Annotated in this window: 45 protein-coding genes and 1 other annotated feature (2 of these 46 cut by a window edge); of the genes, 44 read left to right on the forward strand and 1 reads right to left on the reverse strand. The window is 38.1% G+C overall.

Annotation, left to right across the window (positions count from 1 at the left end; translation table 11 throughout):
- From CLO1100_RS01535 to ilvB, 16 genes are all read left to right on the forward strand, one after another.
- Positions 1-1648: the 3' portion of an S-layer homology domain-containing protein gene (locus CLO1100_RS01535; protein ID WP_014312004.1), read on the forward strand. It extends 1076 nt beyond the left edge of the window; the window shows 1648 of its 2724 coding nt (coding positions 1077-2724); its start codon lies beyond the left edge, outside the window; its stop codon occupies positions 1646-1648.
- 28 nt (positions 1649-1676) lie between these two features.
- Positions 1677-3287: an S-layer homology domain-containing protein gene (locus CLO1100_RS01540; RefSeq protein ID WP_014312005.1), complete on the forward strand. Its 1611-nt coding sequence runs from the start codon at positions 1677-1679 to the stop codon at positions 3285-3287.
- A 26-nt stretch (positions 3288-3313) separates the two neighbouring features.
- Positions 3314-4783, forward strand: a complete 1470-nt coding sequence (locus CLO1100_RS01545) for a S41 family peptidase (RefSeq protein ID WP_014312006.1) — start codon at positions 3314-3316, stop codon at positions 4781-4783.
- Between the two features lie 166 nt (positions 4784-4949).
- Positions 4950-6554: a CTP synthase gene (locus CLO1100_RS01550; protein ID WP_014312007.1), complete on the forward strand. Its 1605-nt coding sequence runs from the start codon at positions 4950-4952 to the stop codon at positions 6552-6554.
- A 236-nt stretch (positions 6555-6790) separates the two neighbouring features.
- Positions 6791-7477: a stage II sporulation protein R gene (gene spoIIR, locus CLO1100_RS01555; protein ID WP_014312008.1), complete on the forward strand. Its 687-nt coding sequence runs from the start codon at positions 6791-6793 to the stop codon at positions 7475-7477.
- Positions 7478-7619: 142 nt separating this feature from the next.
- The gene (locus CLO1100_RS01560; protein WP_014312009.1) at positions 7620-8315 is read left to right on the forward strand and encodes an MgtC/SapB family protein; all 696 of its coding nucleotides are present in this window, start codon (positions 7620-7622) and stop codon (positions 8313-8315) included.
- Between the two features lie 124 nt (positions 8316-8439).
- Positions 8440-11166, forward strand: a complete 2727-nt coding sequence (locus CLO1100_RS01565) for a calcium-translocating P-type ATPase, SERCA-type (protein ID WP_014312010.1) — start codon at positions 8440-8442, stop codon at positions 11164-11166.
- A 314-nt stretch (positions 11167-11480) separates the two neighbouring features.
- Complete coding sequence (locus CLO1100_RS01570) at positions 11481-12428, forward strand: ATP-binding cassette domain-containing protein (RefSeq protein WP_014312011.1); 948 nt, start codon at positions 11481-11483, stop codon at positions 12426-12428.
- A 2-nt stretch (positions 12429-12430) separates the two neighbouring features.
- Positions 12431-13135 carry an ABC transporter permease gene (locus tag CLO1100_RS01575; RefSeq protein WP_014312012.1) on the forward strand — a complete coding sequence of 235 codons (705 nt, stop codon included), beginning with the start codon at positions 12431-12433 and terminating at the stop codon, positions 13133-13135.
- 23 nt (positions 13136-13158) lie between these two features.
- On the forward strand, positions 13159-14559 hold the full coding sequence (locus tag CLO1100_RS01580) for a GldG family protein (RefSeq protein WP_242836655.1): 1401 nt from the start codon (positions 13159-13161) through the stop codon (positions 14557-14559).
- A 3-nt stretch (positions 14560-14562) separates the two neighbouring features.
- Entirely contained in the window at positions 14563-15987 is a 1425-nt protein-coding gene (locus CLO1100_RS01585) for a DUF4340 domain-containing protein (protein WP_014312014.1), read from the forward strand.
- A gap of 66 nt (positions 15988-16053) precedes the next feature.
- Complete coding sequence (locus tag CLO1100_RS01590) at positions 16054-17124, forward strand: membrane protein (RefSeq protein ID WP_014312015.1); 1071 nt, start codon at positions 16054-16056, stop codon at positions 17122-17124.
- 100 nt (positions 17125-17224) lie between these two features.
- Entirely contained in the window at positions 17225-18421 is a 1197-nt protein-coding gene (locus tag CLO1100_RS01595) for a DUF5711 family protein (RefSeq protein WP_014312016.1), read from the forward strand.
- A gap of 21 nt (positions 18422-18442) precedes the next feature.
- Entirely contained in the window at positions 18443-19141 is a 699-nt protein-coding gene (locus CLO1100_RS01600; protein ID WP_014312017.1) for a CvpA family protein, read from the forward strand.
- A gap of 262 nt (positions 19142-19403) precedes the next feature.
- Positions 19404-21062, forward strand: coding sequence for a dihydroxy-acid dehydratase (gene ilvD / locus CLO1100_RS01605; protein ID WP_014312018.1), 1659 nt, complete (start codon positions 19404-19406; stop codon positions 21060-21062).
- 47 nt (positions 21063-21109) lie between these two features.
- A complete protein-coding gene (gene ilvB / locus CLO1100_RS01610) occupies positions 21110-22789 on the forward strand; it encodes a biosynthetic-type acetolactate synthase large subunit (protein ID WP_041700139.1) in 1680 nt (559 codons plus the stop codon).
- A 65-nt stretch (positions 22790-22854) separates the two neighbouring features.
- On the opposite strand, the gene CLO1100_RS01615 is transcribed toward ilvB, so the two are convergent.
- Positions 22855-24480: a DEAD/DEAH box helicase gene (locus CLO1100_RS01615; RefSeq protein WP_014312020.1), complete on the reverse strand. Its 1626-nt coding sequence runs from the start codon at positions 24478-24480 to the stop codon at positions 22855-22857.
- Positions 24481-24703: 223 nt separating this feature from the next.
- On the opposite strand from CLO1100_RS01615, the gene rpmG reads away from it, so the two are divergent.
- The 28 genes from rpmG to CLO1100_RS01755 form a co-directional block, all read left to right on the forward strand.
- A complete protein-coding gene (gene rpmG / locus CLO1100_RS01620) occupies positions 24704-24853 on the forward strand; it encodes a 50S ribosomal protein L33 (protein WP_004619830.1) in 150 nt (49 codons plus the stop codon).
- A gap of 104 nt (positions 24854-24957) precedes the next feature.
- The gene (gene secE, locus CLO1100_RS01625) at positions 24958-25188 is read left to right on the forward strand and encodes a preprotein translocase subunit SecE (protein ID WP_014312021.1); all 231 of its coding nucleotides are present in this window, start codon (positions 24958-24960) and stop codon (positions 25186-25188) included.
- A 27-nt stretch (positions 25189-25215) separates the two neighbouring features.
- The gene (gene nusG, locus CLO1100_RS01630) at positions 25216-25767 is read left to right on the forward strand and encodes a transcription termination/antitermination protein NusG (protein WP_014312022.1); all 552 of its coding nucleotides are present in this window, start codon (positions 25216-25218) and stop codon (positions 25765-25767) included.
- A gap of 88 nt (positions 25768-25855) precedes the next feature.
- A complete protein-coding gene (gene rplK / locus CLO1100_RS01635; protein WP_004619833.1) occupies positions 25856-26281 on the forward strand; it encodes a 50S ribosomal protein L11 in 426 nt (141 codons plus the stop codon).
- A 111-nt stretch (positions 26282-26392) separates the two neighbouring features.
- On the forward strand, positions 26393-27085 hold the full coding sequence (rplA, locus tag CLO1100_RS01640; protein WP_014312023.1) for a 50S ribosomal protein L1: 693 nt from the start codon (positions 26393-26395) through the stop codon (positions 27083-27085).
- Positions 27086-27139: 54 nt separating this feature from the next.
- Positions 27140-27294, forward strand: a sequence feature (ribosomal protein L10 leader region).
- A 42-nt stretch (positions 27295-27336) separates the two neighbouring features.
- The gene (gene rplJ, locus CLO1100_RS01645; RefSeq protein ID WP_014312024.1) at positions 27337-27867 is read left to right on the forward strand and encodes a 50S ribosomal protein L10; all 531 of its coding nucleotides are present in this window, start codon (positions 27337-27339) and stop codon (positions 27865-27867) included.
- A gap of 66 nt (positions 27868-27933) precedes the next feature.
- Positions 27934-28317, forward strand: a complete 384-nt coding sequence (gene rplL / locus CLO1100_RS01650) for a 50S ribosomal protein L7/L12 (RefSeq protein WP_014312025.1) — start codon at positions 27934-27936, stop codon at positions 28315-28317.
- Positions 28318-28814: 497 nt separating this feature from the next.
- Positions 28815-32555, forward strand: coding sequence for a DNA-directed RNA polymerase subunit beta (rpoB, locus tag CLO1100_RS01655; protein ID WP_014312026.1), 3741 nt, complete (start codon positions 28815-28817; stop codon positions 32553-32555).
- Positions 32556-32571: 16 nt separating this feature from the next.
- Positions 32572-36069, forward strand: coding sequence for a DNA-directed RNA polymerase subunit beta' (gene rpoC, locus CLO1100_RS01660; protein ID WP_014312027.1), 3498 nt, complete (start codon positions 32572-32574; stop codon positions 36067-36069).
- Between the two features lie 211 nt (positions 36070-36280).
- Positions 36281-36523: a ribosomal L7Ae/L30e/S12e/Gadd45 family protein gene (locus tag CLO1100_RS01665; RefSeq protein ID WP_014312028.1), complete on the forward strand. Its 243-nt coding sequence runs from the start codon at positions 36281-36283 to the stop codon at positions 36521-36523.
- Positions 36524-36601: 78 nt separating this feature from the next.
- Positions 36602-37030 carry a 30S ribosomal protein S12 gene (rpsL, locus tag CLO1100_RS01670; RefSeq protein ID WP_014312029.1) on the forward strand — a complete coding sequence of 143 codons (429 nt, stop codon included), beginning with the start codon at positions 36602-36604 and terminating at the stop codon, positions 37028-37030.
- 224 nt (positions 37031-37254) lie between these two features.
- Positions 37255-37725 (forward strand): 30S ribosomal protein S7, encoded by a 471-nt coding sequence (rpsG, locus tag CLO1100_RS01675; protein WP_014312030.1) that lies wholly within the window; start codon positions 37255-37257, stop codon positions 37723-37725.
- 59 nt (positions 37726-37784) lie between these two features.
- Positions 37785-39866, forward strand: coding sequence for an elongation factor G (gene fusA, locus CLO1100_RS01680; RefSeq protein ID WP_014312031.1), 2082 nt, complete (start codon positions 37785-37787; stop codon positions 39864-39866).
- 128 nt (positions 39867-39994) lie between these two features.
- On the forward strand, positions 39995-41197 hold the full coding sequence (gene tuf / locus CLO1100_RS01685) for an elongation factor Tu (protein ID WP_014312032.1): 1203 nt from the start codon (positions 39995-39997) through the stop codon (positions 41195-41197).
- A 293-nt stretch (positions 41198-41490) separates the two neighbouring features.
- Positions 41491-43242 carry a sensor histidine kinase gene (locus CLO1100_RS01690; RefSeq protein ID WP_014312033.1) on the forward strand — a complete coding sequence of 584 codons (1752 nt, stop codon included), beginning with the start codon at positions 41491-41493 and terminating at the stop codon, positions 43240-43242.
- Positions 43239-44879 carry a response regulator gene (locus tag CLO1100_RS01695; RefSeq protein WP_014312034.1) on the forward strand — a complete coding sequence of 547 codons (1641 nt, stop codon included), beginning with the start codon at positions 43239-43241 and terminating at the stop codon, positions 44877-44879. Before CLO1100_RS01690 ends, CLO1100_RS01695 begins: the two co-directional genes overlap by 4 nt.
- Before the next feature lie 249 nt (positions 44880-45128).
- On the forward strand, positions 45129-46487 hold the full coding sequence (locus CLO1100_RS01700; RefSeq protein ID WP_014312035.1) for an extracellular solute-binding protein: 1359 nt from the start codon (positions 45129-45131) through the stop codon (positions 46485-46487).
- A gap of 67 nt (positions 46488-46554) precedes the next feature.
- Entirely contained in the window at positions 46555-47445 is an 891-nt protein-coding gene (locus CLO1100_RS01705; protein ID WP_014312036.1) for a sugar ABC transporter permease, read from the forward strand.
- Positions 47435-48271, forward strand: a complete 837-nt coding sequence (locus CLO1100_RS01710) for a carbohydrate ABC transporter permease (protein ID WP_014312037.1) — start codon at positions 47435-47437, stop codon at positions 48269-48271. The genes CLO1100_RS01705 and CLO1100_RS01710 overlap by 11 nt, the downstream gene beginning before the upstream one ends.
- Before the next feature lie 82 nt (positions 48272-48353).
- Entirely contained in the window at positions 48354-50534 is a 2181-nt protein-coding gene (locus tag CLO1100_RS01715) for a hypothetical protein (protein ID WP_242836657.1), read from the forward strand.
- A 93-nt stretch (positions 50535-50627) separates the two neighbouring features.
- Positions 50628-51173 carry a D-lyxose/D-mannose family sugar isomerase gene (locus tag CLO1100_RS01720; RefSeq protein ID WP_014312039.1) on the forward strand — a complete coding sequence of 182 codons (546 nt, stop codon included), beginning with the start codon at positions 50628-50630 and terminating at the stop codon, positions 51171-51173.
- Between the two features lie 221 nt (positions 51174-51394).
- Positions 51395-52585, forward strand: coding sequence for a flavodoxin domain-containing protein (locus tag CLO1100_RS01725; protein WP_014312040.1), 1191 nt, complete (start codon positions 51395-51397; stop codon positions 52583-52585).
- Between the two features lie 225 nt (positions 52586-52810).
- Positions 52811-53503, forward strand: a complete 693-nt coding sequence (locus CLO1100_RS01730) for a nitrogen-fixing protein NifU (RefSeq protein WP_014312041.1) — start codon at positions 52811-52813, stop codon at positions 53501-53503.
- 21 nt (positions 53504-53524) lie between these two features.
- Complete coding sequence (locus CLO1100_RS01735) at positions 53525-54523, forward strand: GGGtGRT protein (RefSeq protein ID WP_014312042.1); 999 nt, start codon at positions 53525-53527, stop codon at positions 54521-54523.
- Between the two features lie 267 nt (positions 54524-54790).
- Positions 54791-55249, forward strand: a complete 459-nt coding sequence (locus CLO1100_RS01740; protein ID WP_014312043.1) for a CtsR family transcriptional regulator — start codon at positions 54791-54793, stop codon at positions 55247-55249.
- Positions 55250-55291: 42 nt separating this feature from the next.
- Positions 55292-55780 (forward strand): UvrB/UvrC motif-containing protein, encoded by a 489-nt coding sequence (locus CLO1100_RS01745; protein WP_014312044.1) that lies wholly within the window; start codon positions 55292-55294, stop codon positions 55778-55780.
- Complete coding sequence (locus CLO1100_RS01750; protein WP_014312045.1) at positions 55777-56799, forward strand: protein arginine kinase; 1023 nt, start codon at positions 55777-55779, stop codon at positions 56797-56799. The genes CLO1100_RS01745 and CLO1100_RS01750 overlap by 4 nt, the downstream gene beginning before the upstream one ends.
- A 20-nt stretch (positions 56800-56819) precedes the next feature.
- Positions 56820-57671, forward strand: partial view of an ATP-dependent Clp protease ATP-binding subunit gene (locus CLO1100_RS01755; protein ID WP_014312046.1) — the beginning only. Its footprint extends 1581 nt past the window's final position; 852 of the gene's 2433 nt are visible here — the first part of the coding sequence; the start codon lies at positions 56820-56822; its stop codon lies beyond the right edge, outside the window.

Below are 57671 nucleotides of genomic sequence, written 5' to 3' on the forward strand. Positions count from 1 at the left end.
TGAAGACCTGATAGTCAGGTATGTCCGTGTTCTGGCAAAGAATGAAGTGGCACCGGAAGAAGTTGAAAAAGGCTTGTATGCCGGAATAGTTGAGGAGAACAACCCTCAACTGGGATATATTACTTTGTACAATGAAGATGGTACGGGAAAAACTCCTCTTGCACTTTCAAAACTTAAAACATATAACTACGCAGACCCAAACGATATACAGGTATTCAAAAATCATGAAGAAGCTGAACTTGATGATATTGAAGCGGGAGATACCGTCTTTATAAGGGTTGATTCAAACAATCTGGTTACCTCCGTAAGTAGTGTTGCAAATTATACATTAAGATATGGAAAGATTATTTCAAAAAAGCTCAGTTCCATAATAGTAGAATTTGAAAAGAAGCAGCAGAAGGCCTATAATATTGACCGTGCAAATGTAATCAAGGACGGGAAGCTTGTAAAATACAGTCAGCTTAAAGACGGTGATACTATAAAGCTCCTTATAAACGAAGCCCCTAATATGACAGTGTTAAAGGAAATCATGGTAGAAGGCGGCGACAAGCTTGTATCTAATATATATAAGGGAACCTTTGACAACTACAATAGCATATCAAATACAATATACCTGAATGATCCATGGACTTTCAGAAACGGGAAGTGGATAAAGGAAACAAACGGTTCAAAAGTAATAGAGCTTGGAAACGGTTTCTCGGCTTTTTTTGACGGACAAAAAAAATCCCTGAAGGATCTTACACTGTTAAAAGACAACACCGTTTATATTGCAAGTGAAAAAGACTACGGTAATGACGAGCTTGCTGTTGTAGCTTCGTTTACAGACAGTACAGACAAGGAAGTACCTTATGATGATAAGGTTTACATAACCGGAACAAATAGATTTGTACTTGAAAAGAATTTGGTGAATGTTACATATAACCCGGGAACAATTGTTGTTAAAGACGGTCGACTTGTTCAGGGAAGCAGTGTTTCAACAGACGATTATGCTTATGTTATGGCTAACAGAGATAATTCCGGCAGCAACAGTACTATAGTTGCGGGAGTCGTTTCAATAGAACAGAGACCGGGAACAGAGGCCGTTCAGCTGTACAGAGGCAGAATCAGTAATATAGACGAATACAAGACAGTGACATTGGAATCCTATTCAAAACTTAACGGTACAAACTGGGATTATGCAAATACGCCAATGACCTTCAGCTTGTCCTCCAATACACGTATTACGGATACGGACGGAATAGTAGGACAGGGAAGCTTTACTGCTGAAAATACCCAAGGTACCTTTAAGGGCAGGACGGTTTATATATTGAGTGACGGAACGGATGCTGTAGAAATAAGTACAGCACCATTCGGCAACTTTAATATACAAGGTACAGTGAACAGTACTGCAGGAGGAACTTTGGCAGAAGACGGTTCCGTAGTACAGGAGCCTCAATCAATCATTTTGAAAAATTGCAGATATTACAATACTTCAGCACACCTTTGGGTAACTATGGGGGACAGTAATTTTAACATACTCAAAAATTCACTGATACTCAGAAATAACAAAAAGATTAATGCTTCCGACCTTAAAAAGGGAGATTCATTGAGGATACTCAAGAAGGATAATGCAGTTACAGGAGATGCTTACATTATTATAGTTGAATAACAGGAATAGAGAGTGGAGGGTACATAAATTGCGGAACATACTTTACCAAAGAAATAACAAATACAGCATATTAGCAAAAACTGCAGGATTTGTTTTATCAGCTGCCTTGACAATAGGCATGGCAGCTCCCGGAACTGCTTATGCACTCCGTGGAGACAGCGGCTACGAAGGAGGTATATCCTCCGGGGAAAATCCCAATGTTACAGTAACATCAACAACAAGCAAAATCAGTTATCAGTATCAGGAGCCATTTTTTCTTACAGGAGTTCCCATAGTTCTCACTGGAACAATGACTATAAAAAAGGCACTTAAAACTGATTCAAAGACAGGTGTTCAGACACTTACAACAACATATGATTATAATGTACCTAACGCAAACAACAATTCTCTGATCAGGAACATAGTAATGACAACCACAATAACCCCCAGAGCTAACGGGCAAAAAACAGAGACAACAAAGCTGACAAGTGCTTCGGAAACTCTAAAGCTAAACGGAACAAGTTATTTTATATCAAAAAGTAATCCTAACGATTATATGATATCAAAGGCTATAACAAATGATTATCAGCCTGCAGTAAGCTATTTTGCAGGTACTCTTATAGGCAAGAAAACCTACCATGTAGGAAGCAGCAGCAGCGCAGATATAATTGTAGTGGATTCCACGTGTAATACAGTGGGATATGACGAGTACTGGAGTACCGCTGAAACTCAGACCATAAAGCAGACTATTACCAGCCGTAAAGCAGGTCAATCCTCTATAGTATTGGGAAATGCAAACATAGACATATCAACTACTACAACAAAACAGCTGAAATACTATGAAAATCAGCCTGAGCAAATCAGCTTCGAAGGAGGCTATTATAAAACACAGTATAACGAAAACGTCTTAAAATATACAGCAAACCTCAAAGAGCTTGATAAAAGCGGAGCACCTACAAGTAAAACAGTAACGCACACAAAGAGCCTTAAACTTGAGAGCTTTCCATTTAATGATCCCTTGGTTGCACCAAATCTCAAAAAGATAAAAGGTCATCCTGCTGAGGAAAGCATGTCTATAATGTTTGGGCTTGAAGCATATAAGGATATAGACAGCTTTAATCCACAGGAGTATATGAGCAGAGGCGAGTTTGTTGATGCTTTCACAAAGATTGCACCTGCGGTACCCCTGGATCCGGTTTTCAAGCCTAAGACAACAAAAACCACAAGCTCCAGCAGAAAGAAAACCCCTGTGGTATTGCTTTTTAAGGATGTTCCTGAAAAGAACAGATATTTTTCAAGTATAAATGACGCTGCAAACAGAGGAATTATATCAACTGGAGGCAATTTCAGGCCGGATGCAAAAATAACCTTGGCAGAAGCAGTCACCATGATAATCAATTCATTGGGTCTAAAAGGGCTTGCCCCCAACCCGTCACCTGTTACAAGCTTCAAGGATAACGACAAGATACCGGGCTATGCAAGGGCGTCAATGTATGTTGCCGAGAAGATAGGCTTAATTCAGGAAGACAGCAAGGGATATATTTATCCCACGGCCAAAATAACAAAGGCAAATGCAGCCAGAATTATGAAATCATATATTGACTATATGAACAGCGGAATACGTGAAGAATACATGGAGCGTATTATCAGTTACAAATAACAAACCTGTTTGGAGGACATTGAAAAATGAACAAATTTAAGCGGATTACGGGAATAGTCCTTGCAATATCCATATCTATGACAGTATTTACTTCTACAGCCTTTGCAGCTGACAGCAAATCAACTGATGGAGAATATCTGCAAAGTGTTATAGACCTGATAAAGCAGAAATACAACGGAAATATCACAGATGATGAGCTTTTGCAGGGAGCTTTAAAGGGAATGTTCGATACTCTGGACCAGTATTCCGCATACTATACTCCCGAGGAATTTGAGGAATTCTATGGTTCCCTTGAAGGAGCAGTTGAAGGGGTAGGTATTTCAATTGAGTTAATTGACAAGAATCTGATAATTAACAAGGTTTTTGCAAATTCTCCTGCCAAGAAGGCAGGTGTTCTTTCAGGAGACAGGATAGTACAGGTTAATGGTGAATCAGTTCAGGGAAAGGAGCTGGATGAGGTTGTTTCCAAAATAAAAGGTACAGCCGGAACTAAAGTCAAACTGGGCTTAATGAGACAGGGAACAAAGAATATGATAATTATTGAGATGTCCCGGGCACAGGTTGACTTGCCGAGTGTACATTATGAAATAAGGGGAAACACAGGATATATTCTTATAGATTCCTTTAGCCAGAACACTTCAAAAGGCGTGACGGAAGCGTTAAGCTATTTTGACAGCAAAAAGATTACATCGGTTGTTCTGGATTTACGTAATAATCCGGGAGGATATCTTGATCAGGCTATATCTGTAGCCCAAAACTTTGTACCAAAAGGCATAATAACTACCCTTGACTATAAAGATTCCTCCTTGGAAGATAAAAAGTACTATTCTGAATTGGAGAAGATAAAATATAAACTTGCCGTACTGGTAAATGAAAACACAGCTAGTGCTGCGGAAATATTAACAGGGGCAATAAAGGATACAAAAGCCGGTGTGGTACTCGGATGCAAAACCTTTGGAAAGGCAAAGGTTCAGGAATCTCTGCCAATTCTGTCAGACGATGCATATGATAAATTTAATGACGGCAGTGACAAAAAGTCTGCAAATGCCTACGACTTCAATTCATATACGACTGATTTGTCAGGATGGGCAAAAATGACAATAGGCCTTTATTATACTCCAAACGGAAATTGTATTGACTTGAAGGGAATTGAACCTGATATACAAGTAAAGGAGTCAACACCATCAGGAATACGTGTTAATATGCTGGAGCCTATGTCTTTAACAGTCAAGCCGTCACTTGGAACCCATTATTATGATGTATTAAATGCGGAATGTGCATTGAAGCTTCTGAAATATAATATAGGCACACCGGACTACATACTTGATGCAAAATCTGTGGAGGCTATAAAGAAGTTCCAGAAAAGTAATAAGCTAAGCAGTTCCGGTATTCTTGACTTTACAACTCAAAGACTTCTAAACACTAAGATAAGTGAAATTAAGCAGAAGCAGGATGCAGTTTATTCCAGGGCTGTTTCTGAAATATTAAATAATTGAAAAAATTAAGTAATTCAAATAAATATATTGACCTTTGTTTTGCCAAAATATAAAATATTAAAAGTATGAGTAAGATGGATAAGTATTGTCTTATTCATTAACAATTAATTATACAATGCATTTCTATATATTGTAATTATGTGAACATATCGAGAGGAGCAAAACAATGTCAGTAAAGTATATCTTCGTAACTGGTGGTGTAGTTTCCGGCTTAGGCAAAGGAATAACGGCAGCATCATTAGGAAGGCTTCTAAAAGCAAGAGGAGTACATGTCACAATCCAAAAGTTCGACCCGTATATAAATGTTGATCCCGGAACTATGAGCCCTTATCAGCATGGAGAGGTTTTTGTAACTGAAGATGGAGCGGAAACAGACCTTGACTTAGGTCATTATGAAAGGTTTATCGACGAAAATCTTAGCAAAAACAGTAATGTTACAACAGGGAAAATCTACTGGTCAGTTATCAGCAAAGAGAGAAAAGGTGATTTTCTCGGAGGTACGGTTCAAGTAATCCCACACATAACAAATGAAATAAAAGATAGAATTTACAGGGTTGGTAAATCTGAGAGAACAGACGTTGTTATTACCGAAATTGGAGGAACAGTAGGTGATATCGAGAGTCTGCCTTTCCTTGAATCCATAAGACAAGTAGCTACAGAGGTTGGAAGAGAAAATGTAATGTATATACACGTTACATTGGTTCCATATTTGGGAAAATCAGGAGAACTAAAAACCAAACCTACACAGCACAGTGTCAAGGAATTGAGAAGTATCGGAATACAGCCTGACGTAATAGTGTGCAGAACTGAAAAGTATTTGTCCCAAGATATGAAGGACAAGCTGAGCCTGTTCTGTAATGTTCCTGAAGGTGCGGTTGTACAGAATCTTGATGCAGAGGTTCTATACGAAGTTCCATTAATGCTGGAAAAAGAAGGACTTGCCAAGATAGTGTGCAAGAGGCTTGGCCTTGAATGTAAAGAACCAAATCTCACGGAATGGGAAGAAATGGTCAGAAGACAGAAAAATCCAAAGAGTTCCGTTACCATAGGTTTGGTTGGAAAATATGTTGAGCTTCATGATGCATATTTAAGTGTAGCTGAATCACTCCGTCATGGTGGTATCGGCAATGATGTTGAAGTTGACATAAGATGGGTTAATTCAGAAGAGATAGAAAACGGAGATATAAACACCTTCCTTCAGGGAGTAGATGGAATCCTTGTTCCCGGAGGTTTCGGTGACAGAGGAATAGAAGGAAAGATAAAGGCTATAACTTATGCAAGAGAAAACAAAATACCTTTCTTTGGTATTTGTCTTGGAATGCAAATGGCTGTTGTAGAATTTGCAAGAAATGTTGCGGGTCTGCATGATGCAAACAGTTCTGAATTCGGAGAAACACCATATCCTGTAATCGACCTTATGCCTGAACAGCGTGATATAGATGAAATGGGTGGAACAATGAGACTTGGTGTTTATCCATGTAAGATTATCGAAAATACAATGATCAAGAGTATTTATGAGGATGAGCTTATATATGAAAGACACAGACACAGATACGAGTTCAATAATGAATACCGTGACACATTTATAAAGGGTGGAATGACACTTTCAGGCTTGTCTCCAAGCGGAAAACTTGTTGAGACAATTGAAATCAAAGAACATCCCTGGTTTATCGGAGTTCAGTTCCATCCTGAGTTTAAGTCAAGGCCAAACAAGCCTCATCCATTGTTTAAAGACTTCATAAGAGCTGCATATGAATATAGAAGTAAATAAATACAGATAAAGACGGGTTGCTGCACGTGGAATTAAATATTCACGGGCAGTAGCCTTTTTTATTTTTATGAAAGCATTATTTTCATTTCTTGTATAATTAACCTTATAATTGACAACAATTATTCATAGATACTTTTTTACTATTATTATGAACAGCGGACATAATTTTAGCAATTTTAAAATTTCTGTTAGTGCTAGACAAAAAAAGGCACATTGGGGATATGGAGGGGAATCATATGAATAAGGGTTTATCACTAAAAACAACTAATATTTTAAAGGTATGCATTACAGTAGCGATTTTGATAGTACTTTCTTTGTGGATGTTATCTTACACATATGCTGAGGATGTAAATGCAGGACTGTCAGAGAATCTTGTAAGACTTCACGTAATAGCCAATAGTGATTCTGCATCAGACCAGGCACTAAAACTAAAGGTACGAGATGCAATTATAGAATATATGAAGGATAAACTTTCAGCTTCACAAAATATTGGACAGACAAAAAAAATAATAAATGAAAATTTATTAAATATTGAAAATATATCAAAAGACGTAATTAAAAAAAATAAAAGCAATTATTCAGTCAAGGCTTCGTTAGGGAACTATTCATTTCCAACAAAGACTTATGGGGATATAGCTCTTCCGGCGGGAGAGTATCAAGCATTAAGAGTAGTTATTGGAGAAGGAACCGGAGCAAACTGGTGGTGTGTACTTTTCCCGCCTCTTTGCTTTATTGATGCAACACACGGAACTATTCCCGATTCAGTTAAGAAGGATCTTAAAACTTCATTATCAGCCGAGGAGTACAAGCTCATTACCACGTCAGATGAGGAAATACCTGTAAAAATTAAATTTAAGCTGGTTGAGTTTCTTGAAGGTTCTAAAGTAAAATTGTCCGGAGTAATAAACAAAATGTTTAATTAAATCCTCCTGTGCTAAAAAGCTATGTAGTGTTGTTTGCTGCATAGCTTTTTATATTTTAAAGAATTAATTATTCTAATTTTATTTAGTACTGATATAATTTAATTAAATATTAAAATCTTTATTAAAGAAATGGCGGTAATTTATGTGGATAATAAACTGGTTTAACAGTAACTCTGAATTTTATTTGTCAATGGTTATCAGGCTGGCATTAGCCTGTCTGCTTGGGGGTATTATAGGCTTTGAACGAGAGCATGTACATAGGCCCGCGGGGTTTAGAACGCATATATTGGTTTGTGTCGGTTCGGCTCTTGTAATGATAACCTCCGAATATATATACTATCACTTTTCTTCCCATGTAAATACCGATCCGGCACGACTGGGAGCTCAAGTCATAAGTGGAATCGGTTTTCTCGGAGCAGGAACGATAATAAAAGAAGGAATAAGTGTAAAGGGTCTGACTACAGCAGCAAGCCTTTGGGCCGTGTCCTGTGTAGGAATTGCTGTAGGAATAGGTTTCTACGGCGGGGCTTTCATTGCAACTGCATTTATTTTTCTTACACTTGGTGTGGCAAAAAAGACACAAAACAGAATGACTGTAAAAAAGAGTACACGATTGTATGTACACACCCAAATTAAAAAAGGGGAAGTAAACGAGCTGTCAACGATAATTCGAGAAATGGGGGGACAGCTAAAAAAGACGGATTTCATAAGTAGCGAAAGAGATGGGGAAATGATTCTCAGGTTTACATTAGACCCCAGTATGCAGGTTTCGGTTGCAGAGATTATAGAAGCTATCCTTTGTAACGAGTCAGTAAGGCGGGTTTACGAGGAGGTCTAGAATATACTATATAAATAAACATAATATCAGTATGGACAACAAGTAAAATCTTGTACTATTTTTGTAATCCATTGAATAGACATATTCGTAGAATACAAGAAAGGTGATTTTCAAAGGTGACAAGATGAGTGTAACTGAATCCATGCTTAATTTTACAAACCCCGACAACCTTTTAACAAAGGGCCTTACTGATAAGGAGGCCAGACACAAGCTTGAAAAACACGGACCCAATTTGTTGTCGGAAAGAAAAAAAATTTCCCCGATTAAAATTCTATTTGAGCAGTTTACTGATTTAATGGTTATAATCCTTATGATTTCAACTGTTATTTCGGGCTTTATGGGTGAGATGACAGAAGCAATCACAATAATAGCAATAATTGTAGTAAATGCCATAATGGGATTTGTGCAGGAGTACAGGACCGAGAGAACCATGGAGGCGTTAAAATCTCTTGCGGCACCCTATGCAAAGGTCATCAGAAATGAGCAGCACGCAAGTATACCTGCAGAGGATATAGTTCCGGGAGATGTTCTTGTGCTTGAAGCGGGGGACAGGGTGGCAGCTGATGCGGCCATACTGGAATGTAACAGCCTTACCATTGACGAATCTCTTTTGACTGGTGAATCACTACCTGTAGAAAAACACCAGTTAAAGAACAAAAATGCCTTAATGGACCCCTTTGATAAGAAAACTTCTGTATATATGGGGACAGTTGTAACCGGTGGAAGGGCTAAAGCAGTAGTCTATGCCACAGGTATGAAAACCGAAATGGGCAGCATAGCCGATATGATTCAGAATATAGAGGATGACGAAACTCCTCTTCAAAAGCGCTTAGGGCATTTGGGTAGATTTATAGCAGTAGGATGTCTGATTATTTGTGCAATAGTGTCCGTCACTGGAATAATGAGGGGCGAAAAGCTTTTCAACATGTTATTGTCAGGTATAAGTCTGGCAGTTGCAGCAGTTCCCGAAGGATTACCCGCAATAGTAACAATATCTCTGGCCCTGGGTGTTCAGAGAATGCTGAAAAGAAATGCGTTGATACGCAAGCTGCCTGCGGTGGAAACCCTTGGTTGTGCCAGTGTTATCTGTTCCGATAAAACAGGAACCCTTACCGAAAACAAAATGACAGTGAGGAAAATGTACGCATCGGGTTATCAGCTTGACATAACAGGAAATGGCTATAATCTGGAAGGTAATTTTCTTATTGATAACAAGCCTACTGACCCTGCCAGGGTTGACGGAATGAGGCTGGCCCTTGAGATAGGCGCATTATGTAATAACTCGGTAATTTCACATCCTGTTCCGGAGCATACGACGGTGGGAAAAATAAAATCAATTTTTTCAAAGCAGGAAAGCTTCAAAATTTCAGGTGATCCTACTGAAATAGCCCTTACCATAGCTGCTGCAAAGGCTGGAATAAATGAAAGCTACCTGAACAGGTCATATAAACGTATTGATGAGATACCTTTTGACTCCGAAAGAAAATGTATGTCCATCATATGCAAGAATAACATCGGAGAGCTGCTTGTATTTACAAAGGGAGCACCTGACGTGATTATTGATAAATGCAGCAGAATACTATCTTCACGGGGTGTTATTAAAATGGATGAATTGACCAGAAGGTCAATAATAAAACTTAATGATACAATGGCAAATGATGCTCTGAGAGTTATAGGGGTGGCATACAGAAAACTTGAGACCGGTAAATATAATCCGGGTAAAACAAATATTGAAAATGAACTTATTTTTGTCGGCTTAATGGGAATGATTGATCCCCCTAGAAAGGAAGCCGTTGAAGCAGTCCGCAAGTGCAGACTGGCAGGAATTAAACCTGTTATGATAACAGGAGACCACAAGCTTACAGCAACTGCCATAGCAAAGGAACTAAATATATATTCATTGGGTGACCAGGTTCTGACTGGTCAGGAACTTGACGGGATGACCGAAGGGCAGCTTGAAAAATTGGTAGATTCCGTATCTGTTTATGCAAGAGTATCTCCAAAACATAAACTAATGATTGTAAGGGCCTTAAAAAAGACAGGTCACATAGTTGCTATGACTGGAGACGGTGTTAACGATGCACCTGCGGTAAAAGAGGCTGATATAGGTGTATCTATGGGTATAACCGGAACGGATGTAACCAAGGAAGCCTCCTCAATGATACTGCTGGATGACAACTTTGCAACAATAGTTGCAGCAGTAGAAGAAGGCCGTGTAATTTATAATAATATAAGAAAATTTATAAGATATATGCTTGCATGCAACCTTGGAGAAGTATTGACCATGTTCCTGGGAATGTTGCTGTGGTTGCCGATACCGCTCATGCCCATACAGATTTTGTGGGTAAATCTTGTTACTGACGGGTTGCCCGCCATTGCTCTTGGCCTGGATCCGCCTGAAAACGATATAATGTTTCGCCGGCCAAGAGGCGCACATGATAATATATTCTCACATGGTTTGCTGAAATTGATAATCGCTAGGGGAATATTTATAGGACTAAGCACTTTAGGTATATTCGTATCTGTCATGTATTTTAAAAATAACGTAGAGCTTGCCCGTACGGCGGCATTTATGACTCTGGTACTTACCCAGCTGGTTCATGTATTTGAATGTAAATCTGAAACGAAAAATATTTTTGAGATAGATCTTTTTAACAATATGCCTTTGGTACTGGCTATTTTATGCTCACTTGGCATGATACTTGCCGTTGTATATATACCTTCCCTTCAAGGTATATTTGAAACAGTTCCGCTTGGATTAAACGAATGGATGCTTATTGCAGGATTTTCACTTATGGGGCCAGTTTTGTCAAGTCTTATCGGGATAAACAGAAAAAATAGATATTGCTGACCATAGGTTAAATAATAACGAAGGATATATTAAATGGGTGCTGCCCAATTTAATATATCCTTTTTTGCATATACTGATGTATTTGCCATAACATATTTTGTAAAAAAACCGTGAATAAAAGGAGTTCCAACCCTTTCTAATATATAATAGCTTGAAATGAACTGAAAAAAACTATATAATTTAGCAGATACTAAATGTTACATTTAGTTCATAGTTTATTAAAAAAAATTGTGGATAATATAACATGTGTATCATATAAAAAACATGCCTAAAAAAGTGTTATAATGCACGGAAACAATTTAGGGGGGAAAAAAATGATTGAAATTCAGAATTTGACCAAAAGTTATGGTCAGATAAAGGCTGTAGACGATATAAGTTTTACAGTTGAGAAAGGTGAGGTACTTGGTTTCCTAGGGCCTAACGGTGCCGGAAAATCAACTACCATGAATATCATTACCGGGTTTATACCTTCAACAGAAGGAACAGTGAAAGTTAACGGTTTTGATATTATGGAAAGTCCTGCGGAAGTAAAAAGAAGAATAGGCTATTTGCCTGAACTGCCACCATTGTATATGGATATGACAGTATCGGAATATCTGAGCTTTGCTGCAGATTTAAAGAATGTAAGTAAAAGACAGAAGAAGAGCCAGATGGCTGATATTATGGAATTGGTTAAGCTAACAGACGTTAGAGGCAGATTGATAAAAAATCTTTCAAAAGGATACAAGCAAAGAGTTGGCTTGGCTCAGGCACTTATGGGCAGTCCTGAAGTGCTTATTCTTGACGAACCTACAGTTGGTCTTGACCCAAAACAGATAATAGAAATCAGAAAGCTGATAAAGGCTCTTGGAAAGCAGCATACCATAATACTGAGTTCACATATTTTGCCTGAAGTTAGTGCCGTTTGTGAAAGAGTTGTTATCATCAACAAGGGTAAAATAGCAGCGGTAGATACCCCTGAAAACCTTTCAAGGGGAATGGGTACTGTCAGCAAGCTTTCTGCTACAATCGCTGGGCCTAAGAGTTCAATCATTGGATTTATTCAGGGAATTTACGGAATCAAATATGTAGAACCCCATATAGAAAAGGATAAGGATGTTATTGAATATATCATCGAATCCGACAAGGAAGTTGACGTAAGGCGTCCTCTTTTCTTTGCTATGGCTAAGGCAGGATATCCTATCATAGAGTTGAAATCACTTGATCTTACTCTTGAAGACATATTCCTGCAGATTACCACACAGGAAAAGGAGGTTATATAATTATGTTTTCTATATTTAAAAAAGAATTCAAATCATATTTTACTTCGGCTACGGCTTACGTAATGATGGGCATGTTTGTTTTGGTTTCTTCAATATTATTTTATATAAACCTTGTATCACAGACAGCAGACTTTAGTTTTAACCTAAACTATATGTCTATAATACTGATAATTATAATTCCCATACTCACAATGAAGATATTGGCAGACGAAAGAAAGAGCGGTACGGAAGTAATGCTGATTACATCGCCTACCAGCTTGACAAATATTGTAGTTGGTAAATATCTTGCTGCTTTTAGTGTTTTTTTGATAATGACAGCTATTACGTTTATATACCCCATAATTCTTGCAGTTCTTGGAGAACCTGCAATGTCTGAAATTATCGGCGGATATATAGGATTTATACTTTTAGGTGCTTCATTCCTTGCATTTGGTTTATTTGCTTCATCATTAACCGAAAGCCAGATAATAGCTGCAATAGTAAGTGTAGTTGGCTTGGTACTTATGTGGCTGCTTCAGGGAATAGCTCCGGCACTTGGTGGATTAACAGCTAATGTATTAAACTGGTTCTCTCTGTTTTCAAGAACAGAAGATTTCTATGCCGGAATTCTTTCTCTTGCACCAATTGTGTACTACCTGAGTTTTTCGGCTATATTTGTATTTATTACAATCAGGATAATAGAAAAAAGACGTTGGAGTAAGGGGTGATAAAAGTGGGGAAATTGAAATTTATGAATAAAAGGTCTCTTAAATATGGGACAAATTCCATAGTTCTAATTGTTATTGTTGTTGCAATAGCAATTGTTGTAAACCTGCTTGTTGGAATGGGTAATTTTAGAATGGATTTGACTGCTGAAAAATTATACAGCTTAAGTGATCAAAGTAAGGACATTGTAAAGAAAATCAAAAAAGATGTTACAATATACGGTTTGTTTGATAATGCTACTATTCCAGGTGGTTCGGAATACAGAGAAATTACAAATCTTGTTAATGAATATAAAGATTTGGGAGTAAAGGTTAAATACGTTGACCCTGATAAAGATCCGGGAACAATAACATCCCTTGACCCCCAAAAGACACTGGGACTTACCAAGGGCGATTTCGTTGTAAAATCAGGCAATAAGGTAAGAAGATTGGAGGCACAGGATCTTTACGGGCAGGCCGATCAACAGTACGGAAGAACGTATAGTGCAGAGCCTCTGATAACAGGAGCTATCAAGTTTGTTGCTTCCGATGTAACTCCTGTTGCATATTTTGTTGAAGGGCATAATGAACTTTCGTTGAAGGAAGATCTTACTCAGGTTTCAAAGATATTACAAAGTAATAACCTTGAAGTTAAGAGTCTTTCATTGCTCACAGAGAAAAATGTTCCCGATGATTGCCATCTGTTGATATTTGTATCTCCTCAAAAGGATTTGACTGATGAGGAAAAAATAAAGCTTGATGCATTTGTTAAAAAGGGCGGTAATGTTATATTCCTGTTTGACTCTTTAGAATCCAGCGATAAGTTAACTAACTTTGAAGATTCACTAAATTACTTTAACATAGGAATCAATTATGATAAGGTTAAGGAAAATGATTCAGACAAGCACTTGCCGAATGATGATTATGCGCTTATCGGCAGCTTAGAAGAGAATGATATAAATAAGGCATTCTCAGGTGCAAATTACCCTGTATTTATGCCTGATTCAAGAAGTATCAGTATTTTGAAGAATCAAAAAGACTGGTTGACAAATACTCAACTTATCACAACGACAAATAAGGCTGAATCTACGGACATAGTGGGCGGAAAAATAAACAAGGGACCGTTTAACTTAGCTGTAGCTGCAGAGATAAGCGGAGGCAGCAAGGTATTGGTGTTCGGTAATAGTAAATTCCTTAGTGATAAAGCTTTAGCAAGTCAGTACGGAACTTACTTCCAGTACGGAACAAACTATTTCCTTACTACAGTAGTTAACTGGATGCAAGATAAAACCGACGAGCAGACTATTTCCGGCAAAATAGTTACCGCCAAGGCACTACCCGTAACAGAAAGCCAGACTAAGGTTCTTTCTATTGTTCTAATTGGTGTAATTCCTCTGCTGATCCTTGGTTGCGGTTTGTTTGTTTGGTCCAGAAGGAGGCACTTGTAAAATATGAAGTTATATAGAAATGCAATTATATTGGTTGTAGTTCTGGGACTTCTGGTAGGAGCGTATTTTTTCATTAATAACAAAAAATCCGGAACTACCGATCCAGCCAGTCAAACTACCGAGACTGCCAAATCTATAAAGGTAATGGAAATGGATTCGCAAAAAATTAGTTCAATTGAGTATTCAAATCCCCAAGGTGAGTTTTCTATAAAAAGGAAAGGCGATACTTGGGTAATGGACCCCGTATTTGAACTGGCATTAGATAAAAACACAGTTGACAATACTGTAAGCAGTCTGGCTGATGTGGAGGCAAACAAGGTTGTTGCTGAAAATTCTGATCGTTTATCAGATTTTGGGCTTGATAAACCGTCTGTGGTTAAAGTGGTGTTATCTGACGGAAGTTCAAAGGAACTTGAAGTTGGAAATAAATCACCTACAGGAGAAGACGTTTACGTTAAAGTAAAAGGTCAACCAAAGATATATACCGTAGGCGGATATTATGAAGATATGATAAAAGTAAGCAGAGGACATTTTGCATCAAAACAAATACTTCCCGTAGAAGCAACTACAATAAAGAAGTTCGAATATAAAAAAGACGCAAAGATGCAGTATTCTATAGATATTGAGTCTGAGTCCGATATGAAAATAGTAGCTCCTATAAAGGAAGAAGCAGATACAACAAAGATCAGTCAGCTGGTACAGACAGTTGTACAGTTGGAAATTAAAGATATTGTTGAAGAAAAACCATCAGATCTTGCTAAGTATGGTCTTGACAAACCTGAATATGAAGTTACTTATGGTAATAAAAATGCTACTAAGACAGTGTTGTTGGGTGATAAGGCTGGGGCAGGAGCGGAAGCAAGTGGTTCATCTTCCGAAGGAAATATTCTATATGCAAAGTATCCTGATGCAAATATTGTATTCACTGTAGATGTTTCAAAGTTAACATTCCTTGATGTTGGTTTAAAGGATGTTATAAGCCCGTTTGTTTATATACCAAACATAAACGAGGTTAACAAGGTAGAATTAAGTATTGACGGTAAAACAACAGTTTCTGAAATAAAAACTGTTGAAGGCAAGAAGGAAGAGGACAAGTTCAAGGTTGATGGTAAAGATGCAAATATGAAGGACAGCAATGACAAATCACTTTTCAAAGCCTTTTATCAGGCAATGATAGGCATAACCTTTAACAAGTACCAAGCTGATCTTAAACCGCAAGGAACGCCTGAGATTACTATTAAATACTATATGAAACCGGATAATAAAGTAGTAACCGTTGACTTTATCTCTAAGGATAATAACTATTACTATGCAGTAAAGGATGGCGTCTATACAAACAGATTGGTTCTTAAAAACAAGTTTAATGAATCAGAAGGGGTAAGAGAAACTTTAAAAAATCTTAAAGAAGCAATAGATAAAGCAAAATAAAATGTAATTTGCCAGGCAACTCCCACATAGAATTATATAAAAAATCTATGTTGGGGGTTGCTTTTTTTGATAAAAGGAGAATTTTCTAATATACTCAAAGTTGCATTTTTGTATATGGCAACAATAATAGGTGCAGGATTTGCATCAGGTCAGGAAATAATACAGTTCTTTTCAATTTATTATAAAGGAGGCTTTCTTGGAATAATTCTTGCGGGAGGACTCTTTTCAATAATAGGATATATAGTACTGAGCAAAGTTTATACTGAAAGAATAAGAAGCTACGATGAATTTCTATTTCCTATGATGGGCTATTTTTTAGGAAGGATAATGGAGTTCATCGTAATGTTATTTATGGCCTGTATTATGAGTGTGATGACCGCTGGACTGGGTAACATACTAATGGATATTACAGGTCTTGATTACAGAGTCTGTGTAATTATAGGGATTGCAGGGTGTCTGATTGCGATTTTGACCAATATAAAGGGAATTGTGGTTCTAAGCTCATTTATATCTCCGGTGCTTATTGCAGGAATAGTGTTTGTAGGTTGCTATATACTTGTATCAAAGGATACATCCGTATTCAATATATCTAATAAATTCAGTGTTATAACAAACAACTGGGTATTTTCAGCTATACTATATGTCAGCTACAACACAATACTGTCAACGGTACTCCTGACAGGCATGCTACCATACTTGAAGTCAAAAAAAGTAAGTGCATGGGGAGGCGTGCTAGGGGGCGGAATGTTAGGAATTACTGCATTAATTCTTAATTCCGCCCTTTACTTTTTCTATCCTCACTCAATTACTTCGGAAATACCGGTATTAGGAATAATACAAAATAATAGTAGGCTATTATCGCAAATATATAGCGGAGTTTTGATATTGGCAATGTTTATATCAACAGTCACATCGGGATATTGTCTTGCAGACAGAATAAGCAAAAAAATGAAGCTTAATTACAAACTGGTAGCGGTAATACTATGTGTTATAACAATACCTTTGACTTCTCTTGGATTTTCAAATCTTATTTCCACATTGTACCCTGTCTTCGGCTATTTAGGATTGTTTCTAATATTTGTAATAATATTCCAATATTTAAGGGGGATAATTACAAAAGGATATTCGAGAGGCTAATTTTCTTTTTGAACAAGGGAAACTGGATAAAATCTTATTGATGTGCTAAAATTTAGTTTATAAGCTTATAACTAAAGATGAAGTACGAGGTGAAATATATTTGAACACTAATCCAAACCCTGAGTCCAACGTCGTAAAATTTAAAAAATCGGGTATTGTCAGTGTAATATCATTTCTATTACTTTTAGCTGCAATTTCAACAACTGCATTTATTGTTTATTTAAAAAATTCAGGCTACGACTTTTCTACAATGAGCGTAAAAGATGCAGTAGCCTTCCTGAAAGATAAATCAAATAGCAAAAATACATCGTCAACTGAGATTACATTCTCTCAGGATGGAAGTGTTGATTGTAAATTGTATGCCAATTATACAGTAATACTATCTCAAGACAGTATAAAGTGGTATGATCGGAAAGGAAAACTTCTTCAGGAAAATGCATTGACATTGGCAAGGCCGGTACTGCGTATTTCAGAAAAGTATATGGTAGTAGCTGATATATCAGGTAGGGACATTTTCTTTTACAAGGGAAAAAAGCAGCTTTGGTCAAAAAAGCTTGATAATCAGATAATTAACTTAGATGTCAGTGATGATGGTTATTGTACGGTTGTTACACAGTCAAAGGAATTTAAATCTGCGGTTCAGGTTATAGACATTAACGGTTTGGAGAAGTATACAAAACTAAGTGCGGAGGATATTGTAGTAAATGCAAAAACTATTCATGACGGTGATGACGTATTTATAAACAAATTAACTACTGATAGCGTTAAAACCGGAACTAAGCTGGAATTCAACAACATATATGACGAAAAGCCTTTTGCATCAGTAAACATTGCAGATACAATTATTCCCTTGATGTTTGAGCAAGGTGACAATGTTGTAGCTGTTGGACAAAATCTAATTCTTTATTTGGACAAGCAGGGGAAGGAAGTTTGGAGAAAAAATGCTGAATCCATTTTCTGTGTTGTGCCCAAGGTTGAAAAATACATAGTTGTTGCGGGCAAATTTGCAAGCGAAGGGGGAACTGCGGGACAACAGATTGTTGTTTTGGATAAAAAGGGGAATACTTTATACAGCTTCGAGCAACCTGAGAATATAATCGGAATGGATATCCATGGGGACAGGCTATTACTTCGTACTCAGAGAAGTGTCTACCTGTACAGTATAAAAGGTAAAAAACTGGGACAGTACTCTGCAAGAAATGAATTGAAGGATGCTTACCTTGTGGGGGATAATGAGGTCATTATAGTTTCCGGAGGTTCAATAGAAACCGTAAAGATAGATGACAGTACGACTTAATATACTAAGGAAGGAAACAGTATGAACTGGGCAGATTTCACAGTCTTAATTATTATAGCCGTATTTACTTTTATTGGATTGAAAAATGGTTTTCTTTATTCAGTATTCAGACTATTGTCATACATTTTGTCTATTATTTTTGCAGTTAAATTTTATCCTGTTCTTTCAGGGATACTTCAGAAGACAGTCTTATTTGACAGTGTAAAAATGTCAGTAATAAGAGGGTTGATGAAGCAGCAGGGACAAACCATATCCAACGCCAAGGAGACTGCGGCGCAGTCAGTGGTTGAAGGTTTGAAACTGCCGGGGTTTTTAAAAGATTCCATACTTGAGCACATACAAAATAGTAATATACTTGACTTTTCAGGTATAATAAATGCTGTTGGCTCTGAAATTGCTTCACTTGTAATGAATATATTAAGTCTAATAATAATATACGCTCTTATAAGATTTGGACTCATATTTGCAAAGATTATAATAAAAACTATCGCCAGAGTACCTGTATTCCGTCAGCTTGATAAAACAGGCGGAATAGTGCTGGGTGCCGTAGAGGGAATACTTGCGGTTTATGTAATTTGTGCAGTTCTTGTACTGTTCAGTGCATTTCCAAAATTCAGTTCATCTATAGATGAAATAGAAAGATCTTTATTTGCCGGCCATTTTTATGAAAATAATTTCATTGTTAGCTGGATATCACCGGATGATATTGATCAGAATTAATGTTTTTTATTTAATACACTATTCTAGTTAATGTTTTTTATCTAATTCACGCCATCTTATAGACACACTTCCATCTAAATAGTAGAATGATGTTACCTTAAAAAAACAGTTTCTTACAATTTATATTGTATTTTTATAATATAGCTAATACGCAGTCTTGGAATTTTTCCGGCTGTTTTTTGTATATTTATGCATATTAAGTTATAATATTCGGGGATTTATTAAAAATATAGGATTGCTGCAGAGAAGAGGAGGATTTGATATGAGAAGCGATGTAGTAAAAAAAGGCATAGAAAAAGCACCCCATAGATCACTATTCAAGGCTATGGGTTATACCGACGAAGAACTGGAAAGGCCTCTAATAGGAGTTGCAAACTCAAAAAGTGAAATAATACCGGGACACATACATCTGGATAAAATAACGGAAGCAGTAAAAGCCGGAATCAGAATGGCCGGCGGAACACCGATAGAATTTGGTGCAATAGGCGTTTGCGATGGGATAGCAATGGGACATACGGGAATGAAATACTCACTTGCAACCAGAGAACTGATCGCTGACTCATGTGAAGCAATGGGAAAGGCACACAGCTTTGACGGAATGGTTTTCATCCCCAATTGTGATAAGATTGTACCGGGAATGTTAATGGCTGCTGCAAGAATAAATATTCCATCCATAGTTATCAGCGGCGGGCCGATGCTTTCCCTTAACAAGGACGGAAAGCAGCTTGATCTAAACAGTATGTTTGAAGCTGTTGGTTCATATAAAGCAGGGACAATGACAAAGGAAGAAGTGGATGATATTGAAAACCATGCGTGTCCGGGCTGCGGTTCATGCTCGGGAATGTTTACGGCAAATTCCATGAACTGCCTTACAGAAGTGCTGGGAATGGGGCTTACCGGAAACGGAACAATACCTGCTGTATATGCAGAACGTATAAGACTGGCAAAGTACGCAGGAATGAGAATCATGGAACTTGTAGAAAAAGACATTAAGCCATCAGACATACTCACAAATGAAGCTTTTGAAAATGCATTAACAGTGGATATGGCCCTTGGCTGTTCAACGAACTCAGTGCTTCATCTTCCAGCTATTGCAAATGAAATAGGAATAGAGATTAATCTGGATATTATCAACGAAATCAGCTCTAGGACTCCAAATCTGTGCAAGTTGGCTCCTGCAGGGAAATATCATATACAGGATTTATACAATGCAGGCGGTGTTCAGGCTGTCATGAGTGAGCTGGCTAAAAAAGATCTACTCCACCTGGATTTGATAACTGCCACAGGTAAAACAGTAAGAGAAAATATTCAGAATGCAAAAGTAAAGGATCATGAGGTAGTAAAAAGTATAGATGCTCCACACAGTACTACCGGAGGAATAGCCGTACTAAGAGGTAATATTGCACCTGACGGAGCAGTTGTTAAAAAATCAGCTGTAGCTGATTCAATGCTTGTTCATACAGGGCCTGCAAGAGTATTCGACAGCGAGGACGACGCAATAACGGCTATATATAACGGAGAAATAAATAAAGGAGATGTTGTAATCATCCGCTATGAAGGCCCAAAGGGTGGCCCCGGTATGAGAGAAATGCTGGGCCCTACATCCGCTATTGCGGGAATGGGTTTGGACAGTGATGTTGCACTCATCACAGACGGTAGATTCTCCGGTGCTTCCAGAGGAGCTTCAATCGGCCATGTATCACCGGAGGCAATGGAAGGCGGCCCGATAGCACTTGTTCAGGAAGGTGATATAGTTGACATTGATATACCTTCAGGTCGTATAAATATTCAAGTCTCTGATGAAGATATGGTAAAACGTAAAGAGTCATGGAAGGCTCCTCAGCCTAAGATAACCACTGGATATCTTGGCAGATATGCCAGACTGGTTACATCTGCAAGTACGGGGGCAGTACTCAAATAACAATTTTTAGAATCAATGATGGAATAAAAGGGGAGAGTGATGTGCGTATGAAACTGTCAGGTGCTGACGTTATTATAGAATGTTTAAAAGAGCAGGGTGTTGATACGGTTTTTGGATATCCGGGAGGTCAGGCAATAATAATTTATGATGCCTTGTACAGGGCGCGAAATGAAATACAGCACATACTTACCTCTCATGAGCAAGGTGCATCGCATGCGGCGGACGGTTATGCCAGAGCAACAGGAAAAGTCGGCGTATGTATAGCAACATCAGGGCCTGGTGCGACAAACCTTGTAACAGGTATTGCAACAGCATACATGGATTCCGTTCCAATGGTTGCAATAACAGGGCAGGTGCCGACTGCACTTCTAGGGAAGGACTCCTTTCAGGAAGTAGATATTACCGGAATAACAATGCCCGTAACCAAGCACAACTTTATAGTAAAGGATGTTGCACAGCTTGCACAGACAATTAGAAAGGCCTTTGCTATTGCAAAAGAAGGCAGGCCGGGGCCTGTATTGGTGGATGTGTGCAAGGACGTTACGGCAGCACAAGTGGAGTATACGCCCCAAAAGCCTGATAAAGACGATTATCAATCAACAAAGGTGACTGAAATAGCCACAGACGATTTGGACCGGGCGATGCAAGCTATAAATGAAGCAAAAAGGCCTTTATTACTCTCTGGAGCAGGAGTCGGTATAGCCGGGTCAGAAAGTGAAATATTAGAGCTGGCTGAAACAGCATCAATTCCCGTATGTACATCGCTTATGGGAATGGGGACATTCCCCGGGACACATCCCCTATACACTGGTATGGTGGGCATGCACGGTACAAAAGCCTCTAACTATGCCGTACATAGCTGTGATTTACTTATAGTTGCCGGGTCTCGTTTCAGCGACAGAATTGTAAGCAATATAAACACATTTGCACCTGAGGCAAAGATAATGCATATAGATGTTGATCCTGCTGAAGTCAGTAAAAATGTGAGAGCAGATTACCCTCTCGTTGGTGACATAAAGAAAATACTAAAAACGTTACTAAAAGGTATAGTTTATAAAAAAGATACGGATTGGATAAAAAAAGTATTGGAATGGAAGGAAATTTATCCTTTAAAATATGATATTTCAGACACGGTAATAAAGCCACAATATATTATAGAAAGAATATGCGAGCTTACTAAAGGTGATGCAATAATAACTACAGAGGTAGGACAACACCAGATGTGGGCGGCTCAGTATTTCAAGTATAATCGGTTCAGGCAGTTTATATCCTCAGGTGGCCTCGGAACAATGGGATATGGGCTTGGTGCATGTATTGGAGCACAGCTTGCCAGACCTGATAAAAAGGTTATAAATATTGCTGGGGATGGAAGCTTTAGAATGAATTGCAGTGAACTTGCTACAGCAGTTGAGTATAAACTTCCGATAATAATCGCACTTTTTAACAATAAGGCACTCGGAATGGTCCGCCAGTGGCAGGAACTATTTTTCGGGGGAAGATTCAGTCAGACATCAATCGACAGAGGAACAGATTTTGCAGCATTGGCGGAAGCCTTTGGGGCAAAAGGTATAAACGTAAACCACCCGGCTCAGGTAGATGCAGCTATTAGTACGGCTTTATCTGAAACCTGCCGTCCGGTACTGCTGAATTTTGAAATTGACAAGGATGACAAAGTATTTCCGATAGTTCCGCCGGGAGCCGGGTTAAATGAAGTGGTCGACTGTTAACTTTAAGTGACAAATAATAAAAAGGGTGGCATATAAGCCACCCTTTCATTTATAGATTTAACAGCTTATCTACCAAAAATTCTATTAAAAATCCTTTTGATCAAAGGCTGCTTATTTATATTGGTATTGCTGGCAGAACTTTCAGCGTTGATAAAACCGACAGTTCCAACTTTACTATTTGACGAAGCAGTTGCAGAGTGCCTCATATCAGTTGAGTTTAACCCCGGTGAGTTTGGCGAAACATGCCTTGATACAGAACGAATAGGCGGTTTTGAACTCTTAACGGGAGCAACCGGCGTCCTAGTCTGCCTCTTGTCAGAATGTATTACGTTAACCTTATTAATCCTTTCAGACCTTGGCTCAGAGGAAAGTGATTTTCCGGTAGGTTTTCCCTGAGCAGCCGGGCGTTTGGAATAATCCGGCTTTGTATGAGATGTTTTTTGAGAATCTTTGGTGTGTACGTTTTTCTTTTTAATACTAGTTAAGTCTGAGGAAGTTGAACGAGGAGCTTTCTCCTTTAAAGAATTGGTTTTTATCCATTGGTCTGCCTCCCCTAATGCCTTATTAAAGGTACCATCGTCCGGCAACTCCTCCTCCGGTATCAAAGCCCCAATATGTTCTTCAATCTCATATAAACTAATAATGTCATCACCCGTAACAAGTGAAAAAGCTCGACCGTCATGTCCCGCTCTGCCCGTTCGACCAATTCTATGGACGTAGTTATCCTTGTCATTGGGGACGTCGTAGTTTATTACCAGAGAAAGACCTTCAATATGGATACCCCTTGCAGCAACATCTGTTGCCACCAGCAGATGGAACTTTCCCTGTTTGAATTGCTGTATGGTATTCAGGCGCTTACTCTGCGGGATATCACCGTGAAGTGCCTGAGAAGAATAGCCCTTTTTGGTGAGGAAGCTCTGAACTCTGTCAACAGCCGCTTTGGTATTACAGAAAATCATGCAGCTTTCCGGCTTTTCGACTATAAGCAGGCGGTTCAACTGAGTATTCTTTTCATTATAATTAACTCTGTAATACACCTGGTGAATAGTATCCACAGTTTTAGTCAGTGATTCGATCTCTATAGTAGTCGGATTTTGCATATATCTGCTGCAAATATTATGTATTTCAGGAGGCATAGTAGCAGAAAACAGAAGGGTTATCCTCTCTTTGGGTAAAGTCTTTATAATCCTTACAACCTGATCCAGAAAGCCCATGTCAAGCATTCTGTCTGCTTCATCGAGGACCAGGAAACGAATATTTTTTGTGACCAGTGAACCATGACTTATATGATCAAACACACGTCCCGGTGTTCCCGTAACAATTGATACACCCTTTTTAAGAATCTGAGTTTCTACATTAATATTATGTTGACCGTACACAGCAGTAGTTTTATGCTCGAGATATTTTGCCATTTTATTAATGTCGCTGTCCACCTGTACTGCCAGTTCTCTTGCCGGAGTTAAAATAAGTCCTAGGGGACCTTCCACCTCGGGATCAGTCATCTGTAGCATTGAAACTCCGAAAACCGCTGTTTTCCCGCTGCCTGTCTTGGACATAACAATCAAATCTTCATTATTAAGAATATGCGGAATTGCCTTGCTCTGGACTTCAGTGGGGGTTTTAAAGCCCATGTCGTCAATAGCTTTTAAAATAGGGGCTGAGATGCCCAACTCATTAAATGTTTTGTTCATTGTAATCTTCTTTCGTTAAAATTATATTGTTAATTATAACATTTAGTTAATGGTTGTTCTATACTAAGGGGAAAACAGGTTGTATATAAAAACACTGCTTGACTTTTTAATATATATATGTTAAATTTAATATTGCTCCTGTGTAAGTCTTTTTTTTTATGTCAAAAATGATTAAAAAACATACATGGAGAAAATACAATTTGAGCGGCTGGAGGTGTTATTGATGAGAGTTAAGATTACGCTCGCATGTACTGATTGTAAACAGAGAAATTATTCTAACATGAAGAATAAGAAGAATGACCCTGATAGACTTGAACTTAAAAAATATTGCAAATTCTGTCACAAGCACACTGTTCACAAGGAAACAAAATAGTTTTGTGCAAAAGGGCAGCAATGTTTAATTATACGTATTTTGTGTCAACAATTACGGTATAACTGCCAATTATATTTAAATATTATTATTGGGAAGTGATTAAAATGGCTGAAAACGAGGTTAAAAAAGTATCTCGGTTAAAGAAGAGTGGCCAAGGAATTGTAAAGTTGTATAAAGAGATCAAGGCTGAGCTGAAGAAAGTTATTTGGCCAAATAGAACTCAGCTTATAAACAATACCGCGACAGTACTTATTTTCTGCCTGATTGTTGGCGCGATAATATGGGTTTCTGATTTCGGATTTACGAAGCTAGCTGAGGTTGTATTTACGAAGTAATTGGTTCACAAGAATTAGAGGGAGGACATGGGGCTCTTGTTGGATGGGCCTGTTTTTGATATGTCTGAAGAAACTAAGTGGTACGTTGTTCACACCTATTCAGGGTATGAAAACAAAGTTAAAGCAAATCTTGAAAAGATAGTTGAAAACAGAAGTATGCAGGATTACATCGTTGACATTGTTGTTCCGATGGAAGAGCAGATTGAGATCAAGGACGGCAAGAAAAAGGCTACTTTAAAGAAAGTATTTCCTGGGTATGTTCTTGTCAAAATGATTATGTCGGACGAGTCTTGGTATATCGTTAGAAATACCAGAGGGGTTACCGGCTTTGTAGGACCTGGATCAAAACCAGTGCCTTTGTCTGATGACGAAGTTAAGGCAATGGGAGTTGAAGAATTTGCTCCGGAAGTAGATTACGAAGTTAATGATAATGTCAGAGTTACATCCGGACCTCTTGAAAACTTTATCGGGATTGTCGAAGAGATTAATCTTGAGAAAAAGAAGGTTAGAGTTTCTGTATCAATGTTTGGCAGAGAGACTCCTGTTGAACTTGAATTGACACAGATTCAGAAAATTTAGGCCATAAGGCAGATAAGGCAGTTAAACTGTTTTATCATTTTAATAAATCAAAATAAGCAATTGGTAAGAAATTTGGGAGGTGGAATTAATGGCAAAGAAAATTGCAGGTTACGTAAAACTTCAAATTCCTGCGGGGAAGGCAACTCCGGCTCCACCGGTTGGACCAGCATTAGGACAGCATGGCGTTAACATTATGGGTTTTTGTAAGGAATTTAACGAGAGAACAGCGAAAGATGCAGGACTTATTATTCCTGTTGTAATAACTGTATACGCTGATAGATCGTTTTCCTTCATAACAAAGACTCCTCCGGCGGCTGTTCTACTGAAAAAGGCGTGCAAAATTGAGAGCGGCTCTGGTAAGCCAAACAAGGATAAAGTTGCGAAGATTACAATGGATGAAGTCCGTAAAATAGCTGAGCAGAAAATGCCTGATTTAAATGCGGCAAGTGTTGATGCAGCAGCAAGAATGATTGCTGGTACAGCTCGCAGTATGGGTATCGTAGTAGTTGAATAATTTTCAGGCGATGTACGAAAGTGCAAAGACTGCTCGTAATGCAGTTTTGACAATTCGTGGGAGGAAACTTTAAGTTTCCGACAATAATTAACCACTTAAGGAGTGTGACAAATGTTTAGAGGAAAGAAGTATCAAGAAAGCTCAAAACTTATTGATAGATTAAAGCTTTATGAACCTTCAGAGGCTCTTGAACTTACTCAGAAAACTGCTAAGGCAAAGTTTGATGAGACAATCGAAGTTCATGTTAAGCTTGGTGTTGACTCCAGACATGCAGACCAACAGGTTAGAGGTGCGGTAGTACTTCCTCACGGAACTGGTAAAAAGGTTAGAGTGTTGGTATTTGCAAAAGGAGATAAGGCAAAGGAAGCAGAACAAGCCGGAGCTGATTTTGTTGGTGCAGAAGAATTAGTATCAAAAATTCAGAACGAGAACTGGTTTGAATATGATGTAGTTGTAGCAACTCCTGACATGATGGGTGTTGTTGGTAGATTAGGTAAGGTGTTAGGTCCTAAGGGTCTTATGCCTAACCCAAAAGCAGGTACTGTATCAATGGACGTAGCAAGAGCTATTGCCGATATTAAAGCCGGTAAGATTGAGTACAGACTTGACAAGACAAATATAATTCACTGCCCTATCGGAAAAGCATCATTTGGTAATGAGAAGCTTATGGATAATTTCCGTACTCTTCTTGGAGCAATTATAAAGGCTAAGCCAGCTGCTGCAAAGGGTCAGTATTTAAAGAGTGTTGTTGTTACTTCAACAATGGGACCTGGTATAAAAATCAATCCATTGAGAGTTGAATAATACTTAGTAAAAAAAGGTACTTTACAAATAACTTGTTTAGTATTATTATATTATAGGAAATTGAATATTGTGCCATAGACAGTAGGTGCTCAACGGATTCTATACCGCAAGCATAATTGATTGGAAATCATCCTACCGAGGTTTTATTAATAACGAATTAATTACCCTTTGTATGTCTATGCACAAACAAAGGGTTTTTTATTTATATTTTTTATAAATAAACTGCTATTAAACAAAAGGAGGTGGATGTTTTGCCTAGTAACAAGATTCTTGAACAGAAGAAACAAGTTGTAACAGATTTAACTGAAAAGATAAAGTCTGCACAATCAATTGTACTTGCTGATTATAGAGGATTAACTGTTGAACAGGACACAGAACTCAGAAACGCTCTTAGAAAAGCCGGAGTTGAATACAAGGTAGTTAAGAATACATTAACAAGCCTTGCAATGAAGGAAAGCGGAATTGAGTTAGATGACTTTTTAACAGGACCAACAGCGATGGCTATCAGTTCATCTGATGCTGTAGCACCTGCAAAGGTTCTTTCAGAGTTTGCAAAGAAATTTGATAAACTCGAACTTAAAGTAGGTGTTGTTGAAGGTAAGGTTATAGATCTTGAAGGTGTTAAGGCTCTTGCTGAATTACCATCACGTGAGGTACTTATTGCAAAGGTTTTGGGTGGCTTCAATGCTCCTATATCCGGTTTTGTAAATGTATTGAACGGCAATATGAGAGGTTTGGTTGTAGCATTGAATGCTATTGCTGAACAAAAAGCAAATGCTTAATTTTATTAAGAAGCTTTAAATATTAAAAAATTATTAAAAACAAAAATTATTTGGAGGTATTATACAATGGCTAGCGAAAAGGTTTTAAAGTTAATTGAAGATGTAAAGAATTTGACAGTATTAGAATTATCAGAACTCGTAAAGGCTCTTGAAGAAGAATTCGGAGTATCAGCAGCAGCTCCTGTAGCAGTTGCAGCAGCACCTGCAGCAGGTGGAGCAGCTCCAGCAGCAGAAGAAAAGACTGAATTCAACGTTATATTGAAGGACGTTGGAGCAGACAAAATCAAGGTTATCAAAGTTGTTAGAGAAGCAACTGGTCTTGGTTTGAAAGAAGCTAAGGATCTCGTTGATGGCGCACCTAAGACTATCAAAGAGAACGTTTCAAAGGACGAAGCAGCTTCAATCGAAGCTAAATTCAAGGAAGTTGGAGCAACTATTGAAATTAAGTAATTTCAACTGAATAAAAAAGAGGCACTCAGTGAGCGCCTCTTTTTTTTAAATCTAAGTTAAACTAAATTAGTTTAAGTTAAATATATGCAATATGTAGAAAAACAAAATAAAAAAACGCCTTATTTAATGCGTTTTTATGATTGACAAGCTATACATGCTATGATATAATTATACACTGCATTAAAATTCTATTATCATTTCCAAGTCGAAGAATTCGTACTTGATGTACATAATTATAGCATATACGAATAAACAAGACAATAATTGTTAATAATATTTTAATGTTTGCTATGGGTTTATTATATGTAGGTTTTAGAAATATATACGGAATCAGAAGTACCTGAAAAAATTACTAAACCATGCCCTAATAAATCTTAGTTTAGTTATTAGTTGTAACTGCAGTTAATTTGATTTACGATTTTACATAATATAATTCTAATTATGTGAAATTTTAAAATATTCCTAATAAAGTCATAAGTTTATGAGGTGATATAAATATGGTACAACCCGTAAAATTGGGTAGAAACACCAGGATGAGTTATTCCAAAATGCGAGAAGTACTGGAAATGCCAAATCTGATAGAGGTTCAAAAGAACTCATATCAATGGTTTTTGGATGAAGGACTTCGTGAAGTTTTCAGAGATATTTCCCCGATAACAGATTATACTGGAAACTTGATATTGGATTTTGTGGATTATTCGCTTGATGATACGCCAAAGTATAGTGTCGAAGAATGTAAGGAAAGGGACACTACATACTCAGCCCCTCTCAAGGCGAAGGTAAGATTAATTAACAAGGAGTCTGGAGAAGTAAAAGAGCAGGAAATCTTTATGGGTGATTTTCCTCTTATGACAGACACAGGAACCTTTATAATTAATGGTGCAGAGCGTGTAATTGTCAGCCAGTTGGTAAGGTCACCTGGTATTTACTATTCAATGAAGTTTGACCGTGTTGGTAAAAAGCTGTACTCAAACACAGTTATTCCTAACAGGGGAGCATGGCTTGAATACGAAACAGACTCAAACGATATACTTTCAGTCAGAATAGACAGGACAAGAAAATTGCCTCTAACTGTACTGCTCAGAGCATTAGGGTACGGTACTGACTTTGAGATTACGCAATTGTTGGGTGAAGATGAAAGACTTCTTGCAACAATACAAAAGGATAATGCAAAAACTTCCGAAGAAGGCTTACTTGAAATATACAAGAGATTAAGACCTGGAGAACCACCTACAGTTGATAGTGCAAGGTCTTTGCTTAACAGTTTGTTTTTTGATCCAAAGAGATATGATCTTGCTAAATTTGGTAGGTTTAAGTTTAATAAAAAGTTAGCAATATCAAATCTGATCAGCGGGCAGGTTGCAGCAGAAAATATCGTATCAGCCGAGACAGGTGAGATATTAGTAACCGAAGGTGAATTAATTGAAAGAGAAAAGGCTGTAGAAGTTCAGAACTCCGGTGTAAACATAGTATATCTGTCAGTTGAAGGTAAATCTATAAAAGTCATCGGAAACAATACTGTTGATATACGTGCCTTTGTCGATTTCGATGTATCTGATATAGGTATAACCGAAAGAGTACAGTACGCCGTGCTAAAGGAAATTCTTGAAAATACAAGCGGCGAAGAGCAGATAAAGAAAACTCTTAAAGAGAGAATCAACGACTTGATTCCAAAGCATATCACAATTGAGGATATAATTTCATCGATAAATTATATTATTAATCTTGATTACGGAATCGGATCTATAGACGATATTGACCACTTGGGTAACAGAAGACTCCGTTCGGTGGGAGAGTTGCTTCAGAATCAGTTCAGAATAGGTCTCTCAAGAATGGAAAGAGTTGTAAGAGAGAGAATGACTATACAGGATATTGATATAGTTACTCCTCAGGCATTAATAAATATAAGACCGGTTGCAGCTGCTATAAAAGAATTCTTTGGAAGCAGCCAGCTGTCACAGTTTATGGATCAGACAAATCCTCTAGCTGAATTAACACACAAGAGAAGGCTCAGTGCCTTAGGACCTGGTGGTTTGAGCAGAGAGAGAGCTGGCTTCGAAGTCCGTGACGTTCACCACTCTCACTATGGCCGTATGTGCCCAATTGAGACACCTGAAGGTCCGAACATCGGTTTGATAGGTTCATTGAGTACCTATGCAAGAGTTAATGAGTACGGATTTATAGAAGCACCATACAGAAAAGTAGATAAGAAAAACAGAAGAGTAACAAATGAAATAGTATACCTTACAGCTGACGTAGAAGACCCGTTCGTTGTGGCTCAGGCAACAGAACCTCTCGACGATGATGGTACTTTTGTTTCAAATAAGGTAGTAGCTCGTTATAGACATGAAATATTGGAAGTTGAGAGCAATAAAATTGACTTCATGGATGTTTCGCCAAAGCAGATGGTATCCGTTGCTACAGCGATGATACCGTTCCTTGAGAACGATGACGCCAACCGTGCGCTGATGGGTTCCAACATGCAGCGTCAGGCCGTACCGTTGATCAAGGCAGATTCGCCTATTGTAGGTACAGGTATTGAGTACAAGGCGGCAAGGGATTCAGGAGTTTGTGTTATTGCAAAAAATGCAGGTGTAATAGATAAAGTATCTGCCAGCGAAATAGTAATTAAGACTAACAGCGGGCAAAAAGATACCTATAAGTTGCTGAAATATATGCGTTCAAACCAAGGAACTTGTTTGAATCAAAGGCCTATTGTAAGAAAAGGCGAGATGATAGAAAAAGGTGAAATTATTGCTGACGGACCGTCAACAAATAATGGAGAAATAGCTCTTGGTAGAAACATTCTCATAGGATTTATGACATGGGAAGGTTACAACTACGAGGATGCTATTCTTATAAATGAAAAACTGGTTAAAGAGGATGTTTATACATCAATACACATAGAGGAATATGAAGCGGAGTCAAGAGACACTAAGCTCGGACCTGAAGAAATCACGAGAGATATTCCAAATGTCGGAGAAGAAGCACTTAAAGACCTTGATGACAGAGGAATTATCAGAATAGGTGCTGAGGTTCGTGCAGGAGATATCCTTGTTGGTAAAGTTACTCCAAAAGGAGAAACAGAGCTTACAGCAGAAGAGCGTTTGCTCAGAGCAATATTTGGAGAAAAGGCGAGAGAAGTTCGTGATACATCCCTGAGAGTACCTCATGGAGAATCCGGTATTATTGTCGATGTCAAGGTGTTTACTCGTGAGAATGGCGATGAATTGCCACCGGGAGTAAATCAGCTTGTTAGATGCTATATCGCTCAGAAGAGAAAGATTTCCGTCGGTGATAAGATGGCAGGAAGACACGGTAATAAGGGTGTTATTTCAAGAATACTTCCTGAAGAAGATATGCCGTTCTTGCCGGATGGTACACCATTGGAGATAGTTTTGAATCCTCTCGGCGTTCCATCACGTATGAATATCGGTCAGGTGCTTGAAGTGCATTTAGGATTTGCAGCAAAAGCATTGGGCTGGAAAATTGCAACTCCTGTATTTGATGGAGCAACAGAGGAAGACATCAGGGATACTCTTATTCAAGCAGGAAAAGACCCTGATGGAAAGACAGTACTTTATGATGGAAGAACAGGTGATCCGTTTGACAACAGGGTAACCGTTGGATATATGTACTACCTCAAACTGGCTCACTTGGTTGATGATAAGATACATGCCCGTTCTACCGGACCATACTCACTTGTAACGCAGCAGCCACTTGGTGGTAAGGCCCAGTTCGGTGGTCAGAGATTCGGAGAAATGGAAGTTTGGGCTCTTGAAGCATACGGAGCTGCTTATACATTGCAGGAAATACTTACAGTTAAGTCTGATGACGTTGTAGGTAGAGTTAAGACATACGAATCCATAGTTAAGGGCGAGAACGTTCCCGAACCTGGAATTCCTGAGTCCTTCAAGGTTCTTATAAAAGAACTTCAGAGTTTGGCACTTGATGTTAAGGTATATTCTGAAGAACAGGAAGAAATTGCAATAAAAGAGTATGTTGAAGATGATCTTGAAGAATTGAATGTTAACATCGAAGGCAGAGAAGACGAAGTAGTTCTGACAAATGATTTTGACAACGAATTAAGAGAAGATGTTCTTGAAGAAGAGCTGGAAATTGATGATCTGGATATTGGGTCAATCAGTACCGGTGATAATCTTGAAGAAGAATTGACTGAAGAATTATTTGCTGATGATGATCTAAGCGATGACTTTGAAGACGACGAAGATTTTTAAGGAAGGGAGATAAGCTATGTTTGAACTGAACAATTTTGATTCTATAAAAATAGGATTAGCTTCTCCGGAAAAGGTCAGAGAATGGTCAAAAGGTGAAGTAAAAAAGCCTGAAACTATAAATTACAGAACTTTGAAGCCTGAAAGAGACGGGTTGTTCTGCGAAAGGATTTTCGGTCCTCAAAAGGACTGGGAATGTCATTGCGGTAAATACAAAAGAATTAGATACAAGGGTATAGTTTGTGACCGTTGTGGTGTTGAAGTTACAAGGTCAAAAGTAAGAAGAGAAAGAATGGGACATATCGAGCTTGCTGCTCCTGTATCCCATATCTGGTACTTCAAGGGAATACCAAGCAGAATGGGCTTGATCCTTGATATGTCTCCAAGATCCCTTGAAAAGATACTGTATTTTGCATCATATGTTGTTATTGACCCGGGTCAGACACCATTGTCCAAAAAACAGGTATTAACAGAAAAGGAATACAGAGACAGTGTTGACAAGTTTGGAATGAATTTCAGAGCTGCTATGGGAGCTGAAGCTATAAAGGAATTGCTTGTTGAGATTGATCTTGAAAGTCTTTCCAAGGAGTTAAGGGCTGAGCTCACTGAATCTACAGGACAAAAGAGAATCAGAGCAGTTAAGAGACTTGAGGTTGTTGAGGCTTTCAGACTCTCAGGTAACCGTCCTGAATGGATGATCCTTGATGTAGTTCCTGTAATTCCGCCTGAACTCAGACCAATGGTTCAGTTGGATGGAGGAAGATTTGCAACATCTGACTTGAATGACCTGTACAGAAGGGTTATAAACAGAAACAACAGATTAAAAAGACTCCTTGATTTGGGGGCTCCTGACATAATTGTAAGAAATGAAAAACGTATGCTTCAGGAAGCAGTAGATGCATTAATTGATAATGGTAGAAGAGGACGTCCTGTAACAGGACCTGGAAACAGACCTCTTAAATCACTTTCGGATATGCTTAAAGGTAAGCAGGGTCGTTTCCGTCAGAACCTTCTGGGTAAGCGTGTTGACTACTCAGGACGTTCAGTTATCGTTGTAGGCCCTGACTTGAAGATATTCCAGTGTGGTCTGCCAAAAGAGATGGCGTTGGAATTGTTCAAGCCGTTTGTAATGAAGAAACTTGTTAATGATGGCTTGGCACATAATATAAAAAGTGCAAAGAGAATGGTTGAAAGAGTAAGAAATGAAGTATGGGACGTTCTTGAAGAAGTAATAAAAGAACATCCTGTGTTACTCAACCGTGCTCCTACACTTCACAGACTCGGTATACAGGCATTTGAACCTGTACTGGTTGAAGGAAGAGCGTTAAAGCTTCATCCGCTGGTATGTTCAGCGTACAATGCCGACTTTGATGGTGACCAGATGGCGGTTCACGTTCCTTTGTCAGCAGAAGCTCAATCAGAGGCAAGATTCCTGATGCTGTCGGCAAATAACTTGTTGGCACCTAAGGACGGTAAACCTATTACCGTACCAACACAGGATATGGTCTTGGGTAGCTATTATCTGACAATAGAAAAGCCAAACGAGCCCGGAGACGGAAAAGTATTCTGTGATATGAATGAAGTTCTTATGGCGTATCAGGAAGGCGTGCTTGGCCTTCATGCACAGATAAAGGTTCGAATTGAAAAGGAAATAAACGGTGTAAACATGAGAAAAGTCATCAGTTGTACACCGGGCAGACTTATTTTCAATGAAGCTATTCCGCAGGATCTTGGCTTTGTAGACAGAAGCGACGAGAGCAAGTTGTTTGACTTGGAAATCAATTTCCTTGTAGGTAAGAAAGAGCTTGGAAAAATTATAGACAAATGTATAAGGGTACATGGAACTACCAAAACAGCCGTTATACTTGATAAAATAAAGGCATTAGGCTTTAAGTATTCCACAAGAGGTGCTATCACAATCAGCGTATCTGATATGGTAATACCTGAGATAAAGAAACAGTATTTGCAAGAGACTGAAAACACTATCGATAATATCGTTAAGCAGTATAAGAGAGGACTAATTTCAGATGAAGAAAGATATAACTCTGTAATCAGTGCTTGGACAGAAACAGGTGAAAGTATCACTAAAGCTCTTATTGATAACCTTGACAGATTCAATCCTGTGTACATGATGTCACAGTCAGGAGCGAGAGGTAATATCAATCAGATTAAGCAGCTTGCAGGTATGAGAGGTTTGATGGCGGATACATCCGGTAAGACCATTGAGATACCGATTAAATCAAACTTCCGTGAAGGCCTTAACGTTTTGGAATTCTTTATTTCAACTCATGGAGCCAGAAAGGGTTTGGCCGATACTGCACTTAGAACTGCTGACTCAGGTTACCTCACAAGACGTCTTGTTGACGTAAGTCAGGATGTTATAGTAAGAGAACTTGATTGCGGTACTGACAAGGGTATTGAAGTTTACGATATCAAGGACGGCGGCGAAATAATTGAACCGTTATCCGAGAGACTTGTTGGAAGATATTTAACCGAAGACATGTATGACACTAATACAAAGGAATTAATAGCATCAAAAGACGAGGCTATCGATGAAAAGAAAGCTTCCACAATAGCTAAATCCGGAGTTAAGAAGGTTAGAATCAGATCAGTACTTACTTGTCACTCAGAGGTTGGAATATGTGCCAAGTGTTATGGTGCTAACCTGGCAACAGGAGATGCTGTAAACGTTGGTGAGGCAGTTGGTATAATAGCTGCACAGTCAATCGGTGAACCGGGTACACAGCTGACAATGAGAACCTTCCATACCGGTGGTGTTGCCGGTGATGACATTACACAGGGTCTCCCTCGTGTAGAGGAATTGTTTGAAGCTAGAAAGCCAAAGGGACTTGCAATTATATCTGAAATAGCCGGTAGCGTTAAGCTTTCAGAATCCAAGAAGAAGAGAGAGGTAATTATTACTTCTGAAGACGGTGAATCAAAATCCTACCAGATACCTTACGGATCAAGAATCAAGGTATATGACGGAGATATTGTTGAAGCCGGAGATGAATTGACCGAGGGTTCCGTAAATCCTCATGATATCCTGAAAATCAAGGGTATCAAGGGAGTTCAGGCATATCTTCTTCAGGAAGTTCAGAGAGTTTACAGGATGCAGGGTGTTGATATCAACGATAAGCATATTGAAGTAATTGTAAGACAGATGATGAGAAAAGTTAAGATAGAAGATGCAGGAGATACCAGCTTACTCCCAGGAGGACTTGTTGATATATTCGAGTTTGAGAAAGAAAATCAAAAAGCTCTTGACGCAGGTCTTAGCCCTGCAACTGGTGAACGTACTCTTCTGGGTATCACAAAGGCTTCACTTGCTACCGATTCATTCTTGTCTGCCGCTTCTTTCCAGGAAACCACTAGGGTTCTTACAGAAGCTGCAATTAAGGGTAAGATTGATCCTCTTGTAGGATTAAAGGAAAATGTTATTATCGGTAAGCTTATACCTGCAGGTACCGGTATGAGTCGTTACAAGGATATAAGTATTAGTAGTGTAGTTGAATAACATTTATAAGGTAAACAAATTGGGGCGGTCATATTATTATGGCCGCCTTTATATTAATAAAAGTCAGTGATTGATACAAATTCTGTATGCTTGACAAAAGATAATACAGAGTGATAAAATAATTCAGTGCATTGATTTTGTGCATTTTTTTGTGTGCAAATTCAGAACACGTCTAAAATAAAGAGAAGACCACAATTGGAGGATTAAAGAATTGTTGGATGATCTTAAACACTGTAAGAAGGCAGTTGGTGTCAAGCAATCCACCAAAGCCGTAGAAAACGGTGTCGCGTCAAATGTTATAATTGCGAGGGATTGTGAGCAGAGGGTCGTAAGAGGAATTATAGAACTTTGTGAGGCAAATGCAATTCCCGTAACATATGTTGATTCAATGAAGCAACTGGGAAAAGCCTGTGGAATTGACGTTGACGCTGCAGTTGCATGTATTTTAAAGTAGCTTATATTTATTTATTCTTACTAATTGGTAAGGTATATATAAAATATATAATAATTACCTTTGAAAGGAGGTGTACTAATGCCAACATTTAATCAGCTGGTTAGAAAGGGCAGAGAAGTTATCGAGAAGAAATCAACTGCTCCAGCTCTCCAGAAAGGATTTAACTCAAAGAAGAAGAAGCCTACAGATTTAAGCAGCCCTCAAAAAAGAGGTGTTTGTACTGTTGTTAAGACTTCTACACCAAAGAAGCCTAACTCAGCACTTCGTAAAGTTGCCAGAGTTCGTCTTACAAACGGTATAGAAGTAACTGCATATATTCCTGGAATAGGACATAACCTACAGGAGCATAGTGTTGTTCTTATCAGAGGCGGAAGAGTTAAAGACTTACCTGGTGTAAGGTACCACATTATTAGAGGTACTCTTGACACTGCCGGAGTTGCCAAAAGAATGCAGAGCCGTTCAAAATACGGTGCAAAGCGTCCTAAGGCAGGTGCCGCTAAAAAGTAATAACACAGCGTGCTGACAAATTTAAAATGTTAGGTGCTTAGTACGTGATTATATATATTTTGTATAAGAGAAAATAGGTTTTTAATAAAATTATCTATAATCTGTTAAACTAGTAAGGTATATTAATGTACTTGCGCTGACGACGGTTTAAACCACGAGTACCTGTGATACTTTCTATGGGTAATATCCCATATCAAATGTTATCATAAAAGGAGGGAAGTAAGGTGCCAAGAAAAGGTCATATTTCAAAAAGAGATGTTTTACCTGATCCAATGTATGGAAGCAAAACTGTTACTAAACTGGTTAACAACGTAATGTATGATGGTAAAAAGGGTGTTGCACAGCAGATATGCTACGATGCTTTTGATATTATCAAAGAAAAAACCGGCAGAGATCCTTTAGAAGTATTCGAAGAAGCTATGGCAAACATTATGCCAGTTCTCGAAGTAAAGGCTAGAAGAGTTGGTGGAGCAACATATCAGGTTCCTATGGAAGTTAGACCTGAAAGAAGACAAACTCTGGGCTTAAGATGGCTCGTTGATTACTCTCGCAAAAGAGGCGAGCGTACTATGAGGGAAAGACTTTCAGGAGAAATACTTGACGCTATCAACAATATGGGTGGAGCTTACAAGAAGAAAGAAGATACTCATAAGATGGCTGAAGCTAACAGAGCATTTGCTCATTATAGATGGTAATAATAATATAAATGGATTGATAATTTATCAATCCGAACTATCGTGAAAGGAGGGTAATCATGCCCAGGCAATTTGATTTGGAACATACTAGAAATATCGGTATAATGGCTCATATTGATGCTGGTAAGACAACAACAACCGAGCGTATACTGTTTTATACAGGAAAAGTTCACAAAATCGGCGAAGTTCATGAAGGTGCTGCTACCATGGACTGGATGGAGCAGGAGCAGGAGAGAGGTATAACTATCACTTCTGCGGCTACTACCGCACAGTGGAAGGGTAACAGGATAAATATTATTGACACGCCGGGGCACGTTGACTTCACTGTTGAAGTTGAAAGATCTCTTCGTGTACTCGATGGTTCGGTAACGGTTTTCTGTGCAAAGGGCGGTGTTGAACCTCAATCTGAAACAGTTTGGAGACAAGCTGATAAGTATGGAGTTCCCCGTATGGCATATGTAAATAAAATGGATATAATGGGAGCTGATTTTTACAACGTAGTCTCTATGATGAAAGACAGATTACAGTGTAATGCAGTACCTATACAATTACCAATAGGCAGTGAAGATAGCTTTATTGGTATGGTTGATTTGGTTACTATGACTGCTCATATATTTAAAGATGATTTAGGTCAGGTAATTGAAGATCAGCCTATCCCTGACGATATGATTGAAATTTCCAAGAAATATCGTGAAATATTACTGGAATCAGTTGCTGAACAAGATGAAGAGACTATGATGAAATATCTCGAAGGTGAGGAACTCACTCTTGAGGAAATAAAGGCCGGTATCAGAAAGGCTACTATTGCCGTTAAAATGATACCTGTAACCTGTGGTTCATCATACAAGAATAAGGGCGTACAACAAATGCTTGATGCAGTTGTTGATTTTATGCCATCACCACTTGATATTCCTGCTATAAAAGGTATTTCAATGGACGGTGAAGAAGATATTGAAAGACCTGCAGATGACAATGGTCCGTTTGCAGCGCTTGCATTTAAGATTATGACCGATCCATATGTTGGTAAACTTTGCTTCTTCAGAGTATATTCAGGAACATTGAACTCAGGTTCTTATGTTCTTAACTCTACAAAGAACAAAAGAGAAAGAATCGGAAGAATTCTTCAAATGCACGCAAACCATAGAGAAGAAATACAGATAGTTTACTCCGGAGATATTGCAGCTGCTGTTGGTCTTAAAGATACAACAACAGGAGATACTCTTTGTGAAGAAAACAATCCTGTAATTCTTGAATCAATGGAATTCCCTGAACCTGTTATCGAAGTTGCCATAGAACCTAAAACTAAGGCTGGACAGGAAAAGATGGGTATCGCGCTCCAGAAGCTGGCTGAAGAGGATCCTACATTCAGAGTTCATACTGACGCTGAAACCGGACAAACTATCATCGGCGGTATGGGTGAACTTCATCTTGATATCATCGTTGACAGAATGATGAGAGAATTCAAGGTTGAAGCTAATGTTGGTAACCCACAGGTTTCTTACAAGGAAACTATTCGTAAGCCTGTTAAGTCTGAAATGAAATATGCAAGACAGTCTGGTGGTAAAGGTCAGTACGGTCACTGTGTAATCGAACTTGAACCAAGAGAACCAGGTGCTGGTTACGAATTCGTAAATAAGATTACTGGTGGTGCTATTCCTAAGGAATATATCGCGCCAATAGATGCAGGTATTCAGGAAGCTATGAATACAGGTGTTCTTGCCGGATATAATGTCGTTGACGTTAGAGTTACTCTTATTGATGGTTCATACCACGAAGTTGACTCTTCTGAAATGGCGTTTAAGATTGCCGGTTCAATGGCTTTCAAGGATGGATGTAGAAAAGCAAATCCTGTTCTCCTTGAGCCTATTATGAAAGTTGACGTTAGCGTTCCTGAGGAATACATGGGAGACGTTATGGGTGGACTCAACTCAAGAAGAGGACGTATCGAAGGTATGGAAGCACGTAGTGGAGCACAGAACATAAGAGCTATGGTTCCACTATCCGAGATGTTCGGATACGCTACTGCACTTCGTTCCTCAACACAGGGAAGAGGTACATTCTCCATGCAGACTAGCCACTTCGAAGAAGTGCCTAAGAGCATTCAGGAGAAGGTTATTTCCAACAGAAGCAGTGCTGAGTAATCATATAGCTGGTTAATTGCAAGAGTAAACTTTATAGTGAAAGCACTGTAAAGTTTACTCCTGTTAAATAAAGTAAATGAGTATAAAATTAGCGCACAGCGCTTTAATGAAAGGATGGAGATTTTAAAATGGCTAAGGCTAAATTCGAAAGAAACAAACCCCACGTTAATATCGGAACAATTGGTCACGTTGACCATGGTAAGACTTCTTTAACAGCTGCTATCACTAAGGTTCTTGGATTCTCAGGAAGAGCTGAATACAAGGCATACGACCAAATCGATGCTGCTCCAGAAGAAAGAGAAAGAGGTATTACAATCAATACCGCTCACGTTGAGTACGAAACTGAAACAAGACACTACGCTCACGTTGACTGCCCAGGCCATGCCGACTATGTTAAGAACATGATCACTGGTGCTGCTCAGATGGACGGTGCTATCCTCGTTGTTTCAGCTGCTGACGGCCCAATGCCTCAGACAAGAGAACACATTCTTCTTTCACACCAGGTTGGTGTTCCTTACATCATCGTATTCTTGAACAAATGCGATATGGTTGATGATGAAGAACTTATCGAATTGGTTGAAATGGAAGTTAGAGAATTGTTGAGCACATATGAATTCCCAGGTGATGATACTCCTATCGTAAGAGGTTCAGCTCTTGTAGCTCTGGAAAGTAATTCAACTGATATAAACGCTCCTGAATATGCTCCAATCGTTGCTCTTATGGCAGAAGTTGACAAATATATCCCAACTCCTGAAAGAGCTACTGACAAGCCATTTATCATGCCTGTAGAGGATGTTTTCTCAATCACAGGTCGTGGTACTGTTGCTACTGGTAGAGTTGAAAAGGGTATCGTTAAGGTTGGAGACGAAGTTGAAATCGTTGGTTTGATGGAAGCTCCAAAGAAAACTGTTGTAACTGGTGTTGAAATGTTCAGAAAGCTTCTTGACCAAGCTCAAGCTGGTGACAATATTGGTGCTCTCTTAAGAGGTGTTCAGAGAAACGAAATCGAAAGAGGACAGGTTCTCGCTAAGCCAGGATCAATCAAGCCTCACACTTACTTTGAAGGTCAGGTTTACGTTTTGACTTCTGCTGAAGGTGGAAGACATAAGCCATTCTTCAATGGTTACAGACCACAGTTCTATTTCAGAACAACTGACGTTACAGGTGTTATCGAAATTCCAGAAGGAACAGAAATGGTTATGCCTGGTGACCACATCACTATGAAGATCAAATTGATCACTCCTATCGCTATGGATGAAGGACTTAAGTTCGCTATCCGTGAAGGTGGTAGAACAGTTGGTGCTGGTAACGTTTCAAAGATTATCGAATAATTTTTAATTATATATTGTAATTAAAAGATTATTTAAAAGATATACAAAAGGCAGAGTCTGATTACAGACTCTGCCTTTTGTGTTATACATGGGTAGTGTTACTAAGGTAAGGTTATGGAAAGTGTTGCTATAGAGCTATGTAAAATTGCAATAATTTTTAAGATGTGTTATTTTTATATTAAAGTTACATAAAAGTTATACATAACTGAGGAGAAAATCGATTATAAAGTATTAATCTTAAAAATAACTTGAAGATTCCGCTATGTTCATGAGGTGTTATCGGGGGGAGTTGTATGGGTAAAAAGCGGTTTTTTAGCTTGCAATACAAGGTGTTGCTTTTTTCGTTCATAATAATAATTATACCGATAACGGTTTTAGGAATCATATCTTTTGTAAAATCATCTCAGATACTCCAACAAAAGTTAGCAATATCTAATATGAACACCGTTAAACAGATTGGTAACAATATTGAGTTTATAGTAGAAAATATTGGTGACACATCCCTGTATCTTATACAAAATGAGGATGTAAGGGAATTTCTAAAGCTTAGGTCGGATGAGCCGACAGAGATAATAACAAAAAAGAAAATAAAAATAGAAACCGATTTAATGCAATTATTGGCTTCCAAATCTTTTGTAAACTCAATATATATAAAAGGCTTTAATAATTTTGAACTCAATACTGCAGGTACCAGAAATGAAATCGATTCAACTACCATAGACAAGGTATCAGGATTAAGAGGAAAATCCATGTGGTATATAAATAAGGTCGTTAATTATAATGATAAAAGCACAAATGTATTTTCTATGATTAGAATAATAAATGATGTAGCAAATGTTTCTAGTAAGCTTGCTATTCTTAAAATTAATATAGAAGAAAATGCTTTTTTTAACATATATAAGGATAAGATAATCGGAAAAGGTGATAATTTCTTTATTATTGACAATGAAGGAATTGTAATATCAGCGACTAATAAAAGTAAAATTGGACAAAAATTTGAAAATAATGATTTCGGAATAAATTCATTGGATTCGATGGAAGACTATTTTAACTATAGTAGAAATGGAATTAATTACCTGGTAACTTATTATACAATTGACAGCCTGGGATGGAAGGTTGTTAATATGGTTCCAATGCAGGAACTTCTTAAGGAAAATATAAGAACTCAGAGTGCGATTCTTTCAGCAATGATTATAAGCTTTTCAGTTTGTGTTATTATTGCGATACTTTTTTCAAAAGGGATATTACGTAGACTTAAGAAGCTTTATAAGATGATGGGAAGGCTTGAAAATGAAGATTTTGATGTATATGTGGAGCCTCAGGGAAATGATGAAATTACCCTGTTGAGTAGAAATTTTAATAAAATGTCTACGACATTAAAAGAATTGATACAAAAAGTATATACGGTTCAGATAAAGCAAAAGGAGGCTGAACTCAGAGCATTGCAGGCTCAAATTAATCCTCACTTTCTTTATAACACTCTTGATAACATATATTGGATGGGAAGAATGGAAAAAGCTTATGAAACCTGCACTCTGGTTGAAGCCTTATCAAAGTTGTTTAGGTTAAGTCTCAACAGTGGCAATGAGACTACAACCGTCAAGCGGGAGATAGAGCATGTAAAGAATTATATAGTCATCCAGCAGTCAAGATATAAGGATATGATTAAATTTTCACTGCATGTTGATCCTGAAGTTCTTGAGTGTGTTACTTTAAAGCTAGTTTTACAGCCGCTTATCGAAAACTCCATAGTCCATGGTATTGAAAAGAAGGGGGAAAGCGGTGAAATCGATATTACGGTCAGACAGGAAGATAACAAGCTGGTTTTCATTATTAGTGATAACGGTTATGGTGTCAACCTGGAAGAAATCCAGCAACTTCTTGACAAAACAACTGAAAACAATAAAGGGTTGGCAATTAAGAATGTTAATGACAGAATAAGGCTTTATTATGGCGATAAATACGGCCTTGAATTTTTTAACCGGGTATGTGGCACTACGGCTGTAATAACACAACCCTATAGCATGGAGGCAATGGAAGAATGATTAAGATACTAATAGTTGATGATGAAGCGGTTATACGTAAAGGAATTATAACATCCATTGACTGGGAAGCTATGGGGATGACTTTTGTGGGGGAGGCTTCTAACGGTAGGGAAGGCTTTGAAAAGGCACTAGTATTAAAGCCGGATATTGTCATTACAGACGTTCGGATGCCTGTAGTCGACGGTCTTGAACTGACAAAGATGCTCAGGGAAAACATGCCTGATGTGAGAGTAGTTATTATAAGCGGGTATGACGAATTTAAATATGCTAGGGAAGCACTTCGTATGGGCGTTAATGAATATTTATTAAAACCTATTGGCGCTGATGAACTTGTTAAGATTATGCTTAAGCAAGGCGATGAAATTATCAGAAAAAATAATGAAACCAGTCAGGATATAAGGATTAAGAATATTTTCAGAGAAAACCTCATTTTTATGCAGACGCGGTTTATAACTTCGGTTCTAAAAGGAGAAGGTGGGAATCTGGCCGATATTATCGACAAATCCGAGGAATTGAATGTTGATTTGTCAGGTAAGGAGTTTCAGCTTATTATCATTGATATTGACGATTTCTTTTTGATTACCGAAAATAAGACCAGCAGCGAGAAGGAGCTACTTAAGAATAGAATAAAAAATTCTGCAGAAGAAATTTTGAACCCATCAACAAAGAGTATAGTATGTCACAGTGATGCAGATTATCTATTTTCTGTTATAAATGTTAAGGATTCTAACAGATATGATTTATTTAACCTATATAAGGAAATACGATATACAGTTAAAAAACTATACGGGATAACTCTCACCATAGGTGTCAGCAATATATATAAGGATATATCTGAATTGCCCAAGGCATATGATGAAGTCTTATGTATATTGAAAAAAAAGGTCTTTGTAGGGAAGGACAGGATTATAACCATAAATGAAGTTGAAAAGCTTGGCGCAGTTTCACAAGTTATATATCCATCTTCGGATGAAAAGGAGGTTATAGGATATCTTAAAACAATGGATACCGATAAGCTTTTTATGGTTCTTGAGAGGATGTATTCAAACTTTATTAAAACAAAGGCAGACTATTCTGAAGTAAAAAATATATGTCTTAGAGTTATCGCTATCGCAGAAAGTCAGCTGGATGAGCTTGGAGTTGACTATAGAAATTATGGCGACAGGCAGTTTGGAGGATATGCGGAGATAGAAAAGTATGAAACCCTTGAGGACATTAAGCTTTGGATGAAAAATATATTTCAGGGTTATATAGAGGCTATGCAGAAAGGGAAAAACGAAAAATTTAAAGGTATTGTAAAAGTAGCAATACAATATATGAATGACCACTATTCAGAAAATATAGGGGTGGAGGATATTGCTGCCATTACGTATGTTTCCCCTAACTATTTCAGTAGGGTATTCAAAAAGGAAACCGGAAAAAGCTTTACGGAATGGCTGAATATCGTAAGGCTTGACAAAGCAAAAGTTATTTTGAAGGATATAAAGTTCAGAGTATATGAAGTAGCCGAGAAAGTCGGATATAATGACTATAAGATATTTGCAAACAACTTTAAAAAGTACGTCGGATGTACACCGAAAGAATATAGGGAAAACCTTCTGCAAGCCTCTCAAAATAATACAAACGCTGTAAAATAATCATTTGCAGCGTTTGTATATTAAAGAATCCTTTCATTATGTAAATAAAATATCAACATAACATAAATCACGATATTAGTGTAGATATAAGCATGTTTTTTTTACAATAATAATCTTATAATTCTAATATGAACTGATGGCGCTGCAGTTTCTCAGTAACAATTTCTATTATTTTAATTTCATATCAAAAAACCAATAAGTACTAAGAAATACCAGTTTTCACAAGATAATAAGGGAGGAAAATATTTTATGAAAAGAAGTATTAAGCTTTTAGCCCTTTTGGTAGCAGTTTCAATGATCTTCTCTCTGGCAGCCTGTGGCTCCTCGACCGTATCAGAGGACAGTACAACTTCTTCTTCGGCAGGACAGAGTACTGTTGACTCGGGCAACAGTCAGGAACCTGTAACACTTTCATTTATCCATATGTTCCCTAAAGAGGATACAGAGGGCAATTCAATAGCTTTCCATAAAGCAATGGATAAGTTCAAAGCAGATAACCCGAATATAAAAATAAACGAAGAACCGCTAAGCCATGATAACTACGAGACTAAAGTCAGAACATTGGCGGCCGGTAATGAGCTTCCTGACATGTTTATAGTTAAGGGTTCTATGACTAGCATGTTTATTGATAATAAATTGATTAATCCTGTAGATGATATATTAAATGCAGATCCGGACTGGAAAAACAGCTTTTTGCAAGGTGCTTTCGACGACTTTACAGTTGGAGGAAAAAATTATGGTATCCCTTTCCAGATGCTTAATACACATCTAATTTACTACAATAAGAAATTACTTAATGATGCCGGTATTTCTACATTCCCTACAAACTGGAAAGACTTTCTTGATGCTATCAACAAGCTTAAAGCTAAGGGAATAACTCCTATATCTCTAGGTAACAAAGGTAATTGGGTTGCAGAGTCATGTATCCTCAGTACACTGGGAGACAGATTTACCGGACCTGAATGGTTCACCAGCATTAAGGAGAAAAAAGGTGCGAAGTTTACAGATCCTGAATTTGTAGGTGCTTTGGCAGCTTTGCAGGAGCTTGCAAAAGTGGGAGCATTTAATTCTGATCTGAACAGTATTGACAATATGCAGCAAAAAACACCCTATTACAACGGCAAGGCAGCAATGTTTATGGAAGGTAATTGGGCAATAAGCAATGTAATTAACGACGCACCAAAGGATATACAGGAAAATACAGAACTGGCTCTGCTTCCTGCAGTTGACGGCGGAAAGGGCGATCCAATGGAGAACTCTGCCGGCGGTGCATGGGCTTACAACGTAAACTCAGAATTAGAAGGAGCTAAGCTGACAGCTGCTTACAAGGTGCTTAGAGCTGTTACGGATGCTGATTATGCAAAAATTGCAGTAGAATCAAATGCATTCCCTGCAAGCAATCCAAAGGACGTGGATAAAAGCAAACTTGCTCCACTTTCTTCAAAATATCTTGAGCTTGCTGCCAAGATCAAGCCTGTTCCAATATATGACGCACAGTTGTCCGCGGATTTGATTCAGGTTATGAATACAGGACTTCAGCAGTTATTGATAAACAATATTTCTCCTGAAGAACTTGCAAAGAAGATACAGGCTGAGTACGAAAAATAACAAAAGTTTTAAATATATCCGGGAGATAACACTCCCGGATATATAATAATCAGAACATGGAGGTTATATGGCTAGTAAGACTTTAAGGCCCAAGGGTCGTATTATAGCAGCCTACTTAGCTCCCGGTTTGTTAATATATTGTTTCATAGTAATAATCCCGTTGGTAATTTCACTGATATATAGTTTTTATAATTACAGCGGTGGTGCTAGTATGAAATTCATCGGGCTAAAGAATTATCAATACCTTATAAAAGACATGGATTTCTGGAATTCATTCAAAAATAACCTGGTGATTATCTTATTATCAATGGTGGGACAGGTAGGAATCGCTTTAGTAATAACAGCACTAATGATTTCAAAGTTGTTAAAGTTCAAGGCAATACACAGGAATATCATTTTTCTTCCGGTAGTAGTATCTGCAATAGTAGTAGGCTTTCTTTGGACTATTATGTATAACAAGGATTACGGCTTATTAAATTTTGTATTGAAGTCAGTTGGGTTAGGATCTCTGATACGGCCATGGCTTGATAATCCTAAATATGTAATGTTTTCTGTAAGTATTCCAATAATATGGCAGTATATAGGTTTTTACCTTGTAATATTTTTGTCGGCTGTCCAGGGTATATCACCAGATATATACGAAAGTGCAGACCTTGACGGAGCAGTGGGTATAAAAAGATCAGTATACATTACAATACCTTTGTTGAAGGACACCCTGAAAGTTGCGGTAATGCTGTGTATAGCCGGAAATATGAAGATTTTTGACCACATATATGTAATGACCGGCGGAGGACCGGGAACCAGCTCAATGGTAATGGCTCAGTATGCATATATAAACTCGTTTATAATGTTTAAACTGGGATACGGCAGTGCAATTTCTATTGGAATACTGGTACTCAGCCTTACACTTATTCTCCTTAGCAGAAAACTATGGGGAGGTAAAGATAATGAAGCATAAAATAATTACATTGATTTCAAAAATAATTGCAAACCTGTTTATGATTATGTTTTCAATTACGTGTATCTTCCCGCTGGTATGGATGCTGTATTCTTCCTTGAAAACACAGCAGGAATTCAGCCTTGATATAATCTCACTACCAAAGGTCCTGCACTTTGACAATTTTATTGCAGCAATTAAAGTAGGAAAAATGCATATGTTCTTTGGAAACAGCCTTTTTAACAGTGTCATGTCTGTAATATTGATAATCATCATAGGCTTTATAATAGCATACTTTTTATCCAGATATAATTTTAAGTTAAGAAATGCAGTATATGTTTTGTTTTTATTTGGAATGCTGGTGCCTGTCCATAGTTTGTTGATACCGCTGTTTATACAATTCAAGGTGTTGCATCTTCTTGACCAACGTTTTACCCTTATTTTCCCGTATGTTGCTTTTGGACTTCCAATGGCTGTATTTCTTTTTGAAAGCTTCATAAAATCTACACCTGTTGAGATTGAGGAAGCAGCATATCTGGACGGAGGCAGTACTTCAACTATAATTTTTAGAATTATCATGCCCGTGTGCAGACCGGTAATTTCAACAATATTAATACTTTCATTCTTAAATTCTTGGAATGAGTTCCCATTTGCACTTATTCTATTAAGAAAGCAAAGTTTGAAAACTATTCCGATAGGCCTGTCAAATTTCAACGGACAATATACGGTAAATTACCCTCAATTGATGGCAGCGATGGTTATTGCGGTTCTTCCTGTTATTATTATTTATCTTTTGTTTTCCAAAAGGGTTATTGAAGGTATGACAGCTGGCTCGGTTAAAGGTTGACATAAGATAGGAATGTTGCTGTGTTTTTGAGTGAAATAAGCTAATAATCATAAGTTTAAACAAGAATAATTTTACAAGGGCGGTGTCTGGTTTGGAAAGAGGAATATATTTTGACGGTTGGTATAAAAATAATCATTGTTATCACCCAAGCTTACCCATCAGAAGTATGCAGATGGTAGAGGACTTGGAAAAATATCATGGTACACTGCTTGTCTGGTCTGCACTGGGAGGCGGCTCCATATCTCTTCCGTATTTGGAGCATGAAGCGTTTGGAGAGGTAGACCCAAGGCTTCGATTTTACGGATATATGAATGACTCTGAGTTTATTGCGGAATGTAATAAGCGTGGAATAAAGGTTTTTGGTATAGTATTTGAGGTACAGGGTTGGGAGTTTCCTGCAATATTCAGCGGCGACAAAAAGCAGTTTAAGGAGCTTAATGTAATAAAGGATGGTAAACCTCATGACTGGTACGGTTTGAGGGAGTTTTCCAATGACAAGTACTATGAAGTGTTTGGAAAAAAATTCTCAGATTATTTCCCAAATGGTTTGTTCAACAGCGACGGAGAACCTGTAACTAATATATGGGAGGAATGCTGTGCAAGGGATTTCAAGGGTGTTCCCTGTCATGCGGAATGGGTTGAGGTAAAAAATCATGAGCATATAGCATACTCAATGTGCAGAAATAATCCGGTATGGAGAGAATACCTTAAACAAATAATTAAAATACAGATAGATGCGGGTGTTGCAGGAATTCAACTGGATGAATGCGAGCTTCCGATGACTTCCATAAGGTACGGAGGCTGCTTCTGCAAGGATTGTATGAAACAGTTTAATGCATACCTCAAGGAGCTGGATGCAAAGGGGCAACGTCCTGAAGAGTTGAAGGATGTTGATTTGGATAGCTTTAACTACGGTGAATATCTCAAGGAGAGAAATGTAATTTATCCCGGAAATGTAGGAGAACTTCCCTTGTTTAAGTATTACTGGGAGTACCAGCTGCGAGCAATAAAAAAACATTTTAATGAGCTTGCGGATTATGCAAAGGGATACGGAAAGCAAATTGGCAAGGATATACTGGTATCGGGAAACTTTTTTGATATCATGCCTTCATACTATCCATTGGAACCAAGGGCTGACGTAATAATAACCGAAATGAAACAAAGTATCCTAAAACAGTCCCACTGGTATAGATATGTGGCAGGCTTCGCAGGGGACAAGCCAGTAATTGTGGCGGAAAATCCTTATGGAAGTGCGGTTTATGAGTTGGTTGACCTGCTTAATGAAGGAAAGGGCTATGACCTGTACAGGCTGCTGTTGATAGAGGCTTCAGCATATGGCTGCAATATGTCGGTTCCCTATGGTGCATGGATGGGAAATACAGTCAAGGATGCTTTCTGGCCTCCCCAAAATGTAACATGTGAGGTACAGGATTTTCTTGTAAACAACGAAAGATTGTTCAGTAAGAAATCTGGAGCCAATGTGCTCGTTCTGTACAGTTTTGCCAGCAACTACTGGTCCGAAGCTATTGCAGGATACTCCAGCAGTGTTTTGGACGGTGAGGAGGAGGGAACTCTTTCCTACAGTGTAATTGACCCTGATGATCCAAATGGTGTAAGAATGCCTTTCTGGGAAGTGAGCAGAAGTTTGTCCAAAAAGCAGGTAGGCTTTGACGTAAAGTTTATTGCAGATGGAGAGCTAAGGGAAGATGAATTTTGTGCAAAAGATATTGAAAATTACGATTTGGTTATTCTTCCTGACTGCAGCATATTAACTGAGAATCAGGCTGATGTCATAAAAACATATGCAAAACAGAGTGGCAGAGTCTTGATATTCGGTCGGGCAGCAAAAAACCTGCCGGAATGGATTGAGGATATGAAAAAAATAGACAGTGTTACTTATTGTTTGAATGACAATTATAAGCCTACAGCTCTCAAGCAATTTGATAAAGCGTTGGAGAGTGCCTACAAGGATTTATGGAAGGTCACTTTGGATAATGAAACAATCGGAGTGCAGACCCATTCCATTGATAATGGAATGGCAATACACCTTATAAATTACGACTATTCCAAACAGGATGATTCCGTAAAACCTTTGGCTGAATTAAACTTAAAGATACATTTAACAGGTAGTAAATATAGCACTATTAAAATCCATACTCTAAATGGCAGTAAGGTAAAATTCGAAAACAGTATGGATGGAGATATTCTGCACATTAAAATCTTTGATTTGCCTTTGTATGCAGTTGTGGAAGTTAATAAATAATTAATTATATAAAACAATACAACGCCGCTTAAACCAGCTTTATCTGAGCTTCGGTTTGAAGAGGGTCTGTTTGAGAAAAGGGATGAATAATTTATGTTGAGTAAGCAGGAATTCCGTGAGGTTGTAGAGGGTACCCTGGCTTTTTTTGAAAAGGCATCAATAGTTCTGACGGATGATGAGAAGAAGCGTATCGAGGTTGCTGATTTCGGACTGAATGATTTAAAACAGACGGGGCTTCAATTAATAACCTTTGTTAATACTGACAGAGTTTGTGCAAAGGAAATGGTTCTTTTCCCACACCAGACATGTCCTGAGCACAGGCATCCAGACAGGAATGGCAATCCCGGAAAAGAGGAGACTTTCAGATGCAGAAGTGGAAGGGTTTACCTTTACGTTGCAGGTGAAAAGTCTAAAGAAATTCATTGTAAAGTGCCCACAGGCAGTGAAGAGTACTACACCGTTTGGCATGAAATAATATTGAATCCTGGAGAGCAGTATACTCTTTATCCAAACACTCTTCACTGGTTCCAGGCAGGTGACGAAGGTGCAATCATATCTGAGTTTTCTACAAATTCAGATGACTTATCAGATATTTTTACGGATGATAGGATAAAAAGAATCCCTGAAGTAGATAAATAGTCCTTATATAATAAGATGACAGGAAAAGCCCCGGAAGACTCTTTTTAAAGAAAGAGTTTCCCGGGGCATTTTGTGTTAAAATTAGACTTGAATACCTCTAAGGTATTTATAGATAAAGTGTTTAACAAGTTTAGATAAGGGTATATAATATTAGAGTATTATTCTAAATGGATAAGTAAATGATAAACTTGAAATTATATGAAAGGACGGTAAAAAAATAAATGATAGAAATAAAGAAGAATATATACTGGTGCGGAATAAGAGACTGGGGACTAAGTGTTTTTCATGGACATGAACTTTCAACCCACAGGGGATCTTCATATAATTCATATATTATAAGAGATAAAAAGACAGTACTTATTGATACTGTGTGGGACCCATATAAGGAACAATTCGTAGAGGACTTGGACAAGAGTGTAGGACTGTCAAATATAGATGCAATTGTTATTAACCACGTTGAGCCGGACCATGGCGGAAGCCTCGGACTTTTGATGAGCAAAATCCCGAATACTCCTATTTACTGTACAAAAAACGGTTCAGAAATTATTAAAAAATACTTTGAAAAAGATTGGAATTTTAACATAGTAAAAACTGGAGATACTCTGGACTTGGGAGAATATAAGCTGAATTTTGTTGACATGCAGATGATTCACTGGCCTGACAGTATGCTTGAGTATGTTGAAGGTGCGAAATTGGTTATATCCAACGATGCTTTTGGTCAGCACTATTGCGGAACTGATATGTTTAATGATCAGGTTGATACCTGTGAACTTTATCAGGAAGCAATAAAGTACTATGCAAATATTCTTACTCCTTTCAGACCTCTTATAAAGAAAAAGATAGAGCAGATATCTTCTTTAAATCTTGATATAGACATGATTGCACCCAGTCATGGGGTTATTTGGAGAGATAATCCATCCCAGATTATCAAGAAGTATGATGAGTGGGCTGACCTCAACTACAACGAAGGCTATGCAGCAATTATTTACGATACAATGTACCATACCACCAGAGCTATGGCTGAAGCAATAGGACGGGGTTTTGAAGAAGAAGGAGTAAGCTACAGGATAATCAATGCTGCTACAAGAGACAAGAGTGACCTGAATGTTGAGATTTTTAAGGCAAATGCCGTTCTCATAGGAAGCTGCACGGTTAACAATACTGTTACAAGACCAATAGCAGCTTTGTTAGAGGAAATTAAGTCCTTAAAAATTAAGAATAAGCTTGCTGCGGGATTCGGAGCATATGGATGGAGCGGTGAGGCACACAAGAAGATAAGCAAGGATCTTGGAGATGCCGGCTTGACCATTTGTGCCGAACCACTGGGCTTTAGATACAAAATGTCCGGGCCTGAAGTTGAGCAGTGTGTCGAAATGGGACGCAACATTGCCAGACAGCTTAAAGCAAAATAATATTATTAAGTAGATTTTTCGTGTTTTTTTTAACAAAATGCTACTTACAATTATCATAAATATGTTATAATAAATGCTGGTATTTTGAATATTTATCTTCGAATACCAGCTTTTGTTTTGCTTCTCTGTATGTAGAAACAGAAGTACATAATATCGAGGCAATAGCCTCAAACTCAATAAAGCTATGAATAAAATTTCAAATAGTTATGCGAAGGGGGAAGTCAAATGAATTACTCACATGAAGTTGAAAATATGTGTGTTGTAAAGAAGGGGCCACATCATGGTCCTGCTCCAATTCCTGAAGAAGGTAAGTGGGTAAAAGCTAAAGAAATCAGCGACATATCAGGTTTGTCACATGGTATTGGTTGGTGTGCACCTCAGCAGGGATGCTGTAAGCTCACATTGAACGTTAAAGAAGGTAAAGTTGAAGAAGCTCTTGTTGAAACACTTGGTTGCTCAGGTATGACTCACTCAGCAGCTATGGCTGCTGAAATTCTTCAAGGGAAAACTATTCTTGAATGCTTAAATACTGACTTGGTTTGCGACGCTATAAACGTTGCTATGAGAGAAATATTCAAGCAGTTGGCATATGGTAGAACACAGTCTGCTTTCTCAGAAGGCGGTCTTCCAATCGGTGCAGGACTTGAAGACCTTGGTAAAGGTTTACGTTCACAGGTTGGAACAATATTTGCTACTAATGCTAAGGGTGTTAGATACCTTGAAATGGCTGAAGGTTACATATTAAACATAGGTCTTGATGCTGATGACGAAGTTATCGGTTACAAGTTCGTATCACTCGGAAAGATGCTTGATGCAATAAAGAAGGGTGTAGATCCTAAGGAAGCTTATGAAAAGAATATAGGCACATACGGCAGATTTGATGAAGCAGTTAAAGTAATAGATCCTAGACACGAATAATTAAAGAGAGAGGTGAATACTGTGGTTAGATTTGAAGGTTATGAAAGAAGAATAGCTCAAATAGAAAAATGTTTAGCTGAGTATGGCTTTAAGAGCCTTGAAGAAGTAAAGGACTTCTGTACTTCAAAAGGAATAGATGTGGACTCAATCGTTAGAGGTATACAGCCAATCGCATTTGAAAATGCAGTATGGGCATACACTCTCGGTTGTGGTGTTGCACTTAAGAAGGGTATAACAAACGCTTCTCAAGCTGCTGAAGCAATCGGTATCGGATTACAGGCTTTCTGTATCCCGGGTTCAGTTGCAGAATCAAGAAAAGTTGGTTTAGGCCACGGAAATCTTGCTGCAATGCTTCTTAAAGAAGAAACCAAATGCTTCTGCTTCCTGGCAGGACACGAATCCTTTGCAGCTGCTGAAGGAGCTATTGGTATAGCTAAAACAGCTAACAAGGTTAGAAAAGAACCACTTCAGGTTATATTGAATGGTCTTGGTAAGGATGCAGCATTTATTATTTCAAGAATTAACGGATTTACATATGTTGAAACTGATTACGATTTTTCAACAAATACTCTTAACGTTGTTAGAACAAAAGCTTATTCAAACGGCGACAAGGCTAAGGTTAGAGTCTATGGTGCAAATGACGTTCTTGAAGGCGTAGCTATTATGATGCATGAGAATGTTGACGTTTCCATCACTGGTAACTCAACTAACCCAACAAGATTCCAGCACTTAGTTGCAGGTACATACAAGAAGTGGGCAAATGAAAATGGTAAGACATACTTCTCAGTTGCTTCAGGTGGAGGAACAGGAAGAACATTGCATCCTGACAATATGGCTGCGGGACCTGCTTCATACGGCTTAACAGATTCAATGGGTAGAATGCATGGAGACGCTCAGTTTGCCGGATCATCTTCAGTTCCTGCTCACGTTGAAATGATGGGTCTTATCGGCGCAGGTAACAACCCAATGGTTGGTATGACCGTTGCAGTAGCGGTTGCAATTGAAGAATCTGCAAAATAATTTTTTTATAAATTAAGAATTTAAAGCTAGTATAAAAGGAGCTGTCGCAATAGTTTTTAAATATTGCACGGCTCCTTTTTTGCAATTATTTCAATTTAGCCAAAAGAATATTATATATTCAGATAGGCATTATAATATTATCAGAAAGCGTTTTAAAGATCACTTTTTTCATTTTTTTGAAAAATAGTATTGAACAAGGTAAAAATTCGTATTATACTAAAATTAAAGTCAAAGAAAGTCAAAATCAATTTAAATAGAGGTGATGTTGTGGCAAGTTTAAGTGATTTGATTGAGGCTTTTATAAAGCAAATGATGGCAGACACAAACGGGTCAATTGAACTGCAACGTAATGAGCTTGCAAACCAGTTCAATTGCGTCCCGTCTCAGATTAACTATGTAATATCAACCAGATTTACCGTAGACAGAGGCTACTATGTTGAAAGCCGAAGGGGCGGTGGAGGACATGTAAAAATAAAACGTGTTAATGTCAATATACCGGGAAATTACCTGATGCATATTATATCCTCCATGGGCTCAAGTATCTCTCAGCAATCGGCAGAAGTGTTTATTAACAATTTTGTAGATTATGAGGTTATAAGCGAAAGAGAAGGATTTTTGATGAAAGCCGCTGTGAGTGATAAGATTCTTGGCGGGTTGCCAATGCCAGACAGAGATATTATCAGAGCATCACTGCTTAAAAATATGATTATGAGCTTACTGGTTTAAGAATATAGTTTAAGGGTATTGTTTTTTTAGGAGGTAATTTTTATGCTTTGCCAGAATTGTCAGCAGAGAACTGCAAATGTACATTTTACACAGATTAAAAATAACACAAAGTTGGATATCTATCTTTGTGAAGAATGTGCACGGGAAATGAGCCATCAGGACTTTGTTTCTCCTTTCGGTTTTAACGACTTGATTAGCGGATTATTTGGGGCACAACTGAAACAAGAACCTACTGTAAAGCTTAAATGCAAGAACTGCGGGATGGAGTATGATGAATTTCTGAAAACATCAAGGCTAGGCTGTACCCAGTGCTATAAGGCCTTTGCAGATAAACTGGATCCCATAGTAAAAAGACTTCACGGAAACGGGGAACATCATGGAAAGGTTCCGGCAAGGGTAAGCAGCAATGTGAATATTAACAATGAAATAGATAAACTAAAACAACTTTTAAATGAAGCTATTAAAGCTGAGAAATATGAAGAAGCCGCAAAAATCCGAGATAGGATAAAAAGTCTGGAGGTGGGAGAATGAGTAAAATACCTGCAGAAAAAGGCCCTGAATTTGACATTGCAGTTTCAAGCAGAGTAAGGCTGGCAAGAAATTTTGCTGATATCCCGTTTTCAGCAAAAATGAATACAAAGCATCAAGCTGATTTAATTAAAAGAATTCAGGAAATAATGTCAGGGTTTACTGTTTATGGTAAGCTAATGTTTGCGGACATGAGTACTTTACATCCTGTAGACAGAATTTCACTGATGGAAAGACACCTTATCAGTCCAGAACTGGCTGACAGCAAGGAAAACAGCGGAGCATTCATAAATGAGAATGAAAACGTAAGCATAATGGTAAATGAAGAGGATCACTTACGGGTTCAGTCTATTTTTCCGGGAATACAGCTTGAAAAGGCATACAAGGTATGCGACGAAATTGACTCCCTTATAGCTGGAAAAGCAGACTATGCCTTTGATGATAAATATGGATACCTTACAAGCTGTCCTACAAATATCGGTACTGGGATGAGGGCATCAGTAATGCTTCACCTGCCTGCATTGGTTATGACAGGATACATGAAATCCATATTGGAAAGTTGCAATAAGGTTGGTGTAACTGTTCGAGGAATATACGGGGAGAACAGTGAAGCGGTGGGAGATATGTTTCAGGTATCAAACCAGGTGACACTGGGCAGAAAGGAAGAAGAAACAATTGCCAGTATTGATGGTATATGCAAGCAGATAATTGACAGAGAAAAGATACTAAGACTTCAGTTGTATAAGAAAAACATTTATAGATTTGAGGACAGGATATTCAGGTCTTATGGAATTCTTCAAAATGCGAGAATTCTTTCGTCCCAAGAATCTTTCAAACTCCTTTCTGATGTAAGACTTGGAGTAAGTATGGGAATAATTAATGATATAGATTTAGTGACACTGAATGAAGCTATGGTGTTGTCACAGCCTGCAACACTGCAAAAAATGTCAGGTAAACCCCTTGAACAGGACGAAAGAGATATAAAGAGGGCTGAACTTATCAGAATGAAAATTACAAAATAAGTATACGAGAGGTGATAAAGATGTATCAACGTTTTACAGAAAAGGCAGAGAGGGCAATAGGATTTTCCCAGCAGGCTGCTGTAGATTTGGGACATAATTATGTCGGTACTGAACATATACTCTTGGGACTTGTAAAAGAAGGAACAGGTGTTGCAGCCAGAGTACTTCAGGGTCAAGGGATAACCGAGGAGAAAATTCTAAAGGAGATCGAAGAACTTATTGGTAAAGGAGATGCTGAAGGTACACAGCCTGTTGGGTTTACTCCCAGAACCAAAAGAGTGCTTGAGCTTGCTTTTAAAGAGGCAAGAAGGATGGGACAGGGATACATTGGAACAGAACATCTTCTTCTTGGGATTATGAAAGAGGGAGAAAGTGTTGCAGTCAGAATTATGATGGATTTGGGAGTCGATCCCCAAAAGCTTCTTAATGAACTTGTGAAAATTCTTACGGAAGAATCCCCCGGTTCCAACGGTTCTGCAAAGAGCAGCAATTCAAACTCAAATACTCCGACCCTGAACCAGTTTGGTAGGGATTTGACAGATATGGCAAGGGACGGAAAAGTTGACCCTGTTATAGGACGTGACAAGGAAATAGAGAGAGTTATTCAGATTCTTAGCCGAAGAACCAAAAACAACCCATGTCTCATAGGTGAACCGGGTGTTGGTAAGACTGCTATTGCAGAAGGTCTGGCTCAAAAAATTGTTGAAGGCAATATTCCTGAGATTTTAAGCGACAAGAGAGTTGTTACCCTTGATTTGTCCTCAATGGTTGCAGGCGCAAAGTACAGGGGAGAATTTGAAGACAGACTTAAAAAGGCAATGGAAGAAATCAGAAAGACTACAAACGTAATATTGTTCATAGATGAGCTGCAT

Origin of the sequence: Clostridium sp. BNL1100, from assembly GCF_000244875.1 — a bacterium.
In the GTDB taxonomy this organism is placed as follows: Bacteria; Bacillota; Clostridia; order Acetivibrionales; family DSM-1351; genus Ruminiclostridium.

What these genes read in the sequence shown, in the direction of transcription:
- CLO1100_RS01545 (WP_014312006.1), top strand. Translation starts at nt 3,314, where the DNA reads ATGAACAAATTTAAGCGGATTACGGGAATAGTCCTTGCAATATCCATA.
- CLO1100_RS01550 (WP_014312007.1), top strand. Translation starts at nt 4,950, where the DNA reads ATGTCAGTAAAGTATATCTTCGTAACTGGTGGTGTAGTTTCCGGCTTA.
- spoIIR (WP_014312008.1), top strand. Translation starts at nt 6,791, where the DNA reads ATGAATAAGGGTTTATCACTAAAAACAACTAATATTTTAAAGGTATGC.
- CLO1100_RS01560 (WP_014312009.1), top strand. Translation starts at nt 7,620, where the DNA reads ATGTGGATAATAAACTGGTTTAACAGTAACTCTGAATTTTATTTGTCA.
- CLO1100_RS01565 (WP_014312010.1), top strand. Translation starts at nt 8,440, where the DNA reads ATGAGTGTAACTGAATCCATGCTTAATTTTACAAACCCCGACAACCTT.
- CLO1100_RS01570 (WP_014312011.1), top strand. Translation starts at nt 11,481, where the DNA reads ATGATTGAAATTCAGAATTTGACCAAAAGTTATGGTCAGATAAAGGCT.
- CLO1100_RS01575 (WP_014312012.1), top strand. Translation starts at nt 12,431, where the DNA reads ATGTTTTCTATATTTAAAAAAGAATTCAAATCATATTTTACTTCGGCT.
- CLO1100_RS01580 (WP_242836655.1), top strand. Translation starts at nt 13,159, where the DNA reads ATGAATAAAAGGTCTCTTAAATATGGGACAAATTCCATAGTTCTAATT.
- CLO1100_RS01585 (WP_014312014.1), top strand. Translation starts at nt 14,563, where the DNA reads ATGAAGTTATATAGAAATGCAATTATATTGGTTGTAGTTCTGGGACTT.
- CLO1100_RS01600 (WP_014312017.1), top strand. Translation starts at nt 18,443, where the DNA reads ATGAACTGGGCAGATTTCACAGTCTTAATTATTATAGCCGTATTTACT.
- ilvD (WP_014312018.1), top strand. Translation starts at nt 19,404, where the DNA reads ATGAGAAGCGATGTAGTAAAAAAAGGCATAGAAAAAGCACCCCATAGA.
- ilvB (WP_041700139.1), top strand. Translation starts at nt 21,110, where the DNA reads ATGAAACTGTCAGGTGCTGACGTTATTATAGAATGTTTAAAAGAGCAG.
- CLO1100_RS01615 (WP_014312020.1), bottom strand. Translation starts at nt 24,480, where the DNA reads ATGAACAAAACATTTAATGAGTTGGGCATCTCAGCCCCTATTTTAAAA.
- rpmG (WP_004619830.1), top strand. Translation starts at nt 24,704, where the DNA reads ATGAGAGTTAAGATTACGCTCGCATGTACTGATTGTAAACAGAGAAAT.
- secE (WP_014312021.1), top strand. Translation starts at nt 24,958, where the DNA reads ATGGCTGAAAACGAGGTTAAAAAAGTATCTCGGTTAAAGAAGAGTGGC.
- nusG (WP_014312022.1), top strand. Translation starts at nt 25,216, where the DNA reads ATGGGGCTCTTGTTGGATGGGCCTGTTTTTGATATGTCTGAAGAAACT.
- rplK (WP_004619833.1), top strand. Translation starts at nt 25,856, where the DNA reads ATGGCAAAGAAAATTGCAGGTTACGTAAAACTTCAAATTCCTGCGGGG.
- rplA (WP_014312023.1), top strand. Translation starts at nt 26,393, where the DNA reads ATGTTTAGAGGAAAGAAGTATCAAGAAAGCTCAAAACTTATTGATAGA.
- rplL (WP_014312025.1), top strand. Translation starts at nt 27,934, where the DNA reads ATGGCTAGCGAAAAGGTTTTAAAGTTAATTGAAGATGTAAAGAATTTG.
- rpoB (WP_014312026.1), top strand. Translation starts at nt 28,815, where the DNA reads ATGGTACAACCCGTAAAATTGGGTAGAAACACCAGGATGAGTTATTCC.
- rpoC (WP_014312027.1), top strand. Translation starts at nt 32,572, where the DNA reads ATGTTTGAACTGAACAATTTTGATTCTATAAAAATAGGATTAGCTTCT.
- rpsL (WP_014312029.1), top strand. Translation starts at nt 36,602, where the DNA reads ATGCCAACATTTAATCAGCTGGTTAGAAAGGGCAGAGAAGTTATCGAG.
- fusA (WP_014312031.1), top strand. Translation starts at nt 37,785, where the DNA reads ATGCCCAGGCAATTTGATTTGGAACATACTAGAAATATCGGTATAATG.
- tuf (WP_014312032.1), top strand. Translation starts at nt 39,995, where the DNA reads ATGGCTAAGGCTAAATTCGAAAGAAACAAACCCCACGTTAATATCGGA.
- CLO1100_RS01690 (WP_014312033.1), top strand. Translation starts at nt 41,491, where the DNA reads ATGGGTAAAAAGCGGTTTTTTAGCTTGCAATACAAGGTGTTGCTTTTT.
- CLO1100_RS01695 (WP_014312034.1), top strand. Translation starts at nt 43,239, where the DNA reads ATGATTAAGATACTAATAGTTGATGATGAAGCGGTTATACGTAAAGGA.
- CLO1100_RS01700 (WP_014312035.1), top strand. Translation starts at nt 45,129, where the DNA reads ATGAAAAGAAGTATTAAGCTTTTAGCCCTTTTGGTAGCAGTTTCAATG.
- CLO1100_RS01705 (WP_014312036.1), top strand. Translation starts at nt 46,555, where the DNA reads ATGGCTAGTAAGACTTTAAGGCCCAAGGGTCGTATTATAGCAGCCTAC.
- CLO1100_RS01710 (WP_014312037.1), top strand. Translation starts at nt 47,435, where the DNA reads ATGAAGCATAAAATAATTACATTGATTTCAAAAATAATTGCAAACCTG.
- CLO1100_RS01720 (WP_014312039.1), top strand. Translation starts at nt 50,628, where the DNA reads ATGTTGAGTAAGCAGGAATTCCGTGAGGTTGTAGAGGGTACCCTGGCT.
- CLO1100_RS01725 (WP_014312040.1), top strand. Translation starts at nt 51,395, where the DNA reads ATGATAGAAATAAAGAAGAATATATACTGGTGCGGAATAAGAGACTGG.
- CLO1100_RS01730 (WP_014312041.1), top strand. Translation starts at nt 52,811, where the DNA reads ATGAATTACTCACATGAAGTTGAAAATATGTGTGTTGTAAAGAAGGGG.
- CLO1100_RS01745 (WP_014312044.1), top strand. Translation starts at nt 55,292, where the DNA reads ATGCTTTGCCAGAATTGTCAGCAGAGAACTGCAAATGTACATTTTACA.
- CLO1100_RS01750 (WP_014312045.1), top strand. Translation starts at nt 55,777, where the DNA reads ATGAGTAAAATACCTGCAGAAAAAGGCCCTGAATTTGACATTGCAGTT.